At 69.9% G+C, this 57,671-nt stretch carries 50 protein-coding genes (2 of these 50 running past the window's edge); 30 read left to right on the top strand and 20 right to left on the bottom strand.

Annotated elements, in window-relative coordinates:
- Together NQ152_RS01660 and NQ152_RS01655 are read left to right on the top strand one after the other, a co-directional pair.
- Window positions 1–3,056, top strand: the 3' portion of a protein-coding gene (locus NQ152_RS01660) for a UrvD/REP family ATP-dependent DNA helicase (protein WP_257522785.1). Its footprint begins 79 nt before the window's first position; 3,056 of the gene's 3,135 nt are visible here — the last part of the coding sequence; the start codon falls outside the window, past its left edge; its stop codon occupies window positions 3,054–3,056.
- Window positions 3,053–6,397, top strand: a complete 3,345-nt coding sequence (locus tag NQ152_RS01655) for an ATP-dependent DNA helicase (RefSeq protein WP_257522784.1) — start codon at window positions 3,053–3,055, stop codon at window positions 6,395–6,397. The genes NQ152_RS01660 and NQ152_RS01655 overlap by 4 nt, the downstream gene beginning before the upstream one ends.
- 14 nt (window positions 6,398–6,411) lie before the next feature.
- On the opposite strand, the gene NQ152_RS01650 is transcribed toward NQ152_RS01655, so the two are convergent.
- A complete protein-coding gene (locus NQ152_RS01650) occupies window positions 6,412–7,710 on the bottom strand; it encodes an aminoglycoside phosphotransferase (protein WP_257522783.1) in 1,299 nt (432 codons plus the stop codon).
- Window positions 7,711–7,788: 78 nt separating this feature from the next.
- On the opposite strand from NQ152_RS01650, the gene nudC reads away from it, so the two are divergent.
- Complete coding sequence (nudC, locus tag NQ152_RS01645; protein ID WP_257522782.1) at window positions 7,789–8,703, top strand: NAD(+) diphosphatase; 915 nt, start codon at window positions 7,789–7,791, stop codon at window positions 8,701–8,703.
- The gene (locus NQ152_RS01640; RefSeq protein WP_257522781.1) at window positions 8,700–10,475 is read left to right on the top strand and encodes an ATP-dependent helicase; all 1,776 of its coding nucleotides are present in this window, start codon (window positions 8,700–8,702) and stop codon (window positions 10,473–10,475) included. The genes nudC and NQ152_RS01640 overlap by 4 nt, the downstream gene beginning before the upstream one ends.
- Before the next feature lie 780 nt (window positions 10,476–11,255).
- Here the strand turns inward: NQ152_RS01640 and NQ152_RS01635 are convergent.
- Complete coding sequence (locus tag NQ152_RS01635) at window positions 11,256–12,716, bottom strand: zinc-dependent metalloprotease (RefSeq protein ID WP_257522780.1); 1,461 nt, start codon at window positions 12,714–12,716, stop codon at window positions 11,256–11,258.
- 131 nt (window positions 12,717–12,847) lie between these two features.
- Between NQ152_RS01635 and NQ152_RS01630 the strand changes: the two genes are divergently transcribed.
- The gene (locus NQ152_RS01630; protein WP_257502446.1) at window positions 12,848–13,972 is read left to right on the top strand and encodes a PDZ domain-containing protein; all 1,125 of its coding nucleotides are present in this window, start codon (window positions 12,848–12,850) and stop codon (window positions 13,970–13,972) included.
- A gap of 88 nt (window positions 13,973–14,060) precedes the next feature.
- Entirely contained in the window at window positions 14,061–16,973 is a 2,913-nt protein-coding gene (locus NQ152_RS01625) for a UPF0182 family protein (RefSeq protein ID WP_257502447.1), read from the top strand.
- An 89-nt stretch (window positions 16,974–17,062) separates the two neighbouring features.
- On the opposite strand, the gene NQ152_RS01620 is transcribed toward NQ152_RS01625, so the two are convergent.
- The 7 genes from NQ152_RS01620 to idi are packed head-to-tail and all read right to left on the bottom strand — an operon-like array spanning window position 17,063 to window position 22,704.
- On the bottom strand, window positions 17,063–17,956 hold the full coding sequence (locus NQ152_RS01620) for a prenyltransferase (RefSeq protein ID WP_257522779.1): 894 nt from the start codon (window positions 17,954–17,956) through the stop codon (window positions 17,063–17,065).
- Window positions 17,953–18,270, bottom strand: coding sequence for a lycopene cyclase domain-containing protein (locus tag NQ152_RS01615; protein ID WP_257522778.1), 318 nt, complete (start codon window positions 18,268–18,270; stop codon window positions 17,953–17,955). Before NQ152_RS01615 ends, NQ152_RS01620 begins: the two co-directional genes overlap by 4 nt.
- Window positions 18,267–18,614 carry a lycopene cyclase domain-containing protein gene (locus tag NQ152_RS01610; protein WP_257502450.1) on the bottom strand — a complete coding sequence of 116 codons (348 nt, stop codon included), beginning with the start codon at window positions 18,612–18,614 and terminating at the stop codon, window positions 18,267–18,269. Before NQ152_RS01610 ends, NQ152_RS01615 begins: the two co-directional genes overlap by 4 nt.
- Window position 18,615: 1 nt before the next feature.
- Window positions 18,616–20,184 (bottom strand): phytoene desaturase family protein, encoded by a 1,569-nt coding sequence (crtI, locus tag NQ152_RS01605; RefSeq protein ID WP_257522777.1) that lies wholly within the window; start codon window positions 20,182–20,184, stop codon window positions 18,616–18,618.
- Window positions 20,185–20,216: 32 nt separating this feature from the next.
- Entirely contained in the window at window positions 20,217–21,098 is an 882-nt protein-coding gene (locus tag NQ152_RS01600) for a squalene/phytoene synthase family protein (RefSeq protein WP_257522776.1), read from the bottom strand.
- Window positions 21,095–22,150 (bottom strand): polyprenyl synthetase family protein, encoded by a 1,056-nt coding sequence (locus NQ152_RS01595; protein WP_257522775.1) that lies wholly within the window; start codon window positions 22,148–22,150, stop codon window positions 21,095–21,097. The genes NQ152_RS01600 and NQ152_RS01595 overlap by 4 nt, the downstream gene beginning before the upstream one ends.
- Window positions 22,147–22,704: an isopentenyl-diphosphate Delta-isomerase gene (gene idi / locus NQ152_RS01590; protein ID WP_257522774.1), complete on the bottom strand. Its 558-nt coding sequence runs from the start codon at window positions 22,702–22,704 to the stop codon at window positions 22,147–22,149. Before idi ends, NQ152_RS01595 begins: the two co-directional genes overlap by 4 nt.
- A 78-nt stretch (window positions 22,705–22,782) precedes the next feature.
- Here idi and NQ152_RS01585 point away from each other — a divergent pair, with 78 nt between their 5' ends.
- Window positions 22,783–23,253 carry a MarR family winged helix-turn-helix transcriptional regulator gene (locus tag NQ152_RS01585; protein WP_257502455.1) on the top strand — a complete coding sequence of 157 codons (471 nt, stop codon included), beginning with the start codon at window positions 22,783–22,785 and terminating at the stop codon, window positions 23,251–23,253.
- Between the two features lie 39 nt (window positions 23,254–23,292).
- Here the strand turns inward: NQ152_RS01585 and NQ152_RS01580 are convergent, their stop codons facing one another.
- On the bottom strand, window positions 23,293–23,640 hold the full coding sequence (locus NQ152_RS01580) for a LysR family transcriptional regulator (RefSeq protein ID WP_257522773.1): 348 nt from the start codon (window positions 23,638–23,640) through the stop codon (window positions 23,293–23,295).
- A gap of 142 nt (window positions 23,641–23,782) precedes the next feature.
- Between NQ152_RS01580 and NQ152_RS01575 the strand changes: the two genes are divergently transcribed.
- Both NQ152_RS01575 and NQ152_RS01570 read left to right on the top strand, forming a co-directional pair.
- A complete protein-coding gene (locus NQ152_RS01575) occupies window positions 23,783–24,871 on the top strand; it encodes an alpha/beta fold hydrolase (RefSeq protein ID WP_257502457.1) in 1,089 nt (362 codons plus the stop codon).
- A gap of 121 nt (window positions 24,872–24,992) precedes the next feature.
- A complete protein-coding gene (locus NQ152_RS01570) occupies window positions 24,993–25,838 on the top strand; it encodes a class I SAM-dependent methyltransferase (RefSeq protein ID WP_257522772.1) in 846 nt (281 codons plus the stop codon).
- Window positions 25,839–25,913: 75 nt separating this feature from the next.
- On the opposite strand, the gene NQ152_RS01565 is transcribed toward NQ152_RS01570, so the two are convergent.
- Together NQ152_RS01565 and NQ152_RS01560 are read right to left on the bottom strand one after the other, a co-directional pair.
- Window positions 25,914–26,630 carry a response regulator transcription factor gene (locus tag NQ152_RS01565; RefSeq protein WP_257522771.1) on the bottom strand — a complete coding sequence of 239 codons (717 nt, stop codon included), beginning with the start codon at window positions 26,628–26,630 and terminating at the stop codon, window positions 25,914–25,916.
- A 319-nt stretch (window positions 26,631–26,949) separates the two neighbouring features.
- Entirely contained in the window at window positions 26,950–27,447 is a 498-nt protein-coding gene (locus tag NQ152_RS01560) for an Hsp20/alpha crystallin family protein (protein WP_257522770.1), read from the bottom strand.
- Window positions 27,448–27,703: 256 nt separating this feature from the next.
- On the opposite strand from NQ152_RS01560, the gene NQ152_RS01555 reads away from it, so the two are divergent.
- The gene (locus tag NQ152_RS01555; protein ID WP_257502461.1) at window positions 27,704–28,585 is read left to right on the top strand and encodes an alpha/beta fold hydrolase; all 882 of its coding nucleotides are present in this window, start codon (window positions 27,704–27,706) and stop codon (window positions 28,583–28,585) included.
- 7 nt (window positions 28,586–28,592) lie between these two features.
- On the opposite strand, the gene NQ152_RS01550 is transcribed toward NQ152_RS01555, so the two are convergent.
- From NQ152_RS01550 to NQ152_RS01535, 4 genes are all read right to left on the bottom strand, one after another.
- Window positions 28,593–28,745 carry a hypothetical protein gene (locus tag NQ152_RS01550; RefSeq protein ID WP_257502462.1) on the bottom strand — a complete coding sequence of 51 codons (153 nt, stop codon included), beginning with the start codon at window positions 28,743–28,745 and terminating at the stop codon, window positions 28,593–28,595.
- A 492-nt stretch (window positions 28,746–29,237) separates the two neighbouring features.
- Window positions 29,238–29,867 carry a response regulator transcription factor gene (locus NQ152_RS17205; protein ID WP_257522769.1) on the bottom strand — a complete coding sequence of 210 codons (630 nt, stop codon included), beginning with the start codon at window positions 29,865–29,867 and terminating at the stop codon, window positions 29,238–29,240.
- 282 nt (window positions 29,868–30,149) lie between these two features.
- Entirely contained in the window at window positions 30,150–30,542 is a 393-nt protein-coding gene (locus NQ152_RS01540; protein WP_257502464.1) for an ester cyclase, read from the bottom strand.
- 96 nt (window positions 30,543–30,638) lie between these two features.
- Window positions 30,639–31,766 carry a ScyD/ScyE family protein gene (locus NQ152_RS01535; RefSeq protein ID WP_257522768.1) on the bottom strand — a complete coding sequence of 376 codons (1,128 nt, stop codon included), beginning with the start codon at window positions 31,764–31,766 and terminating at the stop codon, window positions 30,639–30,641.
- Between the two features lie 176 nt (window positions 31,767–31,942).
- Here NQ152_RS01535 and NQ152_RS01530 point away from each other — a divergent pair, with 176 nt between their 5' ends.
- On the top strand, window positions 31,943–32,287 hold the full coding sequence (locus tag NQ152_RS01530; protein WP_257522767.1) for a DUF2200 domain-containing protein: 345 nt from the start codon (window positions 31,943–31,945) through the stop codon (window positions 32,285–32,287).
- A gap of 89 nt (window positions 32,288–32,376) precedes the next feature.
- Here the strand turns inward: NQ152_RS01530 and NQ152_RS01525 are convergent, their stop codons facing one another.
- The gene (locus NQ152_RS01525) at window positions 32,377–32,958 is read right to left on the bottom strand and encodes a DUF2510 domain-containing protein (protein WP_257522766.1); all 582 of its coding nucleotides are present in this window, start codon (window positions 32,956–32,958) and stop codon (window positions 32,377–32,379) included.
- Window positions 32,959–33,062: 104 nt separating this feature from the next.
- Between NQ152_RS01525 and NQ152_RS01520 the strand changes: the two genes are divergently transcribed.
- The 3 genes from NQ152_RS01520 (at window position 33,063) to NQ152_RS01510 (ending at window position 35,417) form a co-directional block, all read left to right on the top strand.
- Complete coding sequence (locus tag NQ152_RS01520; RefSeq protein ID WP_257522765.1) at window positions 33,063–34,034, top strand: squalene cyclase; 972 nt, start codon at window positions 33,063–33,065, stop codon at window positions 34,032–34,034.
- Window positions 34,035–34,038: 4 nt separating this feature from the next.
- Window positions 34,039–34,791 (top strand): CoA pyrophosphatase, encoded by a 753-nt coding sequence (locus NQ152_RS01515; RefSeq protein WP_257522764.1) that lies wholly within the window; start codon window positions 34,039–34,041, stop codon window positions 34,789–34,791.
- A 68-nt stretch (window positions 34,792–34,859) separates the two neighbouring features.
- The gene (locus NQ152_RS01510) at window positions 34,860–35,417 is read left to right on the top strand and encodes a bifunctional nuclease family protein (RefSeq protein WP_257502470.1); all 558 of its coding nucleotides are present in this window, start codon (window positions 34,860–34,862) and stop codon (window positions 35,415–35,417) included.
- On the opposite strand, the gene NQ152_RS01505 is transcribed toward NQ152_RS01510, so the two are convergent.
- Window positions 35,407–36,123, bottom strand: a complete 717-nt coding sequence (locus tag NQ152_RS01505) for an MBL fold metallo-hydrolase (protein WP_257522763.1) — start codon at window positions 36,121–36,123, stop codon at window positions 35,407–35,409. The two genes, NQ152_RS01510 and NQ152_RS01505, sit on opposite strands and share 11 nt — an antisense overlap.
- Before the next feature lie 96 nt (window positions 36,124–36,219).
- Here NQ152_RS01505 and NQ152_RS01500 point away from each other — a divergent pair, with 96 nt between their 5' ends.
- From NQ152_RS01500 to NQ152_RS01480, 5 genes are all read left to right on the top strand, one after another.
- A complete protein-coding gene (locus tag NQ152_RS01500) occupies window positions 36,220–36,747 on the top strand; it encodes a TetR/AcrR family transcriptional regulator (RefSeq protein WP_257522762.1) in 528 nt (175 codons plus the stop codon).
- Between the two features lie 187 nt (window positions 36,748–36,934).
- Window positions 36,935–38,389 (top strand): 30S ribosomal protein S1, encoded by a 1,455-nt coding sequence (rpsA, locus tag NQ152_RS01495; RefSeq protein WP_257502473.1) that lies wholly within the window; start codon window positions 36,935–36,937, stop codon window positions 38,387–38,389.
- 106 nt (window positions 38,390–38,495) lie between these two features.
- On the top strand, window positions 38,496–39,044 hold the full coding sequence (locus NQ152_RS01490; protein ID WP_257522761.1) for a GIY-YIG nuclease family protein: 549 nt from the start codon (window positions 38,496–38,498) through the stop codon (window positions 39,042–39,044).
- 47 nt (window positions 39,045–39,091) lie between these two features.
- Window positions 39,092–40,771 carry a cell wall metabolism sensor histidine kinase WalK gene (locus tag NQ152_RS01485; protein ID WP_257522760.1) on the top strand — a complete coding sequence of 560 codons (1,680 nt, stop codon included), beginning with the start codon at window positions 39,092–39,094 and terminating at the stop codon, window positions 40,769–40,771.
- Window positions 40,768–41,952 (top strand): hypothetical protein, encoded by a 1,185-nt coding sequence (locus tag NQ152_RS01480; RefSeq protein ID WP_257502476.1) that lies wholly within the window; start codon window positions 40,768–40,770, stop codon window positions 41,950–41,952. Before NQ152_RS01485 ends, NQ152_RS01480 begins: the two co-directional genes overlap by 4 nt.
- A 3-nt stretch (window positions 41,953–41,955) precedes the next feature.
- Here the strand turns inward: NQ152_RS01480 and NQ152_RS01475 are convergent, their stop codons facing one another.
- Window positions 41,956–42,702, bottom strand: a complete 747-nt coding sequence (locus NQ152_RS01475; protein WP_257502477.1) for a response regulator transcription factor — start codon at window positions 42,700–42,702, stop codon at window positions 41,956–41,958.
- 384 nt (window positions 42,703–43,086) lie between these two features.
- On the opposite strand from NQ152_RS01475, the gene coaE reads away from it, so the two are divergent.
- The 3 genes from coaE to uvrB are packed head-to-tail and all read left to right on the top strand — an operon-like array spanning window position 43,087 to window position 46,519.
- A complete protein-coding gene (coaE, locus tag NQ152_RS01470; RefSeq protein ID WP_257502478.1) occupies window positions 43,087–43,698 on the top strand; it encodes a dephospho-CoA kinase in 612 nt (203 codons plus the stop codon).
- A 29-nt stretch (window positions 43,699–43,727) separates the two neighbouring features.
- Window positions 43,728–44,390, top strand: coding sequence for a hypothetical protein (locus NQ152_RS01465; protein ID WP_257522759.1), 663 nt, complete (start codon window positions 43,728–43,730; stop codon window positions 44,388–44,390).
- 47 nt (window positions 44,391–44,437) lie between these two features.
- Entirely contained in the window at window positions 44,438–46,519 is a 2,082-nt protein-coding gene (gene uvrB, locus NQ152_RS01460; RefSeq protein WP_257502480.1) for an excinuclease ABC subunit UvrB, read from the top strand.
- Between the two features lie 13 nt (window positions 46,520–46,532).
- On the opposite strand, the gene NQ152_RS01455 is transcribed toward uvrB, so the two are convergent.
- Window positions 46,533–46,769, bottom strand: coding sequence for a hypothetical protein (locus NQ152_RS01455; RefSeq protein WP_257502481.1), 237 nt, complete (start codon window positions 46,767–46,769; stop codon window positions 46,533–46,535).
- A gap of 41 nt (window positions 46,770–46,810) precedes the next feature.
- Here NQ152_RS01455 and NQ152_RS01450 point away from each other — a divergent pair, with 41 nt between their 5' ends.
- The 8 genes from NQ152_RS01450 to gap form a co-directional block, all read left to right on the top strand.
- Window positions 46,811–47,254 carry a MarR family winged helix-turn-helix transcriptional regulator gene (locus NQ152_RS01450; protein WP_257522758.1) on the top strand — a complete coding sequence of 148 codons (444 nt, stop codon included), beginning with the start codon at window positions 46,811–46,813 and terminating at the stop codon, window positions 47,252–47,254.
- Between the two features lie 165 nt (window positions 47,255–47,419).
- Complete coding sequence (locus NQ152_RS01445; protein WP_257522757.1) at window positions 47,420–49,837, top strand: 5'-nucleotidase C-terminal domain-containing protein; 2,418 nt, start codon at window positions 47,420–47,422, stop codon at window positions 49,835–49,837.
- A gap of 74 nt (window positions 49,838–49,911) precedes the next feature.
- On the top strand, window positions 49,912–52,809 hold the full coding sequence (uvrA, locus tag NQ152_RS01440) for an excinuclease ABC subunit UvrA (protein WP_257502484.1): 2,898 nt from the start codon (window positions 49,912–49,914) through the stop codon (window positions 52,807–52,809).
- Between the two features lie 2 nt (window positions 52,810–52,811).
- On the top strand, window positions 52,812–54,692 hold the full coding sequence (uvrC, locus tag NQ152_RS01435) for an excinuclease ABC subunit UvrC (RefSeq protein WP_257522756.1): 1,881 nt from the start codon (window positions 52,812–52,814) through the stop codon (window positions 54,690–54,692).
- A gap of 24 nt (window positions 54,693–54,716) precedes the next feature.
- On the top strand, window positions 54,717–55,628 hold the full coding sequence (gene rapZ, locus NQ152_RS01430) for an RNase adapter RapZ (RefSeq protein ID WP_257502486.1): 912 nt from the start codon (window positions 54,717–54,719) through the stop codon (window positions 55,626–55,628).
- Window positions 55,629–55,696: 68 nt separating this feature from the next.
- On the top strand, window positions 55,697–56,674 hold the full coding sequence (gene whiA, locus NQ152_RS01425) for a DNA-binding protein WhiA (RefSeq protein WP_257502487.1): 978 nt from the start codon (window positions 55,697–55,699) through the stop codon (window positions 56,672–56,674).
- 89 nt (window positions 56,675–56,763) lie between these two features.
- On the top strand, window positions 56,764–57,390 hold the full coding sequence (locus tag NQ152_RS01420; RefSeq protein WP_257502488.1) for a superoxide dismutase: 627 nt from the start codon (window positions 56,764–56,766) through the stop codon (window positions 57,388–57,390).
- 100 nt (window positions 57,391–57,490) lie between these two features.
- Window positions 57,491–57,671 carry the beginning of a type I glyceraldehyde-3-phosphate dehydrogenase gene (gene gap, locus NQ152_RS01415; RefSeq protein WP_257502489.1) on the top strand. Its footprint extends 830 nt past the window's final position, so only the first 181 of its 1,011 coding nucleotides appear in the window; the start codon lies at window positions 57,491–57,493; its stop codon lies beyond the right edge, outside the window.

Genomic DNA, 57,671 nt, shown 5'->3' with positions numbered 1-57,671 from the left:
CATCCGGCGTCGTCGTCGGTGCGCCGGGAAGCGGCAAGACCACCGCGCTGGTGGCACGTGTCGCCGCACTGGTCGCAGCCGGCGCGGACCCGGACGCGCTGGTCGTGCTCACCCCCTCCCGGCAGACGGCCACCGCCCTGCGTGATCGGCTCGCCCTCGCAGTGGGTCGTGCGACATCGGGTCCGATCGCGCGCTCCGTCGCCTCCTTCGCCTACCAGCTCGTGCGTGCGAGCGCAGTCGCGGCGGGTGAGGAGCCCCCGCAGCTGCTCACCGGCGGGGACGAGGACCAGCTGATCCAGGACCTGCTGGAGGGCGATGCGGAGGACGAGCGGGCCGGCGTCGGCCGCTGGCCGGACTGGCTGGGGCGCGAGGTCCGGTCCACCAAGGGTTTCCGCACCGAGGTGCGCACTTTCCTCGCCGAATGCACGACGCTCGGCATCGAGCCCGACCGGCTGCACGCGCTGGGGCAGACCCACTCGATCCCGGCGTGGCAGGCGATGGCATCCTTTTTCGCCGAGTACCTGCAGGTGCGCGCAGACATGCGCGGCGCGCACCGGGATGCCGCCGGGCTCGTGCGTGAGGCGGTGGGAGTGCTGCGCACCGGCGCGCCCGGCGCGGAGGTCATCGAACGCCTCGCAATGATCCTCGTCGACGACGCGCAGGAGCTGACGCTGGGCGGTGTCGAGATGCTCGAGGCATGCCGGCAGCGCGGGATCGCGGTGCTGGCGTTCGGCGACCCGGATGTCGGCTCCGGAGCGTTCCGCGGCGCCACCCCGGAGAACTTCGCGCGCCTGGCGCGCAGTCTCGGCAGCGTCTCGGTGCTGGCTGCCGCGCACCGGGGGACCGGCTGGCAGAACGAGATCGTCCGCCAGGTGACGCAGCGCATCGGGGCGGTCGGTCTGGTCGCGCACCGCGTACGACCCTCCGCCGAGGGGGACGCCGTCGTCTCGGACGGCTCGGTGCGGGCTCTGACGCTGCGCTCGCCCGCCGAGGAGTTCGATGCGATCGCGCGGCTGCTGCGCGAGCGGCACGTCCATGACGGCATCCGGTGGTCCTCCTGCGCCGTGATCGCGCACGACACGAGGCAGGTCGCCGCCCTCGAGGCAGAGCTTGCGGCGCGGGAGGTGCCGACCCGCTCGAGCGGTCCAGGGCGCCCGCTCGGAACCCTGCCACCGGTGCGCGACCTGCTCCGGCTGATCGAACTCGCCGCCCGGGACGAGTGGACGTTCGAGGATGCCGCGGAGGCGCTGCTGAGCACGGGCGGCCGGCTGGACGCGATCGAACTGCGGCGGCTGCGATCGGCGCTGCGCCACGGCGAGCTCGCGGCCGGCGGCGAACGGTCCGGCCGCGAGCTGATCGTGTCGGCGATGCTGCAGCCGCTGGAGTTGGACCTGATCGACACCCGAGAGGCGCGACGGGCAGCCGTCGTGGCGCGGACGCTGGGAGTGCTTCGAGACGAACTGGCTCGCGGCGCCACCGCCCATGAGCTGCTCTGGACCGCGTGGGAGCGCAGCGGCCTGCAGCGCGCGTGGTCCGAGTCGGCCCGCGGGCACGGTCCGCTGGCGGATCAGGCCAACCGGGATCTGGATGCCGTGGTGGCACTGTTCCAGGCGGCGAAGCGCTTCGTCGAACGGTCCCTGGACGCCGACCCGCGGGTGTTCGTCCGCGGCATCCTGGACAGCGACGTCGCCGAAGACCGTCTGGATGCTCCGGCCGGCGGCGAGGCGGTGCGCATCCTCACCCCTGCCGGGGCGCTGGGCACCGAGTTCGACACCGTCGTGGTGGCAGGCGTACAGGACGGCGTCTGGCCGAACACGCGGCTGCGCGGATCGTTACTGGACACCTGGCGGTTGGCGGATGCCGCGACCAGGGCCGACGCGGGGGCCGCCTCCACCCTCGACCGACGACGCGCTGCGATGCACGACGAGCTGCGGCTGCTGGCCCGCGCTCTCTCGCGGGCCACCGATCGGGTGATCGTGACCGCGGTCGATGACGATGACACCGGTCCCAGTGTGTTCTTCGAGTTCCTGCCCGACCCGGAACGGCACGCCGTCGAGCATCCGCTCTCGCTGCGCGGCCTGGTCGCGCAGCACCGGCGTGCCCTGACCGACCCGTCCTCGCGGGCGAGGGGCGGCGAGCGCGCCGCGCGCGCAGCACAGCAGCTCGCGCTGCTGGCCGACGCGCTGGTCCCCGGCTCCGCACCGGGCGAGTGGTTCGGCGTCGCACCGCCCACCTCGACCGGCCCGCTGCGGGATCTGTCCCGCGAGGACGTGCGGGTCTCGCCGTCGCGGCTGCACACGCTCGAGGAATGCGAGCTGAACTGGGTGATCGGAGACCTGGGCGGCGACCCGGGCGGCGCGACCGCCGGGCTGGGCACCATCATCCACGCGGCGCTGGAGCACTCTGCGGGCTCGGACGAGGCCAGTCTGTGGGCCGAGGTCGAATCGCGCTGGGACGAGCTGAGCTTCGAGGCGGAATGGCGCGACCGCGCGGAGCGGACCCGCGCACGGGATCTGGTGCGACGGCTGCACCTGTATCTGCGACGGTTCGAGGACGCCGGCGGTGCGCTGATCGGCGCCGAACCGCACTTCGAGGTCGCGATCCCGCTGGATGACGCCGACGCGTTCGAGCACGGTGCGATCCTCTCCGGCTACATCGACCGGGTCGAGCTCACCCCGGAGGGAACGGTCGTAATCATGGATCTGAAGACCGGCAAGCGAGAACCGCAGACCGATCCCAAGGTCGTGGACAACCCGCAGCTGGGCGCGTACCAGCTTGCTTTCGAGTCCGGGGCCATCCCTGCCGCCGCCGGTCTGCCGGCCGGGGGAGCCAAGCTGCTGGTGCTGCGGCCGACGGCGTCGCGAGCGGACTACGCCACCCCGTGGCAGCCGCCGTTCGACGACGAACGCCGCGAGCTGTTCCTGGACCGGGTCCGGTCGGCGGTGGCGGTGATGCGGGGCACCACGTTCGCGGCACCGTACGAGGACCACTGCCGGGACGAGTTCTCGTACGGACTGTGCCGGATCCACACGATCGGCGCGGTGAGCGCATCGTGACGGCATCGCTTTCGGTGGCCACGCTCTCGGCGGAGGTCATCGCCGCAGCGCTGGGCCAGTTCCCCCCGACCGGCGAGCAGACCGAGGTGATCGAGGCGCCGCTGGAGCCCGCGCTCGTGGTCGCCGGGGCCGGAAGCGGCAAGACCGAGACCATGGCCGCCCGGGTGGTCTGGCTCGTGGCGAACCGGATCGTGCGCCGTGACGAGGTGTTGGGGCTGACCTTCACCCGCAAGGCCGCCGGCGAACTCGCGGAGCGGATCCAGCGCCGTCTGCAGCGGCTGGCCGAGTTCGAGCGCCGCGGACTTCTCGCTGCGCTTCCCGTCCTGCACGCCGAAGGCCGCCTGGACGTGTTCGGCGAGCTGGAACGCGGCGGCGGCGACGGCGTGAAGGCATCCTCGGCCCGCGCGGCGGCGATGGACGCGCTGGCTGCCGAGGTCGGCGCGGTCGGCGAGGCCCCCGACGACGACGCGCTCCTGCACCGTCCGACGGTCGCGACCTACAACAGCTTCGCCGATCAGATCGTCCGCGAGCACGCCGTCCGGATCGGCCGCGACCCGGAGGCGGTCATCCTCTCGGAGTCGGCGGCCTGGCTGCTCATGCGCCGGGTGGTCTTCGGCTCCGACGACCCGCGACTGGAGACCCGCGGCGAGGCGGTACGCAGCATCGTCGATGCGGCGTTGCGGATCGCACGGGACGGTGTCGACAACCTCGTCTCGTTCGAAGAGCTCGCCGCGTTCCCGGAGCGATTCGATGACGTGCTCGAGCGGCCCTCGGTCCGCAAAGGCACGGTCGTCTACAGCGATGTCGCCGACGCCGCGGAGAAGGTCGGCGCCCTCGGCCTGCTCGCGGACCTGGCCCGCGCCTACGCCGCCGAGAAGCGCCGGATCGGCGTGCTGGATTTCTCCGACCAGGTCGCCGGAGCACTGGAAGTGGTCCGCACGCACCCGGTCGTGGCCGAAGAGCTCCGGGAGCGCTTCCGCGTGGTCCTGCTGGACGAGTACCAGGACACCTCCGTCGTGCAGACCGACCTGCTGGCCGAGCTGTTCGCAGGTACCGCCGTGATGGCGGTCGGTGACCCGAACCAGGCCATCTACGGGTGGCGCGGTGCCAGCGCCGGGAACCTGGGCGGCTTCGCCGGGTCGTTCTCGCCGGGGCGGGAGTGCGCACAGTTCTCGCTGCTGACGAGCTGGCGCAACAGCGCCGGCGTGCTGAGCGCCGCGAACGCGGTGCTCGCGCCGCTGGCCACTCGCGCCGCCGTCGTCGTGGAGGAGCTGCGCGCGCGTCCCGGCGCCCCGGCCGGTGCCGTCGACCTGGTCTTCGAAGCCGACCTGGACACCGAGGCGGACCGCGTCGCGGCGTGGTTCGCGCGGGTGCGGGACGAGCGCGCCGCGGCCGGCAGATCGAGCACCGGCGCGGTCCTTTTCCGCAGCAAGAAGCACATGGTGCGTTTCGGCGACGCCCTGGGCCGCCGCGGCATCCCGCATCGCATCCTGGGACTGGGCGGACTGCTGTCCACACCGGAAGTCGTCGACGTGGTGTGCGCCCTGCGCGTGCTGAGCGATCCTGCCGCCGGCTCCGCGTTGATCCGCCTGCTGGCCGGGCCGCGCTGGGCGATCGGGCTTCCCGACCTTCGTGAGCTCGCCGCGCTGGCCCGGCGCATCGCGCGGCACGACGCGGCGCTGCAGCCGCTGGCACCCGAGGTCGTGGAACGCGTCCGCGGCAGCGCCGGGGACGACGAGGGCTCGCTGGTGGACGCGCTCGATTTCGTGCTGCGTCACAGGGCCGATCACGGCTGGCTGAACGCATTCACTCCCGAGGCCAGGGAGCGGCTGCGCGAGGCGGGCGCGGTCTTCGCGGGCCTGCGCAGGGCGGTGGGGATGCCGATGCCCGACCTCGTGCGCCTGATCGAGCTGGAGCTGCGCCTGGATGTGGAACTGGCTGCGAACGAGTCGCGCGGACCGGCTCGGATCGCCTCGGCGCAGCTGCGCGCGTTCGTCGACGAGCTGCACGCGTTCCTGGCCGCCGACGAGTCGGGGTCGATCTCGAGTCTGCTGGCCTGGCTGGACCACGCGGAGCAGCTGGACGAGTTCGCGCCGCGGACCGAGCCGCCCGAGGACGATGTCGTGCAGCTGCTCACGATCCACGGCTCGAAGGGGCTGGAGTGGGATGCGGTGGCGGTGGTGCGTCTGGTCAAGGACGAGCTGCCGAGTGCGCCGCGGGACACGAAGGGGTGGCTCGGCTTCGGGGTCCTGCCGTACTCCTTCCGCGGCGATGCGCGGTGGCTGCCGGCGCTGCAGTGGGAACGGGACGCGGCACCGACGCAGCAGGACCTGAAGGCCGCGTTCGAGTCGTTCGTGGCGGCCAACCGCGCCCGACAGCTCGAGGAGGATCGCCGGCTGGCGTATGTCGCGGTCACCCGCGCCCGCGATCACCTGCTGCTGACCGGCGCGAGCTGGTCAGGGACCAAGCGGCCGCGCGAGCGCAGCGTGTTCCTGAACGAGATCGCGGCGGCGCTGCGCGTCGAACTGCCCGACGACGTCCCCGGCGAGAACCCGTACCTGGGTGAGCGACGCATGCTGCAGTGGCCGATCGACCCGCTGGGTGCACGGCGCGAGGTCGTCGAACGAGCGGCGGCGGCGGTCGAGGCGGCGATCGCCCGCCCTCGGGTCGCACCCGATCGCGACGTCGCGCTGCTGCTCGCGGAACGCGACGAGCGACAGCGTCCCCCCACCGAGAGTGCGCCGACACGCATCGCCGCGTCGCGCTACAAGGAGTTCGTGTCCGACTACGCCGGCACCGTCGGACGGATCGCGCGACCGCTGCCGGAGCGACCGTTCCGTCAGACCCGGCTGGGGACCCTCTTCCACGCCTGGGTCGAGCAGCGCTCGGGTCGCGTCGGCACGGCCGGGTCACTCGATGACGCTCTGTGGGAACTGGACGAGGACGCACCGGATACGACCGCCTCCGCCGAGGATGCCGCCGTGCTCGCCACGCTGCAGGCGAACTTCGCCACGTCCGAATGGGGAGCGCTGAGCCCGATCGAAGTCGAGACGGAGATCGATTTCACCGTCACGGACGAGCCGGGGCTCGGCCTGGACGCACGACCGCATGTCATCATCTGCAAGCTGGATGCCGTCTACCGGCGCAGCGACCGGGGCGGGCGGATCGAGATCGTGGACTGGAAGACCGGCGCGCCGCCGCGGACCGACGCGGAGCGCGACGAGCGGATGCTGCAGCTGCAGCTGTATCGGCACGCCTACCACGCGATGCACGGTGTGCCTCTGGAGGAGATCGACGTGGCGCTGTACTACGTCGCTGCGGACCTGGTGCTGCGCGGCTGAGGCGCCCGCCCCGGTCAGTCCGAGAGCCACCGCCGCAGTGCCGCGTCGGAGGAGCGCTCCGCGTCCGCCTGCGCGTCGCCGGTCTCGGCGCCGGTCGTGCCGTTCGCCTGCGCGGCGGGCTGAGGCCGTTGCGCCCACATCGAGATGTCGACCGGCGCCGTGGAGACATCGTCGTGCGGTCTGCGCTGCGCGTTCGCGGGTGCAGCGTCAGCGTCCTCGCCTGGGCCGTCTCCGGCGATGTCGTCCTCGTCGGCGGAGAGCCACAGGGCCAACTCCTCCGGGTCGTATGCGTCCGTGTGCATCGAGGTGTCCACGGGAGTGGACTGGGCGTCGGGCACCCGGTCCAGAAGTGCGATCGCGTCATCGACGCCGAGCGCGGCATCCGGGACGATGTTATCGTCGCGCACGCCGGCAGCCAGCGACTCCAGGAGTGCGACCGCATCCTCCCGGATGTCCTCGCGCCCGGCTTCGGCTCCGTGCACCAGCCACTTGGCGAACTCGAGTTCGGCGTACAGCCGCGCCCGCTCACGCACCAGGGCGTCCGGCGCGCGCCCACTGTGGGAGACGTAGGCCAGGTAGACGTCCTCTGCGGCGGCGGGGGCGGAGGCCAGCCACTGCAGGTCCGTGGCCGGGTCACCCACCGACAGGCCGTGCCACTCGAGCACGCCGGTCACGACGGGCACGGCATCCTCATCCTCGAAGAGGAAGGATGCGGCACCGGCCCCGCCGAGCACGACCGCGGACTCGAAGCGCCACAGTTCGTCGGTCTGGACGGCGCGGCGCCAGCGTTCGAGCAGCCGGTGGGGTGCCGATCGCGTCGACTCGACACGATCCAGCAGACGTGACACGTCCTCGCGCACCTGGGCGGGGGTGCGGAACGGGAGGCCCTCGGTGCGGACGATCGACAGCGGCAGGGCATGCAGTGCGGCCAGCGCCTCGCCGATCGAGCTGGCGGCGCCGCGGCCGGGGGGCAGGTGAGCGGCATCGACGCGGTAGCCGGGCAGGAAGTCCACGACCACCGCGCGGGCATCGCCCAGCCCGGTCTCGCCGAGCAGCTCCGGTGCGCGGAACGGGAGGAGCCCGCGCACGCCGGGGGTCAGGGCACGCAGGGCGCGTGCTTCGGCGGCGAGCTCGGGCGCGGCCTCGGCATCCACCGGAGCGCGCACCACGACGCGGCGCCCGTCGTCCAGTTCGGCGAGCGCGGAGTCGTAGCGTCCGGCTGCGCCCTCGGTGAGGATGCCGACCCCTACGACGCCGACCCGGGGCAGAGCCGAGGTGACCGACGCGGCTAGAGTGAGGGGTGAGCGTGCCATGTGCCCAGGGTAGGTCCGGGTGCGCTCTTGCGCCCCCGCGCCACGCCCGGCTTGTCGACCAGCGGCAGAGAGGTCTCGATGACTGCCCCCGACAGCACACGCTCCGCCCCGCTGGCACGCCCCGGATTCGATCGCGCGGCGCACGAGCGGGCGGACCCCGATCTGCTGGAATCGGCGCGCCTGGACGATGCGACTCGTGTGCTGGTGCTGAACGGCGACACCGCGCCGCTGGCCGCGCCGGGCTCGCTGCACTGGGTCGCCCCCCCAGCGGTCCCCTCCGGTGCGGAGTGGGCGTTCCTGGGTCGGACCGCCACCGGGGCGGCGGCGCTGGTGGCCGTCTTCGCCCGCGGCGAAGAGGATCTTCTTGCGGCGCCGGCCGGCTGGGCGCCGCTGCGCGTGGTCGGCGGCTCGTTGACGGCCTCGGATGCCGGTGCCTTCGTCGAAGCGCTGAGCCTGGGCCGCTGGCTGTTGGAGGCTCCGTTCTGCCCGGCGTGCGGTGCGCGGACGCAGACGCGCAGCAGCGGCTGGTCGAGGCACTGCCCCTCATGCGGACGCGAGCACTTCCCTCGGACGGACCCGGCGGTGATCGTGGCGGTGACCAGCGCGACCCACCCGGACCGCCTCCTGCTCGGCTCGAACGCGCTGTGGGCGCAGAACCGGTTCTCGTGCTTCGCCGGTTTCGTCGAGGCGGGGGAGTCGCTCGAGTCGGCCGTGGTACGGGAGGTGCGGGAAGAGGCGGGAGTGGACCTGGTCGACGTGCAGTACCGCAGCTCGCAGGCCTGGCCCTACCCGCGTTCACTCATGCTGGGGTTCCTCGCGGTCGCCGCCGACGACGCCGCCGCCGAAGCGGACGGCGAGGAGATCCTTGCGGTGCGCTGGTTCGAGCGCGCAGAGATCGGCGCAAGCCTGCGGGGCGAGGGCGACCTGATCCTGCCCGGGTCCGCCTCGATCGCCCATCAGCTGATCAGCGAGTGGCACGCGAGCGCGCCGTGACCGATCCCGCACTCTCCGGTCTGGATGACCACCAGCTCGAGGCGGTCACCACCCTCCGCGGGCCAGTGGTCGTGCTCGCCGGCGCCGGCACCGGCAAGACGCGGGTGATCACGCATCGGATCGCGCACGGAGTGGACACCGGGGCGTATTCGCCTGGCCGGGTGATGGCGGTGACCTTCACGGCGAAGGCGGCGGGGGAGATGCGCGGACGGCTGCGTGCGCTGGGCGTGGAGGGCGTGTCGGCGCGGACCTTCCACGCCGCCGCACTGGCGCAGCTGAACTTCTTCTGGCCCACCGTCGCGCGGGACACGGCCCCCGGCATCGTGGACAACAAAGTGCGCCTGCTGGCACACGCCGCCGACGGCATGGGGATCTCGCCGGATGTCGCGACACTGCGCGACGTGGCGAGCGAGATCGAGTGGCGCAAGGTGACGATGCGCAGCATCGATCAGTACGCCGCCGCGCGCCCGAACGGGGTGGGCAGGCTGGAGGTCGGCCGGGTGGTCGAGCTGCAGCGTGCCTACGAGAAGGTGAAGGACCAGCGCCGCCAGCTCGACTTCGAGGACGTGCTGCTGGCCTGCGCGGGGATGCTGGAGGCCGAGCCGCACGTCGCGGCATCCGTGCACGAGCAGTATCGCCATTTCACGGTCGACGAGTTCCAGGACGTCTCGCCCCTGCAGTACCGCCTGCTCGAGCTGTGGCGGGGCGATCGTCGCGACATCTGCGTGGTCGGCGACGCCAGCCAGACGATCTACTCGTTCGCCGGCGCCGACGCGCGATACCTGCTCGATTTCGCGGATGCGCACGAGGACGCGCGCGTCGTGCGCCTGGAGCGGAACTACCGATCGGATTCGGCCATCCTCGCGGTCGCGAACGAACTCATGCGTGGCCGGCCGGGAGCGCTGGAGCTCACGGCGGCCGCAACCGGCACCGCGGACGCCGAGCCGCGGGAGACCCCGATGGTCACGGCGTACGAGGACGACGTCGCTGAGGCCGCAGGGGTGGCGGCGCAGGTCGCCGCGCGGATCGCGGCGGGCGTCGATCCCCGCCGCATCGCGATCCTCTACCGGGCGCACTCCCAGTCGGCCGAGCTGGTGCGCGCCCTCGCGCGCCACGAGATCGCCACGAGCGTCCTGGGCGGTCGGAGATTCTTCGACATGCCGGAAGTGCGCCAGGCCGTCATGGCGCTGCGGGGTGCCTCGGTCGCGCCGTTGGAGGCCGACTTCGTGGACGCCGTGCGTGATGTGCTGCGCTCGCTGGGTCTGACCAACGAACCGCCGCAGGCGGGGGGCGCGCTGCGCGATGCGTGGGAGGCGCGCGCGGCGCTGCTGCGCCTGGCGGAGGAGTCGCCTCCGGGGACGACCCTGCGCGGATTCACCGATGAACTGCAGGCACGGGCCAAGGCCCAGCACGAACCCGGGATGCGCACGGTCACGCTGGCGACGCTGCACGCGGCCAAGGGACTGGAATGGGACCACGTCCATCTGCTCGGCTTCGCGGAAGGGCTGCTTCCGATCAGCTACGCCACCACCTTCGAGCAGGTCGACGAGGAGCGCCGGCTGGCGTACGTGGGCATCACGCGGGCCGGGCGAACGCTGTCGCTGTCCTGGTCGAGGGGAACGCGGGAACGGCAGCCGTCGCGGTTCCTCCGAGAGATCGGCAGCGGCACGCTGCGTGCGGGCGGTGCACGCGCATCGACCGGTGCAGCGAGTTCTCGCGCAAGGTCAGCGAGCGGCAGCGGATCCGCTGCGGGCTCCGCTCGGCCGCGCTGATCAGCCGAGCCGTGAGCAGGGCCGCCTCCACGGCCAGCGCGTCCGCCACCTCCGGCGGGCGCCGTCCGAGCAGCTGGGCGGCCAGGTGCGGCCACGCCGGATCCGCGTCCCGGCGGTGCGCTGCGATGCACGCCAGGCACGCGGTGCGTCCCGGGACGATGAACGGCCCGATCTCGGCACCGGAGCCGGAGAACACGAGCGGCACGTGCGGGACGTCCGCGCCCATGAGCGCGGCCGTCCGGCGCGGCTCGACCAGGTGATGCGCGAGCACGACGACGACGGCATCGGCCGGCACGGCTTCGTCGGGGGCGCCGAACCAGGTCATCCGCGTCACGTGGACCCCGGCGGATTCCAGCGCGCCCACCACGGCGTCCGCCATGCCGCCCCCTCCGTCCTGCGGTGCCTGCACGACGACACGACGACCCGGCGACGCGGGTGCGAGCAGCGCCCGTCCGATGCTCCGCACGAACCCGGCAGCAGCGCCCTCGGGGGCGCCGAATGCGACGGCGACGGGATCCAGCACGGCCTCGGGGATGCCCCGCTCCAGCTCTCGGACCAGCCGCTGCTGCCAAGGTTCGGGGTCTTCGATCACCGTCACCGCATCCAGGCCGAACTGCAGCGTGGTCGGGGTGCGCCACAGCGGAGGAAGGCCCGGATCCAGTTGCAGCATGCCCCGATTCTGGACCGTGCTCCACGAGCGGCCGCGTTGTCCACAGGTCCGCTCGGCGAAACCCGGTCACGCCGGCGCTGGGGAGGAGCCGGTGGCGCCCCGGTGCCCGGTCAGACCGGGCGCGGGTCGTCCGGTCCGGCCGGGCCGTCCTCGTCGGAGGCCGCGGAATCCGCGTCCGAAGCATCCGCCCCGGAATCATCGGCTGCCCCGCCCTCGGTGGGCGCTTGGCCGATGTCCTCGCCGGCCAGCAGCTTCGCCAGCGCGTCATCCATCTCGTCCGGAGCCGGCTCCTCGCCCCGCGCCCGCGCCTCCAGCCGCGCCACCAGACCGGCGGGATCGTCGATGTCCTCCGCCGTCGGCATGTGGTCGGGGTAGTCCCACAGCGAATCCCGGCCCGCGACACCCACGGCATCCGTCACCGCCCGCCACATCGCCGCAGCCTCTCGCATTCGCCGCGGGCGCAGCTCCAGGCCGACCAGCGAACTGAGCGCCTGCTCGGCCGGCCCGCCGACCGCCCGGCGGCGGCGGACCGCCTCGGCGATCCGGTCGGCGGAGGGGAGACGCGCGGTCGCGGCGTCGGTGACCACATCCACCCAGCCCTCGATCGTGGCGAGGAGGTTCTCCAGGCGCGTCAGCGCCGCGTTCTGCGCCTCGGAGCGCGTGGGCAGCAGCGCGCCGCTCTCCAGGGCGCGCCGCAGCTCCTCCGGCTCGGACGGGTTGAACCGCGAGGCGAGCTCCTCCAGCGCGTCGGTGTCGACGTGGATGCCGCGGGCGAAGTCGGTGATCTGCGAGATGACATGCAGCCGCAGCCAGCGGGCGTGGCGGAACAGGCGGGCGTGAGCCAGTTCGCGCGTGGCGATGTACAGCGCCAGCTGGTCGTCCGGGATCTCCAGATCGCGGCCGAAGTCGGCGAAGTTCTGAGGCAGGATCACCGCATCGCCGTCGGGCATGAGCGGGATGCCGACGTCGCCGCCGCTGACGACCTCCTTGGACAGGTTGCCCACGACCTGACCCAGCTGCGAGGCGAACAGCGATCCACCGACGGTGCGCATGAGGCGGCCCGCGCCTTGGATGAGGCCCTGCATCTCCTCGGGAGCCTGATCGCGCAGCGCCGCGGTGAGAGCGTCGGCGATGCTCGTGGCGACCGGCTCAGCCAGCTCCTGCCACACCGGAAGCGTCGCCTCCACCCACCCGCCGCGCGTCAACGACCGGGGCGGGGTGGCCAGCTCCGAGATGGTGGTGGCCTCGCTCAACCACAGCGCGGCCAGTGCGAAGGCCTGGTCCAGGTCGGTTCGCTGACCGTCCGTGACGACCAGGCCGTCCTGGTTGGCGATGTGCAGCGCCTGCCGCTTTGCGAGATCCCACGAGATCCCCTCATCGCCGCCACCGGAGAAGGCACCCTGAAGGTGCCGCATCACCGTCTGCATCATCGCGGGGTCGATTCCCATGCCCGACAGCCGCGCAAGCTGCTCCGGATCGACCTGTCCGCCCGCGCCGCCGAACAGCTGCCGGATCAGCTCTTGGAACTGCTCCTCCGGGGTCTGGTCGTCCTCGGGATTGGAGTCTGGCACTTCAGCCGCCTTTCAGCCGGGTCATGAACTCGCGCTCTACGCTAGTCGCACGGATCATCGCACCACCCGGCACGGACCTTTCCGCCCTTACGCCGGTCGCGAACGACCAGGCAGAGAAAGGTCCACCCGCCGTGGCGCTGTTCGACGAGAACGTCACCATCACGCCCGCCCCCGTACGCCGCATGTCGCGGAACATGCTCGCGGGTGTCTGGGCGCTCGCCATCGCGCTCGCGGTGCTGCTGATCATCACGTTCCTGCCCACCTCGTACGTCATCCAGCGTCCCGGGCCGGTCTACAACACCCTCGGCACGGCATCGGCCGCAGACGGCACTCAGGTCCCGCTGATCTCGGTCGAGGGCGCGGAGACCTTCCCCACCGACGGTGCCCTGGACCTGCTGACCGTCCAGGTGGTCGGCAACCGTGATCGGACCCCCTCCTGGTTCGAATTGGCCACCGCCTGGTTCGATCCGAGCCGTGCCGTGCTGCCGATCGACGCGGTCTTCCCGCAGGACCAGACCACGCAGGAGCGCGAGGAGGAGAGCGCGGCGATGATGGTCGACTCGCAGCAGGACGCCACCGCCGCCGCGCTGACCGAACTGGGCTACGACGTCGATCCGCAGCTGAGCGTGTACTCGTTCACCCCGGACTCGGCATCCCAGGATGCCCTCGAGGAGGGCGATGTGATCCTCGAGGCCGACGGGATGCCGGTGACCGACGTCGACGAGCTGCGCGGGCTCGTCAACGAGGGCGAAGGAGCGCCGATCGAGCTTCGCATCGAACGGGACGGCCAGCAGCAGTCGGTGTCGATCACGCCCCGCCCGTCCGAGGTCGACGGTGAGACGGTCTGGCTGATCGGCGTCACGCTGACCACCGCCTACGACTTCCCGATCGACGTGACGATCCAGCTGAACAACGTCGGCGGCCCCAGCGCGGGCATGATGTTCGCGCTCGGCATCATCGACACTCTCACACCGGGCGAGCTCAACGGCGGAAAGACCGTCGCGGGCACCGGCACGATCACCGCGGACGGCGTCGTCGGCCCGATCGGGGGTATCCGCCAGAAGATGTGGGCGGCGGTCGATGCCGGTGCGCAGTGGTTCCTGGCGCCCGAAGCCAATTGCGAAGAGGTCGTCGGGCACGTTCCGGACGGCCTGCAGGTGTTCTCCGTCGCGGAGCTCGACGATGCGCTCGCCGTGCTGGATGCCGTGAGCGAGGACGGCGATGTCGCCGACCTGCCGACCTGCGGCGTCGGCTGAGCATGCTCATGCCGCCGGCCGGATTCTCCGGGAGTTCGCCCAGGGCGGACTCGACGGCCCCCCAGACCCGCGCACCTAGGATGGACCTGTGACCACGACCTCAGCGCCGGCCCCGGCCACGCCCTCTCGCTCCCGCCGGATCATCGCGATCTCCCTCGCCATCATCGCCGCCCTCGTCGTGGCCTTCTTCGTGTTCGCCAATCTGTACGCGGACTGGCAGTGGTACGCGCAGCTCGGCTTCGACTCCGTCCTGGTGACGCAGTGGACCGCCCGCGTGGTGATGTTCGTCATCGGGTTCATCGGCATGGCCGTCCCGGTATGGCTCGCCATCCAGCTCGCCTACCGCCTGCGCCCGGTGTACGCGCGGCTCAGCTCGCAGCTGGACCGCTACCAGGAGGTCGTCGAACCGCTGCGCCGCCTGGCGATGTGGGGCATCCCGATCTTCTTCGGGTTCTTCTCCGGCTTCGCGGCGTCCGCGCAGTGGGAGACCACGTGGCTGTGGTTCAACGGCGTCGCCACGGACATGACCGACCCTCAGTTCAACCTGGACACGGGCTTCTACCTGTTCGCGATGCCGTTCTACAGCGCGCTGCTCGGGTTCGTCTCGGCGGTGCTCCTGGTGTGCCTGCTCGTGACCGCCCTCGTGTCCTACCTGTACGGGTCGGTGCGGATCGGCCAGCGTGAGCTTCGGATCTCCAAGGCGGCGCGCATCCAGCTCGCCGTGATCGCCGGGCTGTATCTCCTGGCGCAGGGAGCCAGTCTGTGGCTGGACCGTTACAAGACCCTCGTCGAGCCGGGCGATCGCATCACCGGTCCCGGGTACACCGGTGTGCATGCCGTCATCCCCGGGCAGACGATCCTCGCGGTCGTCGCCGTGATCGTCGCGATCCTGTTCTTCGTCACCGCGATCATCGGCCGCTGGCGGTACCCGCTGATCGCCACCGCGCTTTTGGTGGTCTCGGCGATCGTCGTCGGTGTCGGCTACCCGTGGGTGGTCAACACCTTCCAGGTGCGCCCGAACCAGCTGGCGCTGGAGCGGGAGTACTACCAGCGCGGCATCGACATGACGCAAGCCGCGTACGGCATCGATGGGCTCGAGAAGACCAACTTCGAAGCCGTCACCGACGTCGGACCCAATCAGCTGCGTGAAGACGCGGCCACCACCGCGCAGATCCGCATCATGGACCCCACCGTCATCAGCCCGACGGTGCGACAGCTCGAGCAGTTCCGCGGCTACTACCAGTTCGCCGACCCGCTCGATGTCGACCGCTACGAGATCGACGGCGTCTCCCAGGACACGGTCGTGTCCGTCCGCGAGCTGAACATGGACCAGCTCGGCGCCGCCGCGTCGTGGCAGAACACGTCGCTGGTCTACACGCACGGCTACGGTGTCGTCGCGGCCAAGGGCAACGACCGCACCACGGACGGCGACCCGGTCTTCCTCGAGCGCGGCATCCCGGCCGCCGGCTTCCTCTCCGATCAGGAGGACTTCGAGCCGCGGGTGTACTTCGGCGAGTACTCGCCGCCGTACTCGATCGTGGGCGCGCCCGAGGGCACCGACCCGGTCGAGCTGGACTACCCGTCCGGCGCGGACGGCGCGTCCGAGACGAAGACGACGTTCACCGGAGACGGCGGTCCGAGCATCGGCAGCGTGTTCAACCGGCTGATCTTCGCGCTGAAGTTCCAGTCGGAGCAGATCCTCTTCTCGGACTACGTCAACGAGGACTCGCAGATCCTCTACGATCGCGATCCGCGGGTGCGCGTCCAGAAAGCCGCACCGTACCTGACCCTCGACAGCGACCCGTACCCCAGCGTGGTCGACGGGCGCATCGTGTGGATCGTGGACGGCTACACCCTCAGCGCGAACTACCCGTACTCGACGACCGTGAGCCTCCAGCAGGCGATCTCGGACTCCAACACGACCGCGCAGCGGTTCGCGCTGGATGACATCAACTACATCCGCAACTCGGTCAAGGCCACCGTCGACGCATACGACGGCTCGGTCACGCTCTATGCCTGGGATGACGAAGACCCCCTGCTGCAGGCGTGGCAGAACGTGTACCCCTCCACGGTGAAGCCGATCAGCGAGATGTCGGGCGATCTGATGGCCCACGTGCGGTACCCGACGGACCTGTTCAAGGTGCAGCGTTACGCACTGGGCGTGTACCACGTCGATGACGCGCAGTCCTTCTACCAGCGCGACAACGCCTGGCAGACGCCGAACGACCCGCAGCTGGACACCGTGCTGCAGCCTCCGTACTACCTGACGATGCAGATGCCCGGCCAGGACGCTCCGACCTACTCGATGTTCACCAGCTTCATCCCGGCCTCGGAGGGGACCGCGTCACGCAACGTCCTGATGGGGTATCTCGCCGTCGATTCCAACGCGGGCAGCGAGACCGGCGTGAAGAACGCCGACTACGGCAAGCTCCGAATGCTGGTGGTCGACGCGGACACCACTGTGCCCGGTCCCGGCCAGGTGCAGAACACGTTCAACTCGGATCCGCTGATCTCCTCTCAGATCAACCTGCTCAAACAGGGACAGTCCGAGGTCATCAACGGCAACCTGCTGACCCTCCCCGTCGGCGGCGGGCTGCTGTACGTGCAGCCCGTGTTCGTCCAGGCCTCCAGCGGCACCCAGCTGCCGCAGCTGCAGAAGGTGCTGGTCGCCTTCGGCAACGAGGTGGCGTTCGAGGACACGCTCAACGAGGCACTCGACGCACTGTTCGGCGGGGACTCCGGGGTCGACACCGGCGACGCGGATGTCACTCCGACACCCGGCCCGACGCCGACGCCGACGCCGACGCCCGGGGAGCCGACACCGGATCCGAGCGCACCCGCCACGCCGCCTGCGGACACCTACCAGGCTGCTCTGCAGGAGGCCCAGCAGGCCCTGCTGGACCGTCAGGCGGCGCTTCAGGCCGGTGACTGGGCGGCGTACGGGGCGGCCGATGAGCGGCTCACCACCGCCATCGAGCAGCTCATCGAGCTCGGCGACTAGCAGCGGCCGGCGCAGGTCACGCGGAAACGCACTCCTTCGGGGGTGCGTTTCCGCTTTTCGGGCGGGCACCATGCCGCCGGCCGAGCGGCTCAGTCGGTGAGCAGCCACACCCAGATCAGCAGCACCGTCACGGCGAAGCCTGCGATCTGGTTGAGCCACAGGAACCGCCGCCAGCCGGCCGTCGCCCGCTCGGCGGTCGCGTCGGTGATGCGCCGGAAGGGCCACACCGTGGCCAGGTACGGAACGGCCACCAGCGCCGCGAGCGGACCGGGCCACGGTGTGACGAGCATCACCACACCCGCGGCGAGATAGCAGACCAGCGAGAACCAGACCGTCCATCGGGCGCCGCGGGCCGTTGCGATGGACGATATGCCTGCCTCGCGGTCGGCCACCACGTCCTGGACGGCGCCGAACGCGTGCGAAGCCACGCCCCACAGCGCGAATGCGACGATCACCGCAGTCAGCTGCCAGCTCGAGGTCGCCCCGGCGAGCACCAGCGCGTACACGGCGGGGGAGAAGAAGTGGATGCTGGAGGTCACCGAGTCCGCGAACGGCACCTCCTTCAGCCGGAGCGGCGGCGCACTGTAGAACACCACGAAGAACAGGCTCACGCCCAGGACCAGCCAGGACCAGGGATCGCCGACGAGCACCAGGAAGATCACGAACGGCAGGCAGGCCAGCACCGCCGCCCACAGGGTGACGGCGTGCATGCGCCGGTCCAGGACCGCCCCGTGCGTGCCTCCTTTGCGCGGGTTGCGCAGGTCGGACTCGTAGTCGAACACGTCGTTGATCCCGTACATCGCGAGGTTGTAGGGCACGAGGAAGAACAGCGTGCCGACGACCAGCGTCACGTCGATCTCGCGCGTGGTCATCAGGTACGCCGCGGCGAACGGGTAGGCCGTGTTGATCCAGCTGACCGGACGTGAGGCGATGAACAGCTGCCGGATCACGGTGCCGGGCCGCAGCGCCTGCCCGTCGCTCATGCGGTCGCCTCGACCGGGGCCGGCCGGGTCAGGAGGGTGAGTACGGCGGGCACCAGGAACGCCGCGCAGAGGGGATAGGCGAAGTCCTCCACGGGCGCCAGTCCGATCCGCACGCCGCTCAGGTGCTCCGGCGGGTAGGTGAAGAGCCCGACGGCGATCATCAGGTTGTCGAACACCGCAGTGAGGCACACCAGGACGAGGGCGGCGATGCCCGACGCACACATCCGACGGGCGAACCACGGACGCCGGACAGTGGCGAGGGTCACGACCGCGGTGGCCAGGACGAACGGCACCACGATGAGCAGGTAGGTCACTCGCGCGTCCCCTCGAGGCTGCGCCGGTCTGCACTGAGCCGAGGCAGCCGTCGGGCCGCGGACCAGACCACGAGCGCCAGGTAGCACAGGAACGCCAGGAAGAACGGTTCCTCGACCGGCAGCTCGGGGGCCAGGTCGACTCCGAGCAGAAGCGGACTGTCACCTTTCACGAACACGCCGGTCGCGATCCCCACCGCGTCCCAGGCGAGGAAGAATGCCGTGCCGAGCAGCACCGCCACGGCGGTGCGCGCCGGCGAGTCCCAGGCGGCCAGACGCCACCGCGCGTCGAGCGCGGCGATGCCGGCGGCCGAGACGAGAATCGCGATCAGATAGACCCCGGGCACGTCACACCCTGGCCGGCTCGGGCAGGGGGCCGGGGGTGCGATCGCCGCGGAGGCGCTTGAGCACCAGCTCGGCTGAGATGAGGCACATCGGCAGTCCGATGCCGGGAAGCGCCGACCCGCCGGCGTACGACAGGCCGCGGACCTTGCGGGACGCGTTGCGGGGGCGGAACATCGCGCTCTGTCCCAGCGTGTGGGCCAGACCGAGCGCGTTCCCGCGCCAGGAGTGCAGATCGGCGGCGAAATCACCGGGGGCGATCGTGCGCCGCACCACGATCCGATCGGCGAGATCCGGGATGCCGCACCAGTCCGAGATCTGCTGGATCACGCGGTCCGCAGCCGTCTCGACTGCCGCGTCGCCGTCGCCGTCGATACCGCCGCGACCGATGCCGGGGTCGGCGGGGATCGGCACCAGCACGAACAGGTTCTCGTGACCGGATGGGGCCACGTGCGGGTCGGTGGCGCTGGGGCGGCACACGTACAGCGAGGCGGGCGCCGGGATCCGGCTGGGCTCCTGGAAGATGTCGTCGAAGTTCGCCCGCCAGTCCTCCGCGAACAGGAGGGTGTGATGAGCCAGCTGCGGCAGCTCTCCGTCCACCCCCAACAGCACCAGGAGCGCGCCGGGGCTGGGGGTGCGTTTCGCCCACCACTTCTCGGGATAGCTCTGCAGGTGCGGGGGAAGAAGCGCCGTCTCGGTGTGATGCAGGTCGGCGGTCGAGACGACCAGCGATGCCGGGATGCCGCGACCGTCGGAGAGGCGGACGCCCGTGACCGCGGCATCCGTCGTGGTGATCTCGACAACCTCGCAGCCGGTGCGGATCGTCGCGCCGTTGGCGATCGCGAGCCGGCGCACGGCCGCGATCACCTCGGTGAATCCGCCGCGGGGGTACAGGACGCCGTCGTCGAGGTCGAGGTGGCTCATCAGGTGATACAGGCTCGGCACGCTGTAGGGCGAGCCGCCGAGGAAGACCGCCGGATAGCCGAGGATCTGGCGCAGCCGGGGGTCGGTGAACCGGCGCTCGACATGGCTGGCCAGCGAACGGGTGAGCAGGGGAGCGAGCCGGCCGGACCGCCGCAGCAGCACGGGGTCGCGCAGACCCGCGGTGGTCTCATACGTGTCGTAGAGGAAACGCGATACGGACAGCTCGTAGGCGTCCGCGGCCGAGTCCAGGTAGGCATCGAGCTTGGCGCCGGCACCGGGCTCGATCCGCTCGAACAGGCCGGTCGCGGCATCCCGCCCGGACCGCACGTCCGTGGGCGGCAGCCGGTGCTGCGGCGACGGCTGGCTGTACACCCGGTAGGCCGGGTCGAGAGGCACCAGGTCCAGCTCCCGTTCGGCGGAGGTGCCCAGCAGGCGGAAGAAGTGGTCGAAGACCTCGGGCATGAGGTACCAGCTGGGTCCGGTGTCGAAACGGAAGCCCTCGTGCTCCCACGAGCCGGCGCGGCCGCCGACCTCGTGCCGAGCTTCCAGGACGGTCACCTGCCATCCCTCTGCGCCGAGCAGCGCGGCCGTGGCGAGCCCCGCGATCCCGGCGCCGATCACGATGGCGGCGCCGCTGTCATCCTCGGGCATGTGCTGATCCTCCGTCGTCGATTCGCTCGTGGTCATGCTCGTGCTCGCGGGGTGCTCCGGCGCGGTGCGAAGCCGAGCCAGGCGCGGGCGGCGAGGGCCGCCTTCACGGCGTTGGGAACGCGCACACGCGCGCTGGATGCCGATTCCCGGCGCAGCCGGGCGGACAGCGACGCGAACAGGTCGTGGGCGACGGTGACCGCGCGCCGGCAGTCGACGGGCAGGCGCGGGATCACCGCTGCCGCGGCGGTGAGGTCCGCGTCGATGCGATCCAGAATCTCGGCGCGGGTCGATGCGCCGGTTGACAGACCGAGGTAGTCGCGGCCGAGCGCGTCTTCGTCGTGATGCTGATCGCGCAGGAAGTTCACGTCCTGGAAGGCCGCACCGAGGCGCTGGGCGCCGTCGGTGAGGTCATCATCGGGGGCGGTGGGATGCCGCGCGCCGGCGTTGACGAAGACCTGAAGGCACATCAGGCCGACCACCTCCGCCGACCCGTACACGTACTCGTGGTGAGAGGTCTCGTCGTGCCGGGTGGTGAGCAGATCGGTGCGCATCGAGCGGAAGAACGGCGCGATGAGGTCTTCGCCGATTCCGCACTCCCGCGCCGTGCGGGCGAACGCGTGTACGACGAGATTAGAGCTGAAGCCGCGTCCGATCGCCGCGACCGTCTCGGCCTCGAGTTCATCCAGCACTGCGCGGGCCGCGGTCGAATCCAATCCCGCCGCGGTGGCGGGTCCGTCCACGATCTCATCGGCGATCCGCACCAGCGCATAGACGTTGCGCACGTGCGGCCTGGGTCGCGGACCGAGCAGGCGCGCGGCCAGGCCGAACGATGTGGAGTAGGAGGCGATCACTGCGGCCGCGGCATCCTCGGCCGTCTTGTCGTACAGGGCCAGCCCGGTCGGCTTGTGACTCACGGAATGCGCTCCTGGACGCGGTCCGCGATGTCGCGCAGCAGTGATCGGGCCGCGGGCGGAAACGCCGGAGCCTCCACGGCTGCGCGGACCTCGCCGAGCGTGTCCACGATCAGCGTGCGCACACTCCACCGGGCGCCGCTCTCCTCGAGCGCCAGCTGAGCCTCCCGGACGGCGATCGGTCCCGTGTAGGCCAGCGCCAGCGCGTCGTTCACCCGCGACCAGGATGGGCTCTGGCGCGCCAGCTCGATCAGCGGAGTGCGCTTTGACTCACGCAGATCACCGCCCTCGTCGCGGCCCGCCTGCTCGGCCGAGCCGAACGCGCCGATGAGGTCGTCCACGAGCTGGAAGGCGAGTCCGAGCCGACCGCCCTGGGTCTCCAGTGCGGCCAGCGCATCCGCCGGCGCCCCGGCCAGCAGGGCGCCGGCGCAGAGGGGGGCGCTGAACGAGTACACGGCGGTCTTGTTGAACGTCGCGTCGAAGATGGCCTCCGCTTCGGCGTAGTCCGGCATCACGGCGTTCTCGACATCGGCGAGTTCGCCGGCGGCGGAGACGTACATCGCTTCGTCCAGCAGTGCGTACAAGCGGGCGCGGACGTCGGCGGACACGTCCGCGAGAGCCACCAGGCGGGACGCTTCGTGAAGCAGCAGGTCGCCGGCCAGGATCGCCGCGGCGTCCCCGACGAGCGCGGCATCGTCGGCATCGGCCCCTCGCGCCCGGGCGCGCGCGCGGAACTCCCCGGCGACGTTGGGGATGCCGCGACGCACCGTGTCGTGGTCGATGACGTCGTCGTGCACGACGAACGCCGTGTGCAGGAGTTCGAACGCCGCCGCGATGGAGCACAGCGCGGGGGACGCGGACGAGTCGCCGCCGAAGGCCGTGTACGAGGCAGCCACCAGCGCCGGCCGCGTGCGCTTGCCACCGGCCGTGGCGCGGCCGATCGCCTCTGCGAGCTGTTCGAATCCGTCGCCGAGGTAGGCCGCGCGCCGTCGCAGCCTGCTCAGCGAGCCATCGATCGCGTCGTCGATGGCCGCACGTGTGGCGGAGGAGATCATGACGCGCGTCGTCGGGGGAGCGCAGGTTCGGAATCGAACAGGTGCAGCTGCTCCGCCTGAAGGACCAGCCACGGACTGAACGCCCACGGGGTCGCGGTCAGAGATGTGCCCAGATCGTGCGGGTCGACCCACTTGGCCTCACTGACCTCCAACGGGTTCAGGACCGGCTCGGTGCTCGTCCGGGCGATGTACACCGGACACACCTCGTGCTCGACGATGCCGCTCGCGTCGACGGCGCGGTAGCGGAACAGGGGCAGGGCCAGTTCGATGTCGGCGAGCGCGAGGCCCAGCTCGTACTCTGCGCGGCGATGCACGGCGGCAAGCACCGGCTCGGCGGGACGGGGATGCCCGCAGAACGAGTTGCTCCACACGCCCGGCCAGGTGGTCTTGCCGAGGGCTCGACGTGTCACCAGCACGTGCCCGGCGTCGTTCATCACGTGGCAGGAGAATGCGAGGTGCAAGGCGGTGTCGGTCCCGTGCACACTGCTCTTCGGAGCGGTGCCGATCGCTCGACCCTCCTCATCGAGAAGGACCACGTGGTCAGCATCGATCATGGACCCTCCTCATTTTCGCTAGTTTAGCTAGCGATAAGCTTTCCGCTGATGATACAAGGGGAGGGAGGGAGTGTCCACATGTCGCAGCCCCGGCCGGCTGAAGGATCGAACGACCGCGTCGTCACCGACGTCTTGCAGGGCGTCCGCGCGCTCAGTGACGCCATGGATCGCATGCACGGCGGGATGAAGGGCGACATGGAGATGAACTCCAGCGACCTCGCCGCCCTGCGCATGCTCATCGTCCGAGAAGGCCGCGGAGAGACGGTCAGTCCCCACGAGGTGGCGCGTCACCTGCGCATCTCCACCGCTTCCACGACCAAGCTCCTGGACCGCCTCGCCCGATCGGGTCACATCGAACGGCGACCCCACCCCAGCGACGGGCGTGCCCGCATCGTCGTTCTCACGGACGAATCGCGCAGCGCCTTCTTCCGCCATTTCGGCGAGCGACTCCGCGTGATGCGCGGGGTCGCCGAGAAGTACGACGCTGCCGAGCTGACGGTGATCGCCAGGTTCCTCGCCGAGCTCAGCGACGCCCTGGACCCGCGTTAGGCACCGACACGGCATGCGCCGCTCGGCGGCGTCCGCCGGTTATCGGCCCTGACGCTTCTTGAACGGCTTCGGCTGGCCCTTGACGGCGGGGGTGCGCCCCTTGCCCTTCGAAGCCTTGGCCTTGCCCCCGGCCGGGACGGCGGGCTTTTCCGCCGCCGGCGGTGCTGCAGCGATCCGGCTCTTGGCATCGGCCAGAAGACGAGCACCGGCCGGGGTCAGTCGAATCCGGCCCTGATCGCGGGTGAACAGGGCATGACCGACCTCGTGCTCCAGCTTCTCGATCGAGGAGTACAGCGAGGCGAGCGGAATATCGAGGGCCTGTGCTGCCCGAGGGAAGTGCAGTTCTTCGGCCGCCGCCACGAATCGTGAGAGCAGGGTGATGTTCACAGAAGCCTTTCGTCGTGCGGCGCCGCCGGCGCTGTGCGGCGCAGTCTCCTGCCCACAGTAGGCGCAGGGGATGCGAGGCCGCCCGATGCCCGCGCTCGCCGACCCCGGTGTGCTCAGGACGCGGTCCTTCTATGATGTCGGCGTGGAGACGCGCAAGGCCGATGTCGTCCAGGACATCCGGTTCGCCCGGTCGGCCGATGGGGTCGGCATCGCGTACGCCGTGCACGGATCCGGGCCGCCGCTGCTGATCGATGCCTGCTGGCTCAGCCACCTGCAGTTCGACTGGGAGAGCCCGGTGTGGCGCCATTACCTGGTCGAACTGGGCAGGATCGCGACCGTCATCCGCTACGACGAGCGCGGGCACGGGCTCTCGGACCGGGGAGTCACCGACCACAGCCTGGACGCCCGCGTCGCCGACCTGGAGGCCGTGGTAGCGGACGCGGGGCTCGACCGGTTCGCGCTCATGGCCATGGCGCAGGGTGGTCCGGTCGCGATCGAGTACGCCGCGCGGCATCCCGATCGCCTCACCCGCCTGGTGTTCTACGGCAGCTATTCGGGGGCGCAGGCAGCGGCGACTGCGGAGGAGCTGGAGCTGTTGGCGGCCTTCGAGGCGCTGATCCGGGTGGGATGGGCTCGGCCGACGTCCGAGTTCCGTCGGGTCTTCAGCAGCATGATGATCCCGGGTGGGACCGAGGATCAGATGCGGTGGCTCGACGACCTGCAGCGGCGGGCATGCGACACCGAGACAGCGGTCACCTCCCGCGCCCAGCGCCAGGTCACCGACTCGTCGTGGCGCCTGCCCGAACTGGATCTTCCCACCCTGGTCATCCACAGTCGAGGCGATCAGATGAACGAGTTCCATCATGCCCGGCACCTCGCGGCCGGCATTCGCGGTGCCCGTCTCGTCGGTCTGGACAGTCACAATCACATCGTGCTGGCCGACGAGCCCGCCTGGCCGGCTTTCCTGCACGAGATCACGGAGTTCCTCGAGCCGGACCGGCGTGCGGCCACCGACGTCCGCCCCGACGACGTCGCGGCGCTGATCTCTCCGCGGGAGCTCGAGATACTGCGTCGTGCCGCAGCCGGGTACGACAACGATGCCATCGCCGCCGAGCTGTTCCTGTCCGTGCGCACCGTCGAGCGGCATCTGCAGAACGTGTACGCGAAGCTCGGGCTGAGCGGGCGCACAGCCCGCACTGCCGCGGTCGCACGACTTCTGTCCGCCACGTAGCGCGTACGCGCCGGCCGCCAGCCCGCCTGCGCCGGGGGGCGGATCCTGCGCGTCGGCGCCGATGCGCGCAACGACCCGGCATTCCTACCGTGGTGGCACCAACCACAACAGGAGGAATCAGATGTCAACCTTGACCAGCACCACCGGCACCGTGACGGGTACCCCCGAGGACAGGGCGCTCAAGGCCAAGCACGCCGCGATGTGGGCCAGTGGAAACTACCCCGTCGTCGTGGACGAGGTCGTCCGCCCCCTCGGCGGCATCCTTGTGGAAACGGTCGATGTGCAGCCCGGCCAGCGCGTCCTGGACGTCGCTGCCGGCACCGGCACGTCCGCGATCCCGTCGGCTCGGCGCGGTGCCGCCGTCATCGCCACGGACCTGACTCCGGAGCTCCTCGCCGTCGGACGCGCCGCCGCCGAGACCGAAGGGATCGACCTGACCTGGCAGACCGCGGATGCCGAATCCCTCCCGTTCGGCGACGCCGAATTCGACGTCGTGCTCTCGAGCATCGGCGTGATGTTCGCACCGCACCACGAGCTCGCCGCGGATGAACTGGTCCGGGTAACCCGCCCCGGCGGGCGGATCGGCATCCTGAGCTGGACGCCGAACGGCTTCGTGGGGCAGCTCTTCGCGACGATGAAGCCGTACGCGCCGCCGCCGCCGCCCGGCTCTTCGCCCGCTCCGCTGTGGGGGAGCGTCGAGCATGTCCGGATGCTTCTGGGCGACCGCGTCGAGAGCGTGGTTGCCCACCAGCAGGCGCTCCTGGTCGACCGGTTCGCCACGGGCGAGGAACTGCGTGACTTCTTCAAGGCCAATTACGGTCCGACGATCGCGGTGTACCGGTTCATCGCCGACGACCCCGAGAAGGTCGCCGCTCTCGACGCCGACATGGCGGCGCTCGGGGATCGGTTCTTCCGGGACGGTGTCATGCCGTGGGAGTACCTCATCGTCACCGCCACCCGTCGTTAGGACCACGGCAGCGATCGACCCCGCGCTCCCGGGCGCGGGGTCGATCGCTGTTGCGCCGTGGGCCCGGCCGGACCATCAGGGTTCGAGCGGATGACGGACCGGCTCCGTGATCGTGGCCGGGTCGGTCACACGCGGTGCCAGGGCGGGCGTCGCCGGCTCCGGCCGCCGCACGCCGTGGACGACTCCGTAGACAGCGGCCTGGGTGCGCCGTTCCAGGCCGAGTTTCACGAGGAGTCCCGAGACGTAGTTCTTCACGGTCTTCTCTGCCAGGTCCAGAACGTGCGCGATCTGCTTGTTCGTCATCCCCTCGGTGATCAGCCGCAACACCTGGAGTTCACGGAGGGAGAGATCAGGATCCGCGCGGGCGGTCGCCGGCACCGCGGCGCGGGATGTCCCGGTCGCGCCGTCCGGCGCCAGGAGCAGCTGCTCACCGTCCGAGACCCGCACCAGTGCCTCCACGAAGCTGGACGGCGGCGCTCCCTTCAGGACGTACGCGGATGCTCCGGCCAGCGTGGCGGCGATGAGTGTGGCCCGCGCCGAGTCTGCGGTGAAGACGAGGCAGCGCGGCATCGGGCGCATCAAGCGCACCACCTGGCACAGTTCGATCCCGCTGCCATCCTGCAGATGGGCATCCAGAACCACCACATCGACCGCGGCGGCCGCGATGCGTGCCGGCGCCTCCAGCACCGACTTGCACTCGCCGACCACTCGGAACCCCGGTTGCGACTGGATCAGCGTCGTGATGCCCAGCCGCAGGATCTCACTCTCGTCGACGAGGAATACCCGGATCATCGCACTTCTCCTGCGCGGCCGGGCAGGTGGTTCTGTCATTCCGCCGCCGATTTCATCATGCGCCGCAGCGCTGAGACCGCAATAGTGTCCAAAGTCCCGCCCGCCGAGGGCGGGCGCGACGGGTGCCGGCGCCCGAGGGCGACGCCGCGCATACGAAGCCGGGTCCCCTCCCCGCAAGCACCAACAGACGAGGAGGGAACCCGGCAGCGTTCTCAGTCCGAGTTCACCCCGCGAATGGGGAGGCGATACGTGCTGAGAGCTAGCCCGCGCGTGCCGGGTCGCGCCCGCTGACGCACGTGGGAAGTGGTGGCTCGACGCATCACTGCGAGGGTCCCGATCCTTCCGAAGCTGCGCCGCTTGCCGGCGCGGCCTTTCCCTCGCCGCCGATCTCGCCCTGCGCGGAGCCGATGCTGATCTTGCGCGGAGACGTCCCGCCGCTGAGCGGGACGGTGACCTTCAGCACGCCCTTCTCGAACGACGCGGAGATCTTGCCGTCTTCTGCCTGCTCCGGTAGCGCGATGCTGCGGTAGAAGCTGCTGCTGCTCTCGCGCAGCACGTAGTTCTTGCCCTTGTCCTCCTGCTTCTCGTGCCGCTCGGCCTGGATCACCAGAGCGCCGCGGTCCACGGTCACCGAGACGTCCTTCTCGTCGAAATTGGGCAGATGTGCCTCGACGACGAGCGCGTCGTCGCCTTCGGTGTACACGTCGGTGGTCGGAAGCTTGCCGCGGCTTCCCCTGAGGAAGGTGTCGTTCAACAGGTCGTGGCGCAGCACTTCCAGTCCCATGAACGGGTCGAATCGCACGAGATTGCGAGCCATGATCTTTCCTCTCATACAGCAGAACAGTGACGCATCCGAGCAGACGCCGGATGCGTATGGCCACCCTCTGCTACCGGCCGCACATAGGGGCAGTGCCATTGGTCCCGTGGACGCCGCACCCCGGACGCGCCGGCGCGCGTGCCGGTCCCCGTGCTCTCCGCGCGGGGACCTCTGGCCCTGGCGTCTGTCGTCGGATCGGTGTTCGGTGACAGAGTGCGGCGCAACCGGCCGTTCGCCGCCACGATCGGAATGCGCCGTGGAGACAGAGCGGGACAGCGTAGGTGAAGGCCCGCGGGATGACCGCACCGGCGCCGATGGGAGCGCACGGGGCGTTCTGACCGGAGCGCTGGCGAAGCTGCGGGAGCGCCGGAACCGGCCGTCGCTGCACGTGGCGTTGGATGAGGGGACCGGACCGGTCGTCGTCCTGGTGCACGGCATCGCGTCCTCCTCGGTGACATTCGAGAATGTCGTGCCGCTGATCCGCTCCACCCACCGTGTGGTGGCCATCGATCTGCTCGGGTTCGGGGGCTCGCCCGCTCCGGAGGGCTCGACGTTCACACTGGAAGAACACGTCGATTACCTGGAGCGGACGCTCCGGCGGCTTGAGCTGCGACGACCATTCGTGCTCGTGGGGCATTCGATGGGCGCATTGATCGCGGCACGGTACGGCGCGCGGCGCTCCACGCACCTATCCGGACTGGTGCTGGTGAGCCCGCCGATCTACCTGCCGCCGGATGTCGTCGGGGATCCGATCGACCGCGCCGCGATGAAGATCTACCGGCAGGTCTACGACTTCCTGCGGGGAAACCCGGCATTCACTATCCGCAATGCCGCCTTCGTGGCGCGTCTGTCGCCGATCAAGAACGCGCTCGTCGTGGATGAGACCAACTGGACGGCCTTCGTCCTCTCGCTGGAGAACTCGATCGAGTCCCAGACCGCGATCACGGACATCGCAGCCGTGGACACCGGCATCCAGGTCGTGTACGGGACGCTCGACCCGTTCCTCGTGCCGGGTGCACTGCGGATCGTGGAACGGATGCGCCACGTCGCGGTGCAGAAGATCGACGGCGGAGACCACCTCATCCGCAAGCGGATGGCGCGCGTCGTGGCCGCCGCGGTCGATTCACTCTCCCGCTGATCGCGGTCTAACCCGGCGGGCCCTTCACAGCGCGCTGTAGCAGCTCTGCAGCGATGAGTGCGGACACGTCGATGGGCTGAGTCGGGGGCAGGTGGATGTCACTGGGCGTGATCGGGCGTGCGCCGGCCGATGGCTGACGGTTCCAGGTGTAGTCGTTCATGTCGCTCCTTGTGGGTGCCGAAGGGGTGGGCGAAGTCGGCTGTGTGGCTGAGTGGTCGCACAGAGCCGACTCCACACGTCATCTGCGCCGCGTGCGCGCAACTGACGTCGCAGGCGGCCGGGCAACGGTCGTTGGGCGGGGTCAGCCGCGCAGTTGCGCTCCAACGAGCGGCGATCCGGCGGAGTCCGCGCCGTGGACCCGACCGGGCGGCTCGCTGCGATGAGAGGGATGGATGCCGTGGAAGGTGTGCCCGTGAAGCGAGGACAAGGCCGCGGAGCAGAACCGGTAGCGATCCATCGGCTCTCCTTCCTGTTGAGCGGACGTCGACGCGTTTCGGCGTCGCCGCCGCGAAGTGCCGGCACCACCACATTCCGTCAGAACCCCGCGTCGGTGGAAGTGCCATTGGTCCTCCGGCGGGCCAGCCGGGCCGGGCCGGGCCGACTCACACTCAGCCGGCTGCGGCGGAGCGGGGCACGGCTGGGTGCGCGGCGACTAGTTTCGGCTGCGAGGAGCGGGGTTCTCGGCGTGGGTCATGCTGTAGATCGCCGCCTGCGTGCGGCGTTGCACATGCAGCTTCGCCAGGACCGCAGAGGTGTAGTTCTTGACGGTCTTCTCCGCCAGACCCAGCCGCTCGCCGATCTGGCGGTTGGTCATGCCGGCGGCGATCAGGCTCAGCACCTGTCTCTCGCGGAGGGTCAGATCGGGAACGATCTCGTTCTGATCGGCAACTGCCCCGCCGGCCCCGGCCGGCGTGCCCGGCATCCGGTCTCCGCGTGCCGCGTGACGGACCGCGTCGTGCACATCGCCGGCCACCGCGTCATCGAGCAGATAGCCGTCCGCGCCCGCGTCTATCGCGGTCCGTCGGGTGCGTTCGACGTCGGCATGGCCGAGGATCACTAACTGGACGTCGTCACGTTCATCTCGCAGGGTCCGCACGGCTTCTACGGCTTCGGTGGGCGCGCCGGTCCCGTCGATGATGGCGACGTCGGGCTCGGCCCTCTCCACCTCGGGCACGCACGATTCGACGCCGGCTGATTCCCCGACGACGACGAGATCATCGGCGTCTTCCAGCACGGCCCGCAAGCCCCGTCGGACGATGTCCCGGTGATTGATGACGAACACTCTTACATCCGAGTCAGGGACGTCATTGTCGTCCGTTGAGCCGGCACGCGTCACCGCGTCATCACTCATTCCCGCCGCTCCAATCCCGGGTGCGAATAGCTAAGCACGGACGACGCGGCAATCAAGAGTGATTTCGTCTCGCCCGCCATAACGGCGGGACTTTAGTCCTATGGGGTGCGCGGCTACGCGCCCCGGCCGCCGGGCGCCGGCAGGGCGTACCGGACTCAGACCGAGCGTCGGGTCCGGAGCATGCCGACAGCCCACGACGCAAGAGCGAGCGGCTCAGCCTCTCAGCTGGGCGAGCAGTTCGAAATCGCCGGTCGTGCCGGAGAATTCGACGACGCGTCGGTTCGCGACGCGGTAGATCGCGAACTCCGCCACATTGGCGTGACGTCGTGTCGGCGGAATGCCTCGGAATGCGCCGAGATGCGTGCCGCTTGCGCGCAGATGCGCGGCGAGACGATCGTCCTCCACGATGAGCTGGATGCGGCGCCACCGCCAGTCGGGGAATGCGTGGAAGAGCTCGGCCATGTCCGAGATCCACGCTTCCGCACCACCGGGCAGGTGCGCACGCCGAACCGAAGGATCGACCAACTCTCGGACGGCGTCCAGGTCATGCCGGTTGCATGCGTCGAGGTACTCGGCGTACCACTCGCGCATCTCCCAGGGCTCCACCCCTTCATTATCGGCGCCCCGCCGAGGCCGTCCGGGACCGTACGCCTCGGTGCAGCGGCTCACGGGCGCGGGACTGGCCGCGCCCGTGAGCCGGGCTCAGCCGAGGTCGACCGCGTGCACCTCACCCGCGCCGGGCAGGATGGCACCGACGCTGACGTACGCGGTCTTGCCGTGAACGGCCACACCATAGGGAGCGAGCAGCCCGGCAAGGACGGCGGGGTGCTCCTCGGCTCCCGGCACGACTTCGCGCAGCGAGCCGATCGGCGGCTCCTCGCTCAGCAGGCTGCCGTCGCTGAATTGCACGGCGTACAGCGTCTGGTGCTGCCAGACGAGGCTCGTCACGTTGCTCAGACCGGTTGCGTAGACCGTCGGCTGCTGACCGGGAACGACCCGCCAGATCCGGGACTCCCCGGCAGGGAAGGGGAATCCGAGCAGCTCTGAGACGTAGTACGCGCCGTCCGGGCCGGTGACCACCTGCGTCGGCACCGACTGGGCGGGAATCGGGTCCCCTCCCCACGGCGGAACGGCGAGCACCGGCGGGAGCACGGCGAGCGTCGTGTCGGGCAGGTTGCCACCCACGCTGACGACCGCGTTCGCTCCGGCATCCGCCACCGCCCAGCGCTTGCTGTTGACATCGACGAATCCGCTGGGGTTGGAATCGACCTCCCCGCCGTCGGGGTTGGCTGCGGCCTCGTAGGCGGTCACATCCGCTGCGACGCTCAGCGCCCCGCCGATACGGCCGGTCAGCACGGTGCCCAGCGCAGCACCGCCCGCTCCAAGGACGGCGCGCTTGTCGAGGTCGCCCCCCAAGCCCATCAGCACGGCGATGGTGTTGCCCCGCACGCTCACGGCGGAGGGGCCGGTGGCGCCAGAGCCATCCGGGCCGGCCAGAGAGGCCAGACCGGTGATGATCCGGGTCTGGGTGCCGCGCCGTATCTCGGTCACAGCGCCGGTGTCGCCCAGGCACTCGCTGGCGGTGGGGTCTTCGGGGTCGGGCACGCAGACCCCGTCGCCGCCCGTGCCCGCCTCGGCGACGTAGATCGCTCCACCGGCGCCGATGGAGAGCTGACGCGGATTGTCCAAGCCGGTTGCCACCACCCAGGACTGCGGCGTGTCGGCCGACGCCGCCGTCGCGTCGGCGGACGCGACCGAGATCGCGGCGGCGAACGCGGTCAGAAGCGCGACCGCGGCTCTGCGGTTCCTGCGCGCGGACGGATGACTCATGATGGACCCCCAGCACATTGCTCGACGAAAAGAAGCGGGTGATTCTTGGCGAATAGCATCGTGGACTGGGGTATTGTCCGCAAGGGGGTCGCCGCGTGGGCGGGACACGATCGCGCACCCGCCTTCCAGGAGGCGCTCATCCACGCGCGGTCAGAGGGTCGCATTACACTCCTGGCATGAGCAGGATCTTCCGGACCAGCTTCGCGGCGGTCTACCCCCTCTACGTGGCGAAAGCCGAGCGGAAGGGCCGTACCAAGGAGGAAGTCGACGAAGTCATCCGGTGGCTGACCGGCTTCGACGAAGCCGAGCTCAGCCGGCATCTGGCCGACGGCGCCACCGTCACGGAGTTCTTCGCCGACGCCCGGCTGAACCCCGGTGCCTCGCTCATCACCGGCGTGGTCTGCGGTGTCCGGGTGCAGGACATCGAAGATCCGCTGATGCGGCAGATCCGGTATCTCGACAAGCTGGTCGACGAACTCGCGCGCGGCAAGGCGATGCACGAGGTTCTCCGCGCGGCCTGACGCGGACCGCTCAATCCTCGCTCGAGTGCAGACCCCGACGCACCGCGATCACCGTGTGTCAGGCGCCGGGCGTGGCGGGCTCAGACGGATCAGGGGCGGTAGCGGTAGTGGTCGGACACGGTGTTGATCCACGTCGCGAACTGTTCGGCTTCGCGGTCCTGGCCGGTCGCAACAGGCGCGAGCCAGACCTGCCCGGCCACCTGGACGAACAGGTACGTCGTGTCCGCCCGCACGGAACGGGGCAGCAGCCGGGGGGTGATCGGCCCGCCGGGGCCGAACAGGGTGCGCGTGGTCGCCGGCTTTCCGAGGAGCCCTCGTTTGAGCAGCAGCGCCCCTGTCTCGGCGGAGGCTCGCGCACCGGCCGCCGGCTCGCTCAGCGCCCCGAAGTGGAGCCAGCGGCCGTCGACCACGACTCCGGCCAACGATCGCTCCTGGCCGGTGAACCTGGCGGCATCCGTCCATCGCGTCCCGTTCCACCACCGCTGACGGCCGCGCCCGTCGTCGTACCAGCCCTCTTCTGCCGAACCGCTGATCGCGGGTCCTGCGTCGGCCCGCAGTTCGATGGCGGGTTCACTCAGGTCGACGTAGTGCGCGCTCCAGCGTGTGCCGTCCCACCAGCGCTGCTTTCCGCTGCCGTCGTCGTACCAGCCCGCTTCGGCTCCGCTCGCCATGCATCGAGGGTAGATGCCTGCCGCAGCCGTGGCCACCGCAGGTTCGGGCAGCCCGTGTTCCTCCGCCCTTGGCGCACGTCGGCACCACGTCCTACCGTGTGGGCATGGACGTGACTTCCTGGCTGCTTGACTCCGATCCTGTGCTGCGGTGGCAGGTCGAGCGCGACCTGCTCGACGCCCCGGCCGAGACCTGGCAGGCCACCCGCGCGCGCATCGCGACCGAGGGCAACGGTGCGGCCCTGCTGGCACATCAGGACCCGGACGGGCAATGGGCGGGCGGGGCGTTCTTCCCCGCGGACCGAAGCGACGACGAAGCCGGTCAGCCCTGGACGGCGACGACGTGGACGCTGACGACGCTGCGCGAGTGGGGACTGGATGCCGCCGCCCTGGCCGGCACGGCCGAAAAGCTGGCCCGCAACTCCCGGTGGGAGTACGACGACTCGCCGTACTGGGACGGTGAGGTGGACGTGTGCATCAACGCCATGACGCTGGCCAACGGCGCCTGGCTCGGCGCGGATGTCGCCGGGCTGGCTCAATGGTTCCCCGATCATCAGCTCGCCGACGGCGGATGGAACTGCGATTGGGTGGACGGCTCCACCAGGTCCTCGTTCCACTCCACCATCAACGCCCTCGTCGCGCTGCTCGAGTATGAGCAGCGGACCGGCGGAACCGCACAGCTGCGGGCGGCACGCAAGCGGGGAGAGGAGTACCTGCTGGAGCGGCGCCTGCGCTACCGGCTGACCACCGGCGAGGAGGTCGGCTCGTGGGCGAGCACGATTCTCTATCCCTTCCGCGCGCCGTTCACGGCGTTGAAGGCGGTCGACTACGTCACCCGTGCGGCGCGTCACGACCGCGAGCCGCTCGATCCGCGTGCGGCGGAGAGCCTCGAGCTCGTCCGATCACGGCGTCGGCGTGATGGCACGTGGCTGCAGGAGGACGACATCCCCGGCCGCATGTGGTTCCCGCTCGATGTGCCGCCCGGGCAGCCGTCGAAGTGGATCACGTTCCTCGCGCTGCGCGCTCTGGACGAGACGGCGACCGACCGTCTGCGCGCCGAGCCTTCCGGCGTAGCCTGAACGGATGCCATTGGACTCCGCCCCCCAGCGTGCCCGTGCGCAGCTCATCAGCGTCGCGAAGGCCGCCGCAGCCGGCCTGGGCGGAGCGGAGTTCGACGCGCTCTCCCGCGTACCGCTGGGGGAGAACCCGCGTCGTGCGGCGGTGCTGGTGCTGTTCGGCATCCTCGACTCGCTCTCCAGCGAGCACCAGGCGCAGTCCGACGCGCTCTCCCGCGATCTCGACCTGCTTCTGCTCTCGCGTGCGACGACGCTGCGATCGCACCCGGGGCAGGTGGCACTTCCCGGCGGCCGCGTGGATCCGGAGGATGACTCACCCATCGCCGCTGCCCTGCGCGAGGCTCGCGAGGAGACCGGGCTCGACCCGGCCGGGGTCGAGGTGCTCGGCACACTGGAGGATCTGCCGCTGGCGTACTCCCGGCATCTGGTGACTCCCGTGTTGGCGTGGTGGCGGCATCCGTCACCCGTGCACGCGGTGGACCACGCCGAGTCGGCCGATGTCTTCCGGGCACCCGTCGCCGACCTGGTCGACCCCGCGAACCGCGGCGTGACGGTCATCCGGCGCGACGGCCAGGAGTGGCGCGGACCCGGCTTCCTGGTGGGTCAGGGTGAGGACGCTCACCTCGTCTGGGGGTTCACCGGCATGCTGCTGGACGGGCTGTTCACTCGCCTGGGCTGGACCGAACCGTGGGATGACACGCGCGAGCTTGCGCTGGTCCTGCCCGACGAACCTGCCGCGGCCGGTGCAGCGCGGTCCTGATCCTCTTCTGGCCGGCGCGCAGCAGGAGCCTACGATGGGACACACGCGCCCATGAGGCAGGAGGGCCGATGATCCAGGTTCGCGTCGCCGGAGTCGCGCTCGACCCCACAGGCCAGCACGTCATCCTGCTCAAACCGCTGGACGAGATCGCCGGTGAGGGTCGCATCCTCCCGATCTGGATCGGTCAGATGGAAGCGACCTCCATCCTGGTCGCGGTCGAGGGGGCCGCGGTGCCGCGTCCCCTCGCCCATGACCTGATGCGATCGCTGCTGGACTCGCTGGACGCGTCGGTGACCGGGGTCGCGGTGACCCGCATCGAGGAGGGCACCTTCTACGCGGAGGTCACGCTCTCCAGCAGTCTGGGGCAGCGTGTCGTCGACGCTCGGCCATCGGATGCCGTTGCCCTGGCTTCGAGGGTCGGCGCGCCGATCTGGGTGGCCGACGCGGTCATGGATGATGCCGGCGTGCCGGACACGGTCACCGAGAGCGACATCGAAACCGAGCTCGAGGCGGAGCTGGAGAGCCAGCTGGAGAGCGGTGCCGAGACGGCGATCGAGGCCGAGCAGCGGCTCGACGAGTTCAAGCGATTTCTGGACGACGTCGATCCGGACGATTTCAAGGGCTGATGCCCTCGCGCACGGCAGCCGCCACATCCGCAGGCCGCCCCCGCCATGGGGCGCCGTGACCGGGCAGCACCCAGCCGGCCGCCACCGTCGCCAGGCGTCCGAGCGATTCGAGCGCGCGCGACGGTTCGTCGGTGAACGGCGCGGGCTGCATGCCCGTCCGTCCGGTCAGGACGTTCCGTGTCGTCAACGCGTCGCCGACGAAGAGCGCATCCGCGAACGGCACGTGCACGGCGATGCTGCCGGGGGAGTGACCAGGCAGCCCGATCACGACCGGCGCGCCGGGCAGCGGTAGGACCTCTCCGTCGTTCACCTCCACCACCTCGGTCAGGTAATGCGTCCGCATTCCGCCCTTGCGCAGCGCATAGGCGAAGAACCGCGCCGCGGCGCCGAGGCGCATCGGCCCCATCGTCAGCTTCGGCTTGTCACCGCCCCGGGCGCGATCGGCGTCCGCGGCGTGCACGTAGACCGGAACGCCGTGCGCCTCGCGGAGCCGCTCGGCGAAACCGATGTGGTCGCTGTCTCCGTGCGTGAGCACGACGCCGCGGACCTCCTCGATGGACCTCCCCATCGCCGTCAACTCGGCCCGTAGGTCACGCCAGTGTCCCGGCAGGCCGGCGTCGATCAGCGTGATGCCCTCCGGTGCGTCGACCAGGTAGGCCGCGACGACGTCGTTGCCGATCCGGTGCAGGTGCGGTGCGAGTTGCATGCGTTCTCCTCGGTGGGTGCGGGTATTGATGGCTATGGTACATAGCTATGATAGCTTTGGTCAATAGCCATCGTCACTATCGTCTGGAGCCCGCTCATGCCTACGCCGGAACGCACATCGCTCGCCGAGATCGTGGCCGCGGGACGCAGCATCCTGGAATCGGCCGGTCCCGCCAAGCTCACGATGCATGCGGTCGCCGAGCAGGTGGGGGTCCGCGCGCCGTCGCTCTACAAGCGGGTGCGCGACCGCGACGCGCTGCTGACACTGGTGGCAGAGGAGACGGCGAACGACCTGGCGCGTCAGCTGGAGGCATCGGACGGCTCGATCGGGGGGCTGGCGCGCACGTACCGCTCGTTCGCGCACCGGTATCCGCAGGGATTCCGTCTGCTCTTCACCGCGGACGGCGCCGAGGCGGCGATGGCCCGTGCCGCCGTGCCGGTGCTTCGGGCCACCGGCGAACTCGTGGGGGAGGATGCCGCGCTCGATGCCGCGCGCCTGCTCACGGCGTGGGCGACCGGCTTCGTGAACATGGAGCTGTCGGGATCATTCCGGCTCGGGGGAGACGTGGAGCAGGCCTTCGCGTACGGACTCGAGCGGCTGACGGCAGCACTGGGGGCGCGCTGAACCGATGGCCGCAGCGCGAAATAATGCGGGCCACAGCAGCGTTCTGGTACTGTGAAACGTCACCCTCGTGGCTTCATTGCCATGCGTGCGTGACATTCGCAATCCAATCCACCCCGCTGAGGCCGCAGGCAGCTGTCTGCCCGTGCGTCCCAGCCCGATACCCAACCCAACAAGGACAACCCACTACATGACTATCGCAACGACCGCCCCGGCCACCAAGCAGGTCGCCATCAACGACATCGGATCTGCTGAGGACTTTCTGGCCGCGGTCGAACTGACTCTGAAGTTCTTCAACGACGGCGACCTCATCGAAGGAACCGTTGTGAAGATCGACCGCGACGAGGTCCTCCTCGACGTCGGGTACAAGACCGAGGGCGTCATCCCCTCGCGTGAGCTTTCCATCAAGCACGACGTCGACCCCAACGAGGTCGTCAAGGTCGGCGACACCGTCGAGGCGCTGGTTCTCCAGAAGGAGGACAAGGAAGGTCGCCTCATCCTGTCCAAGAAGCGCGCGCAGTACGAGCGTGCGTGGGGCGACGTCGAGAAGATCAAGGAGACTGACGGTGTCGTCACCGGCTCCGTGATCGAGGTCGTCAAGGGCGGGCTCATCGTCGACATCGGCCTGCGCGGCTTCCTGCCCGCCTCGTTGATCGAACTGCGCCGGGTCCGCGACCTGACGCCGTACCTCGGCCAGGAGATCGAGGCGAAGATCCTCGAGCTGGACAAGAACCGCAACAACGTGGTGCTGTCGCGTCGTGCACTGCTCGAGCAGACGCAGTCCGAGTCGCGCACGTCGTTCCTGAACAACCTGCACAAGGGCCAGGTCCGCAAGGGCACGGTCTCGTCCATCGTCAACTTCGGTGCGTTCGTCGACCTGGGTGGCGTGGACGGCCTGGTGCACGTCTCCGAGCTCTCCTGGAAGCACATCGAGCACGCCTCCGAGGTCGTCGAGGTGGGCCAGGAAGTCACCGTCGAGATCCTCGAGGTCGATCTGGACCGCGAGCGCGTCTCGCTGTCGCTGAAGGCGACGCAGGAGGACCCGTGGCAGGTCTTCGCCCGGACCCACGCGATCGGTCAGGTCACGCCGGGTAAGGTCACCAAGCTGGTCCCGTTCGGCGCGTTCGTTCGCGTCGCGGACGGCATCGAGGGCCTGGTGCACATCTCGGAGCTCTCCGGCAAGCACGTCGAGCTCGCGGAGCAGGTCGTCTCGGTCGGCGAAGAGGTCTTCGTCAAGGTCATCGACATCGACCTGGAGCGTCGTCGTATCTCGCTGTCGCTGAAGCAGGCGAACGAGTCGGTCGACCCCAACGGCACCGAGTTCGACCCGGCCCTGTACGGCATGGTCACCGAGTACGACGAGAACGGGGAGTACAAGTACCCCGAGGGATTCGACGTCGAGACTCAGGCGTGGAAGGAAGGCTCCGACGCCGAGCGCGAGAAGTGGGAGCTCGAGTACGCAGCCGCCCAGGCGCGCTGGGAGCAGCACAAGGCTGCCGTCGCCAAGGCCATCGAGGCCGAGGCCGCGGCTCCGACCGAGACCAGCTCCGCGTCGAGCTCGTTCGCGTCGGACAACGGCAACAGCGGCACCCTGGCCGACGACGAGGCGCTCGCCGCGCTCCGTGAGAAGCTCTCGGGTCGCTGATCCTCAGCAGTTGCACACAGCGAAGGCCGTCACCCCCGGGTGGCGGCCTTCGCCGTTGCCGCCGTGGTCGGCAGGCGGTGTCCGGCCTCCCGCGTAGCATCCGGACGTGCCCACCTGCTGCGTGATCGACGGCTGCCGCAGCCCCGCGCCGCCGGATGCCCCGCTCGATCTGTGCGAGCGTCACCTCGTCGTGGCGGCGGAATGGGCGAGCCGCGAACTCGGCGCCCCTGACCTCCTGCCTGCTCCGTGCCGTCTGTGCGGCTCGCGCCTCGGAGTCCGCTTCCCCTCCGGCTGGCTCTGCGCCGTGTGCGAGTGGACGCACGGCGAGCTGGTCGACGCCGAGCTGTCGCCGCCGCGCGTGGACGTGGTGTACTACCTCCGGTTCGAGGATCGGGTGAAGATCGGCACCAGCGGCAACCCGCGGCAACGGCTGGCCGCCATCCGGCATGACGACCTGCTCGGATTCGAGCGTGGCGACCGTCGCCTCGAGCATCGCCGACACGCGCAGTTCCTGGACGAACGATTCGATCGCACGGAGTGGTTCCGCCTGTCGGACCGGCTGCGCGCGCACATCGAGACGGTGCGATGCGGGGCGCAGGATCCCTGGGATCTCTACGCGCGATGGCTCAGCGAGGCTGCGGCGCTCCGGGGCTGACGCCGTTTCCGGGGCGCAGGGGCGGCGGCATCCGTTACCGTCGCGGTATGGCCGTTGCAACCCAGACCGTCCCGGAGGAGTCGGTGCCCCATCCGCGCGCCCGCCGCTTGACGTGGCTGCAGGAGGACTTCGTCGACCGCACCCGTGCCCGGGCTGCGACGCTGAACCAGCTCCTGCTGGGGTCGGTCGTCTTCGCGCTCGCCTTCATGATCGCGTTCGGGCCGTTCGCAGGCGATGTGGTGCTGTTCTTCACCGGGGTGGTCGTCATCGCCGTCGTCACCGGTGCGACGCTGGTGATCCCGTGGAACCGAGTGGCCCCCGGCTGGGTGGCACTGGTGCCGGCCGTGGACATCGTCGCCATCACGCTGATCCAGGTGTCGGCTCCGGGATCCGCGCTCGGACTGCTCTGGATCTTTCCGACCACGTGGCTGGCAGCCGGGTTCGGACTGTTCGGGCTGATCGCGGTGGTCGTGGCAGGGGTCGGCATCGCCGCGCTGCTGACGGCCCTGAACCAGCACTTCACGTATGCGACGCTGCTGCTGCCGCTGGTGCTGATCGCGGTGGCCACCACCAGCCACCTGTCCGCACGCCGCTCGGATGCCCAGCGGATGCTGCTGGCCAAGCAGTCGCACCTGCTGCGGCGGCTGCTGGAGCGCACCCGCCGACAAGAGCAGGAGCTGACGGAGGTGCTGGATGCCGTCGACTTCGGCGTGATCCGCATCGCGCCGGACGGCCAGGTCGCCGTGACGAACGAGGCACACGGCCGACTGCAGCAGATCGTCCTTCCGGTGGAGGACGCCGCCGGCGATGTCCCCGCGTTCCGCGACGACGGGCGCACCGCCCTGCCGCGGGAGGAGCTGCCGCTCGAGCGCGCGCTGCGCGGCGAGGCGTTCGACGGCCAGATCGTGTGGTTCGGCGGGGAGCCGGGGCCGCGGCAGGCGCTCAGCATCACCGCACGCCGCCTGACCGATTCGTCCGGGCAGGATGCCGGAGCCGTCCTGGTCTCGCGCGACGTGACCGCGGAGCTGAACGCACTGCGGGCCAGGGAGGACCTGGTCGCCTCGGTCTCGCACGAGCTGCGCACCCCGCTGACCTCGATACTGGGCTACCTGGACCTCGCCATCGAGGATCCGGAGCTTCCCGACCGCGTGCGGTCGAACCTGGACATCGCCGAGCGCAACGCGGAACGCCTGCTGCGGATCATCGCCGACATCCTGGCGGCCTCGAGCACGTCCACGTCGGTCGCGGCGTCCCTCTCGCCCGTGCCCACGGACGCGCGCGACATCGTCCGGGCGTCGGCGGAGGCGCTGGCCCCGCGCGCGGCAGGCAGATCGATCACCATCGACACGAGCGGCCTGGAGGAGGCCATCCTCTGGGCCGATCCGCTGCGCATCCGCCAGGTCGTGGACAATCTCCTCTCCAACGCGATCACCTACAACCGCGAGGGCGGGACGGTCTTCCTCGGCACCACCGGCGACGGGGTCTCCAGCTGGATCCTGGTCCGCGACACGGGCACCGGCCTGACCGAGTCCGAGCGCGCCCGCCTGTTCCAGCGCTTCTACAAGGCTGGACCGTCGCGGCGTGCGGGCACCGGGCTGGGTCTTGCGATCAGCAGGGACATCGTGCGCGCGCACGGCGGCGAGCTCGGCCTGCACAGCGCGCCCGGCGTCGGTACGACCTTCATCGTCAAACTCCCCGCAACAGCCCCGGAAGGGACCCCCGCATGAACCTCGCCCTCGACCTCGCCAGCGTGCTGGTGATGAGCGCGCTGGTGGTCAACGTCAGCGGCCTCCTCTTCATCGTCGGCACGCTGCTGCGTCGCGATGAAGGCGCCGGGCGCCTCTGGGCCCTCGGCTTCCTCGCCGCGATGCTCACGACGCTGGCGTACCTCATCTGGGCTCGGTCTCCGGAGGCCTGGTGGGCCGTGGCCGTCGGGAACGGCGCCTTCGTGGCCGGCACCGGCTGCATGTGGCTCGGATGCCGTCGCTTCAACGATCACCGCACCGACTGGCCCGCGGTCGTGGTGGCCGCCACCAGCGTGGCCGCGGCCGGCTCGGTCTACGTGGCCGGCCCGGACGGAGGCGATTGGGCCGGGGCGCTGTGGATGTTCATCCCGCTGATGGTGCTCGCCGGCGCCGCGTCGTGGGAGTGCGTGCGCGGGGAACTGGGCTCCTCGCGCACCGCCTGGGCGCTGTCGGCGGTGTTCGGCGTCCAGTCGCTGTTCTTCCTCGGCAGGACGATCGTCTACTTCACATCCGGAGTGGACAGCGACCTGTTCCAGAATGCGTTCGGCACGGTGGCGGCCAGCTTCGTCACGGTGACCCTTTCCATCGTCGCGGTCGTCGCCACCTCCGTCCTGCGCGCCCCCCGCGCGCCGATGCGCGCTCACCTCCGCCCCCCCGGGTTCGGCACCCGTGACGGCATTCTGGCGCAGGACGTGTTCCTCGGCGCGCTGGAGGACCTCGCCGAGCGGGCTGGCCACCGGTCGGAACTGATCGGGGTCATCGCGGTGCGCATCGACGACCTCGAGCAGATCTCCACGGCCTTCGGCAGCGATGTGGCCCGCACCGTGACCGAGACCTGGCGCGCCGGTGTGCGCCGCCACGCGCCCTCGAACGCCTTCGTCGCCGAGGACGGGCCGGGTGGACTTCTGGTCGGAGGCCTGATGGAATCCCCCCGGGAAGCGCGCCGTCAAGCCGGGGCCATCTACCGCGGGCTGTTCGATGATCTGGGCGCCGTCGGCGCCGACGGCGCCCTGGGCGCGGTGATACCGGTCGTCGGGGTGGGCGTCGCGCTGAGCGACACGACCGGCTACGACCCGCAGGCGCTGTCCGCCGTCGCGCGCGGCGCGGCGCGGCGCGCCGCGACCAGCGTGGACACCTCGATCCTCGTCGGCGAGGCCGAGTAGGGCTCAGGCCGTCAGGCGGTAGCCGACTCCGCGGACCGTCTCGATCCAGCGGGGACTCGCCGGCGACTCGCCGAGCTTGCGACGCAGGTTCGCCACGTGCACCTCGATCGCGCGCGCATCGCTGTCGCTGAAGAACTCGGTGCCGGTGACCTGCTCGCCGCGCAGCATCGTGGCCAGGTCGGACTTGGCGCGCACGCGACGGCCGGAGCGCAGAAGCTCCGCGAGAATGTCGAACTCGCTGCGGGTGAGGTCCAGGCCTGTCCCCTCGAGCGTCACCACGCGGGTCTGCGGGTTCAGCCGCACGCCCTGGTGCTCCAGCCAGCCCACCGGGGAGGCGTCCACGTTGTCGGGGGCGGGGGAGGATCCGGTCGCGAGGTGGTGTCGCGGCCGCCGCAGCATCGCGTCGATCCGCGCCCGCAACTCACGGGGGCGGAACGGTTTGGCCACGTAGTCGTCCGCACCGGCTTCCAAGCCCTGCAGCGCATCGATCTCCTCGGTGCGCGCGCTGAGCATGACGATGTAGGTGGTGCTGATCGCGCGGATCCGCTTCGCCGTCTCGAAGCCGTCCATGCCGGGCATGTTGACGTCCAGGGTCGTCACCAGCGGCGAGTGCGTGCGGACCAGCGTCAGACCCTCCTCGCCGGTGGCACCCGCGTGAACGGCGAACCCTGCCTGCGACAGGACGGCAGACAGCAGCGACCGGATGTCTTCTTCATCCTCGATCACCACCGCGACGCGTGCTTCGTCCACCTTCGCACCCTCCGGCGCGGACGACTCGATGGCCGGCGCCTGAACGTCGGTAATGATATCCCAGAAGGCGGCCTGAAACTTCCTGTCCGGGTCGCTCATCACGGCGCCAGAGGAACGGTGTGGGATGGCGATCGCCCCCACGATCGCCATCCCGCCGTACCGAAACCAGATCCTGCACGTCGCAGCTGCGCTGCGTGACGCGGACGGACGGCGCGAGATCCAGGCGTCGCACGATCGCGTCCGCCTGTCATCGCATATCCTCCCCCAGAGGCCGTCCCAGGATCTGCTTCCTTCGGGTGCAACCGACGATACGCGGCCGGACTCAATTCCGGCTCAGGAGCTCCTCAGGACTCCCCAAAGTTCTGAGCATGGCATCCTCGATGCATGCCACTCGTCGCCCTCACCGGAGGCATCGCGTCCGGAAAGTCCACCATCGCACGGCACCTCGCCCAGCACGGAGCCGTGGTCGTGGACGCCGACCTGGTCGTGCGCAGCGTCCAAGAGCCCGGTTCCCCGGTGCTCGCGGCCATCTCCGGCGAGTTCGGCGAGGTGATGCTGCGCCCCGACGGCTCGCTCGACCGCGCTGCGCTGGGCGCGCGCGTCTTCGGCGACCCCGCCGCCGTCTCGCGGCTGAACGCGATCGTGCACCCCGCCGTGCGGGTCGAGTCGCAGCGGCAGTTCGCGGCCGCGTTCGCGGCCGACCCCGACGCAGTCGTCGTCTATGACGTGCCGCTGCTGGCCGAAGCGCGCCTGGGCGACCCGTGGGACCTGATCGTCGTGGCGCATGCGCCGGCCGACGTGCGCCGACGTCGCCTGGTGGAGCTGCGAGGGCTGTCCGAGCAGGAGGCCGCGGCCCGCATCGCATCGCAGGTCTCCGACCGGGAGCGGTTGGCGATCGCCGACGTCGTGATCGACACCGCCGGATCGCTCGAAGACACCGTGCGCCAGACCGACGAGCTCTGGATGAGGCTGTCTCAGCAGACCTCTCGCGAGTAGCCTCGAACCCGCAGCAACGGAGGTGCGCCATGGGCATTCTGTCGAGGTTCCGCAGACGCAGGAGCCCCTACACGGCGGTCAGCGAGGAAGAGCAGATCTCGCGCTACGTGTACCTGCTGAACACCCTTCCCGCGAGCGTCATCGAAAGCGCCCATGCCTCCGCGTTCGCCGACGTGCCGGTGGCACGTCGGCGCGAGATGTTCGAGCAGCTGCGCCCCTTCATGTCGGCGGCCGAGCAGAACGCTTCGCCGGAGGACCCCTCGATCCTGGCGAAGCTGGTCAGACGAGCCGAGGAACGGCGCATGGGCCACGCGGCACCCGGCGGCGCACCGGATGCCGCAGCCGAGGACGCGGTCAGGGCCAGGACCGCGGTCGCCGATCGCAGGGAGTACGTCGACCCGCGTGAAGTGATGATGCAGACCGGTGTCATGGCCCTGGTCGCGTACCAGTTCGTCGGGGCGACGTCGGTGATGACGTACTTCACAGTCGGCGCCGGTTCGCTGATCCTCGGCGACCAGCCCGGCTGGCTGGGTGAGATGGTCAGTCCCGGCGCGGGGGGAATCGACGCAGCCGGGCACGGCGGATTCGACGGCGGCGGATACGGCGGCGGCTACGACGGCGGCGGCTACTCCGGCGGCTTCGACGCCGGAGGGTTCGGCGGCGGCTTCGACGGGGGCGGCGGCTTCGGCTGACGGCGAACGTCCGCCGTGATGTCCGAGGACGCGTTTAGCCTGGACTGATGCAGACGACACGATCCGTGCGGCCATTCGAGGTCGTCAGCGAATACGTCCCCTCGGGGGATCAGCCGCAGGCGATCGCCGAACTGACAGCCCGTATCAACGCGGGTGAGACGGACGTGGTGCTGCTCGGTGCCACCGGAACGGGCAAGTCGGCGACCACGGCCTGGCTCATCGAACAGGTGCAGCGACCCACCCTGGTGCTGGCGCACAACAAGACCCTCGCGGCCCAGCTGGCCAATGAGTTCCGCGACCTCATGCCCAACAACGCGGTGGAGTACTTCGTTTCGTACTACGACTACTACCAGCCCGAGGCGTACGTGCCGCAGACGGACACCTTCATCGAGAAGGACTCCTCGGTCAACGCCGAAGTCGAACGCCTGCGTCACTCGACCACGAACTCCCTGCTGAGCCGCCGGGACGTCGTGGTGGTCTCCACCGTCTCGTGCATCTACGGCCTCGGCGCGCCCGAGGAGTATCTGCGTGCGATGGTCGCGCTGCAGGTGGGGGAGCAATACGACCGCGACGCCCTGATCCGCAAGTTCATCGCGATGCAGTACAACCGCAACGACGTCGACTTCTCCCGCGGCAACTTCCGTGTCCGCGGCGACACGATCGAGATCATCCCGGTGTACGAGGAGTATGCGATCCGCATCGAGCTCTTCGGCGACGAGATCGAAGCGCTGTACATGCTGCACCCGCTGACCGGCGACGTCGTGCAGAAGCTGGACTCCGTGCCGATCTTCCCGGCCTCGCACTATGTCGCCGGCACCGACACCGTGCAACGGGCGATCGGCACCATCGAAGCGGAGCTGGCCATCCGTCTGAAGGAGCTGGAGTCGCAGGGCAAGCTCCTCGAGGCGCAGCGCCTGCGCATGCGCACCACATTCGACCTCGAGATGCTCCAGCAGCTCGGATTCTGCTCCGGCATCGAGAACTACTCGCGCCATCTCGACGGACGCGCACCCGGCGAGGCGCCGCATTGCCTGCTGGACTTCTTCCCCGAGGACTTCCTCGTCGTGATCGACGAATCGCACGCCACCGTCCCGCAGATCGGGGCCATGTACGAAGGCGACGCCTCGCGCAAGCGCACGCTCGTCGAACACGGGTTCCGCCTGCCCAGTGCGATGGACAACCGGCCGCTGCGCTGGGACGAGTTCAAGAATCGCGTCGGTCAGACCGTGTACCTGTCGGCGACACCGGGCCGGTACGAGATGGGCATCGCCGACGGCGTGGTCGAGCAGATCATCCGCCCGACCGGGCTGGTCGATCCGCAGATCGTGGTCAAGCCGTCCAAGGGCCAGATCGACGATCTGCTCGAGGAGATCCGCGTGCGGGCCGAACGCGATGAGCGGGTGCTGGTCACGACGCTGACCAAGAAGATGGCCGAGGAGCTTACCGACTTCCTCAGCGAGCACGGAGTCCGGGTCCGCTATCTGCACTCCGACGTCGACACGCTGCGCCGCGTGGAGCTGCTGACCGAGCTGCGCGCCGGGGTGTACGACGTGCTGGTCGGGATCAATCTGCTCCGCGAGGGGCTGGACCTGCCGGAGGTCTCCCTCGTGGCGATCCTGGATGCCGACAAAGAGGGATTCCTCCGTTCCGGCACCTCGCTGATCCAGACCATCGGCCGGGCAGCTCGAAACGTCTCCGGCGAGGTGCACATGTACGCCGACACCATCACCGACTCGATGAAGGCCGCCATCGGAGAGACCGATCGGCGCCGCGAGAAGCAGGTCGCGTACAACCTCGAGCACGGCATCGATCCCACACCGCTGCGAAAGCGGATCGCCGACATCACCGAGGTGCTGGCCCGGGAGGGCGCCGACACCGCCGACATGCTCTCTCGGCGGCACGCCGCGATGTCCAAGTCCGGCAAGGGCAAGTCCCCGACGCCGCGCCTGCGCCGAGAGGGGATCGCCGCGGAGGGCGCCGATCAGCTCGAGGCCACGATCGCGGATCTGTCCAACCAGATGCTGGTCGCCGCCGGCGAACTGAAGTTCGAACTGGCGGCGCGTCTGCGCGACGAGGTGCAGGACATGAAGAAGGAGCTGCGCGCCATGGAGCGCGCCGGGCACGCGTGAGCGCGCCCGGCGGTCACGGGCAGTGCATCAGCGGCTTGGGACCGGATCGGTCGAACGTGTGGGCCGTCATCGGGTGACCGCACAGGGGGCACGCCCGGTCGGCCCGCTCGGCCACTGAGGGCGGCGGCGTCGTCTCGTACGGACCGACGGCTGCCGGGCCGGCCAGGCGGATGAGGTTCGTGTTGAACCACGCGTACCAGCCGCCGGCTTGGCGGACCCGCTGCCGGAGGGGCATCCTGTCGTCACTCATGTGATTAGTGTACTAACTATTCGTGTCGATATGATTCCCTCATGACCGAGAACATCCTGGCGCTGGAGAACCAGCTCTGCTTCGCCATCGTCACGGCCGCCCGCAACGTGGTGGCCCTGTATCGGCCGGTTCTCGAGCCGCTCGGGCTGACACACCCGCAGTATCTCGTCCTGCTGGCGCTGTGGGAGAAATCCCCGCGCTCGCTCGGCGAGCTGGCGGGGGAGCTGGCGATGGAACCGGCGACGCTGTCCCCGCTCATCAAGCGGCTGGAATCCCAAGGGCGGGTCACCCGCACCCGGCGCAGCGACGACGAGCGGGTCCTCGACATCGCCCTCACCCGGCAGGGCGAGGCGCTGCGCGAGGACGCGCTGCGGGTGCCACACCAGATCATGGCACGCGTGGGGATGGACGCCGCCGAGATCTCCGGCATCCGCGAGGCGCTGGTGCGTTTCGCCGGCCGCGCGCCCGTCGCATCGGAACGCTGAGCGACCGCGAGCGGCCGGTTGCGGACGCAACGGTGAACTGTCGCCGAGCCCATTGGCAAGTCGCGGATCGGCTTCTAGGCTTTTTCGAGGTGCAGCGTGGCACCGACAACGCGCGCAGCCCCGGCGGTAATCGTCCCCCCATCGATCCGACCTCAGAGGATGTCCATGCGATCCCGGTCACAGTCCCTCTCCCGCACCGGCCGACGGCTCTCCGTCGCAGCTGCAGCCACGATCCTCGCGCTTGGCGCCGGTGCCCTCACCACCCCGGCAGCCCATGCCGCACCCATTGTCGTTCAGATCCTCGCCACCAACGACTTCCACGGTCGGATCCTCAACAACACGACCAACGGCGAAGCCGGAGCAGCGGTGCTGGCCGGTGCCGTCACGCAGCTGCGCGCGGAGAACCCGAACACCGTCTTCGCCGCGGCGGGTGACCTGATCGGCGCCTCCACGTTCGAATCCTTCATCCAGAGCGACAAACCGACGATCGACGCCCTCAACGGAGCGGGCCTGGACGTGTCGGCGGTGGGCAATCATGAACTGGATCAGGGCTACGCCGATCTGGTCGAGCGCGTGATGGCGCCCTACGACCCGACCACGAACCCCTACGGCGGCGCCGAGTGGGAGTACATCGCGGCGAACCTGAGGGTCAGATCCACCGGCGAACCGGCGGTCCCCCCCACGTGGATCCAGGAATTCGGCGACGTGTCGGTGGGCTTCGTCGGTGCCGTCACCGAGGAGCTGCGGGCTCTGGTCAGCCCCGGGGGAATCGCCGACATCGACGTCCTGCCGATCATCGAGTCCGTCAACACCGAAGCCGCGGCACTCGTCGCCGGCGGCGCGGACCTCGTCGTCATGCTGGTGCACGAGGGCGCCCCGACGACGGACTGCGCGACCATGGACGACACCGGCCCATGGGCCGACATCGTCAACAACGTCTCGGCCGACGTGGACGCGATCGTATCCGGCCACACCCACCTCGCGTACGACTGCTCGTTCCCGGTCGCGCAGTGGGCGAGCGAAGGACGTGCCGTCACGGACCGCCCGGTCGTCTCCGCCGGGCAGTATGGCACCAACCTCAACCAGCTCCAGTTCACCGTCGACGGCGCGACCGGTGCGGTCTCGGCGGTGTCCCAGGCGCTGCTGAAGCTGGAGGATCCGGTCGAGTCGCCGCGCTACCCGGCCGACACGGCCGTCGCAGGAATCGTGTCGCGGGCCGCGACGGAAGCCGACGCCCTGGGCGCGGTGGAGCTGGGCACGATCGGCGGACCCTTCAACCGTGCACAGGTGCTCAACGCGGAGGGCGCGCGCATCGAGAACCGCGGCGGCGAATCCACGCTGGGAAATCTGGTCGCGGAGGTGCAGCAGTGGGCGACCGAGGCGCCGGAGTCCGGTGCCTCCCAGATCGCGTTCATGAACCCGGGTGGCCTGCGCGCCGACATGACCGGAGTGGACCCCGGCGACGGATCGTATCCGCGGGTCGTCACCGTCCGTCAGGCGGCGGCGGTGCAATCCTTCGCGAACACCCTGGTCAACCTGCAGCTGACCGGGGCGCAGATCAAATCCGTGCTCGAGCAGCAGTGGCAGCGGGACGCCTTCAACAAGCTGCCCACGCGGCCCTTCCTGCGCTTGGGGGTGTCGGAGGGCTTCGAGTACACCTACACGCAGCAGACCGTGTCCGAGCAGGAGCTGGACAACCCGACCACTCCGGAGGACGAATCGCTGCGCGCCCCCTATTCGGCTCCGCAGGGCACCGTGACCGGAATGTGGCTGCACGGCGAGCCGATCGACCTGACCGCGAGCTACTCCGTGACGGTCAATTCCTTCCTCTCCACCGGCGGCGACAACTTCCGCGAGTTCGCGAACGGCACCGGCAAGAGGGATACGGGCAAGGTCGACCTGGCGGCGATGGTGGACTACATGGGCGCCTTCGCCGCATCGACGCCGCTTCCCGTCGACTACGCGCAGCACGCCGTGGAGGTCGCGTTCCCGCAGGACGCGCCGACTGCCTACGAGCTCGGATCCACGGTGGCCTTCGACGTCCGGTCGTGGTCGATGACCCATGCGACCGACGTGCGCGACTCCGAGCTGATCGTCTCCCTCGCCGACCGGGTGCTGGGCACGTTCCCCGTGGACTCGACGCTCGGCACGGCACCGTACGACGACTACGGGACGGCCTCGGTCGCTGTCGAGCTGCCGGCGGACGCCCCGGTCGGCGCGATCGCGCTGACCCTGACCGGCGCGGCGACCGGCACGTCGATCGAGGTTGCGCTCACCACGGTCGACCGTGCCGGCAGCATCACCATCGGCATCCCGAACAAGCTGTACGCGAAGCAGAACGCGGCCATCCAGTATCGGGTGCTGGTGCTCGCGGAGGGCGCGACACCGGTGACCGGGGAGGTCACGATCCGCGACGGCAGCGAGGTGATCGCCACGGCCACCCTCACCGCCGAGGACCACGGGACCGTCAAGGTGACGCTCCCGGCCCTCGGCAGGGGCGTGCACGCGCTGTCTGCGTCGTATGCCGGCAGCGACACGGTCAAGCCGTCCACCAGCGGAACCGTTCCGGTGATCATCCGGTAGCGGCGCATCTGGCAACAGCCCGTGAAGGCGGGGTCTCCGGCGCTGGTGTCGGAGGCCCCGCCTAGACTTGTGTGGTGCCCATCGTCCCTGTCGCCGCGCCCGGAAACTCCAGTGGAAAGCTGAGTGTTCGCGGTGCCCGCGTTCACAATCTCAAGAACGTGGACCTCGACATTCCACGCGATTCCCTCGTGGTGTTCACCGGGCTCAGCGGGTCGGGCAAGTCCAGCCTCGCGTTCGACACGATCTTCGCCGAAGGCCAGCGCCGCTACGTCGAATCGCTCAGCGCGTACGCACGTCAGTTCCTCGGGCAGGTGGACCGGCCCGATGTCGACTTCATCGAGGGACTGAGTCCCGCTGTCTCGATCGATCAGAAGTCGACCAACCGCAACCCGCGTTCGACGGTCGGCACGATCACCGAGATCCATGACTACATGCGCCTGCTCTGGGCGCGCATCGGCGTACCGCACTGTCCGGTGTGCGGTGAGGTCATCCAGCGTCAGACGGTGCAGCAGATCGCCGATCAGCTCGTGGAGCTGCCCGAGAAGACCCGCTACCAGATCGTCGCGCCGGTCGTGTCGCAGAAGAAGGGCGAGTTCGTCGACCTGTTCAAGGAGCTCTCGGCCAAGGGCTACGCGCGTGCGGTCGTCGACGGCGAGCTCATCCAGCTGGCCGAGCCGCCGGTGCTGAAGAAGAGCTACAAGCACGACATCGCCGTCGTCGTGGACCGGCTGGTCGCCGGCCCCGACATCCTCAGCCGGGTCACCGACTCGGTGGAGACGGCGCTGGGTCTGGCCGGCGGCATCATGCAGGTCAACTTCGTGGACGAGGAGGGCGATGCCGCGTGGCAGTCGTTCTCGGAGAAGCTCGCGTGCCCCAACGGGCACCCGCTGCAGCTGACCGAGATCGAGCCGCGCACCTTCTCGTTCAACGCGCCCTTCGGCGCCTGCCCGACGTGCTCCGGGCTCGGCACGCGCATGTCGGTCGACGTGGACCTCATGCTCGGCGACGACGAGCTGTCGATCCGCGAAGGCGTGATCATCCCGTGGACCACCCAGGGCAAGGGTCTGTTCCAGTACTACGAACGGCTGCTGGAGGGTCTGGCCGCGGATCTGAACTTCTCGCTGGACACCCCCTGGCGCGACCTGCGGCTCGACGTGCAGGAGGCGGTCCTGCGGGGCGAGAACTACAAGGTCACCGTCAAGTGGAAGAACCGGTACGGGCGTGAGATGCGCTACTCGTCCGGGTTCGAGGGCGTGGTGCCGTACATCGAGCGTCAGTACGTGCAGGCCGATTCGGACTCGCAACGCCAGCGCTGGTCCGAGTACCTGCGCGAAGTGCCGTGCCTGTCCTGCAACGGCGACCGGCTCAAGCCCGAGGTCCTGGCCGTTCTCGTGCACGGGCACTCCATCGCGGATGCCTCGCGCCTGAGCCTCGGCGATGCGCAGGAGTACTTCGAGCAGCTGAAGCTCACCGACCGCGAGGCCAAGATCGCCGCGCAGGTGCTGCGGGAGATCCGCGCGCGCCTGAACTTCCTGCTGCAGGTCGGCCTGAACTATCTCAGCCTGAGCCGGTCGGCCGGCTCGCTCTCCGGCGGCGAGGCTCAGCGGATCCGCCTGGCGACGCAGATCGGCTCCGGACTGACCGGTGTGCTGTACGTCCTGGACGAGCCCTCGATCGGTCTGCACCAGCGCGATAACCGGCGGCTGATCGAGACGCTGCTGACTCTGCGCGACCTGGGCAACACGCTGATCGTCGTCGAGCACGACGAGGAGACCATCCACGCCGCCGACTGGGTGGTGGACATCGGCCCGCGGGCCGGCGTCGACGGCGGTCACGTCGTGCACTCGGGGCCGCTCGCCGACATGCTGAACGATCCTCGGTCCATCACCGGCGACTACCTGGCCGGCCGGCGATCCATCCCCACGCCGACCAAGCGCCGTCGCATCGACAAGAAGCGCATGGTGACGGTCGTCGGGGCGCGTGAGAACAACCTCCGCAACGTGACGGTCGATTTCCCGCTCGGCGTGATGACCGCCGTGACCGGCGTCAGCGGCTCGGGCAAGTCGTCGCTGGTGAACGGCATCCTGTACGAAGTGCTGGCCAGTCGCCTGAACGGTGCACGTCGCATCGCGGGCAAGCACACCCGGGTCACCGGCCTGGACAATCTCGACAAGGTCGTGCACGTCGACCAGGCGCCGATCGGCCGGACGCCCCGCTCGAACCCGGCGACCTATACGGGTGTGTTCGACCGGATCCGGACGCTGTTCAGCGAGACCCCGGAGGCGAAGGTGCGCGGCTACCAGCCGGGCCGCTTCAGCTTCAACGTCAAGGGCGGGCGCTGCGAGGCGTGCTCGGGCGACGGCACGATCAAGATCGAGATGAACTTCCTCCCCGACGTGTACGTGGACTGCGAGGTCTGCCACGGCAAGCGGTACAACCGCGACACGCTCTCGGTCCACTACAAGGGCAAGAACATCGCCGAGGTGCTCGAGATGCCGATCGAGGAGGCCGCCGGCTTCTTCGAGCCGATTCAGGCCATCCACCGGTACCTGAAGACCCTGGTCGACGTGGGGCTGGGCTATGTCCGCCTGGGGCAGTCGGCGACGACGCTCAGCGGTGGCGAGGCGCAGCGCGTCAAGCTCGCCACCGAGCTCCAGCGTCGCAGCAACGGGCGCAGCGTGTATGTGCTGGACGAGCCGACCACGGGCCTGCACTTCGAGGACGTGCAGCGTCTGCTCGAGGTGCTCAACGGTCTGGTCGACAAGGGCAACACGGTGATCGTGATCGAGCACAACCTGGACGTCATCAAATCCTCGGACTGGGTCATCGACCTGGGGCCGGAGGGTGGATCCGGCGGCGGCCAGGTCGTCGCAACCGGCACGCCCGAGCAGGTGGCGCAGGCGGAAGGCAGCTTCACGGGCGCCTTCCTGGCGGAGGTGCTCGGCATCACCGCGGTGCGCAAGGCCGGGTGAGCATGCCCGCATCCCGGCCCACCGTCGCGTACAAGCCGCGACCGGGCGAGATCCCCACGAACCCGGGTGTCTACCGATTCCGGGATGCCGCGGGCCGGGTCCTCTACGTCGGCAAGGCGAAGAACCTGCGTGCGCGCCTGTCGAACTACTTCGCGCCGCTGCGCACGCTGCATGAGCGCACGCGCCGGATGGTCACCAGCGCGGCGTCGGTCGAGTGGACCGTCGTGGACAGCGACGTGGACGCGCTGCAACTGGAGTACATGTGGATCAAGGAGTTCGATCCGCCGTTCAACGTCCGCTACCGCGACGACAAGTCCTACCCGTTCATGGCGATCACGCTGGCCGACGAGGCGCCGCGCGTGATCGTCACGCGCAATCGCCGCATCAAGGGCGCCAAGTACTTCGGCCCGTACCCGAAGGTGTGGGCGGTGCACGACACCATCGATCTGATGATCAAGGTCTTCCCGATCCGCACCTGCAGCGACGCGTCCTACAAGAAGGCGATGTCCAGCGGCCGCCCGTGCTTCCCGGGGCAGATCGGGCGATGCGGCGGCCCGTGTTCGATGAAGGTCACGATCGAGGAGCACCGGGCGATCGTCGAGGACTTCATCGCGTTCATGGCCGGCGGCGACCAGCGGTTCGCCAAGGAGCTGAACGCGCGCATGCGCGAGGCGTCCGCGGCGATGGACTACGAGGCCGCCGCGGTCTACCGCGACCGTCTCGCCGCGATCGACGCCGTGCTGTCCAAGAGCGCCCTGGTCCTGTCCGCGGACACCGACGCGGACCTGTTCGGCATCGCGGAGGACGAGCTGCACGCTGCGGTGCAGCAGTTCGTGATCCGCGGCGGCCGCGTGCGCGGGGTGCGGGCCACGACGGTCGAGAAGGAACTGGACATCTCCGGTGGAGAGCTGGTCGACCAGGTGCTGCAGCGGGCCTACGGCGATGCCGCACCCGCAGACATCCCGCGTCAGGTGCTCGTCCCCTCGCTCCCGGATGGCGCCGGCGAACTCGAGGCGTGGCTGCGCGAACGCCGCGGCAAGCGGGTCTCCATCCTCGTAGCCCAGCGTGGGCGCAAGGCCGACCTGCTCAAGACCGCGACTCTGAACGCCCAGCAGGCGCTGATGATCCACAAGACCAGGCGCACGAGCGACTACGTCGCCCGCACCCAGGCGCTCAGCGACCTGCAGGAGGCACTCGGCCTGGCCGAGGCACCCCTGCGCATCGAGTGCTTCGATGTCTCGCACCTGAGCGGAACCAACGTGGTCGCGTCGATGGTCGTCTTCGAGGATGGGCTGCCGCGCAAGGACCAGTACCGCTCGTTCGGCGTCCCGGAGACCACCGACGACACCGATTCGCTCTACCAGGTGCTCACGCGCCGACTGGCCTACCTGGACCGGCCCGAGGAGCAGGCAGACGCGGACGAGGGCGGGCGGCGGCGACCGCGCTTCGCCTATCCGCCGCAGCTTCTCGTCGTGGACGGAGGAAAGCCTCAGGTCGAGGCCGCCGCCCGCGCACTGGCCGACGCCGGCCACGAGGAGATCGCCCTGTGCGGCATCGCGAAGAGGCTCGAAGAGGTCTGGATGCCGGGGGAGGACTACCCCGTGATCCTGCCGCGCACGAGCGAGGCGCTGTACCTGCTGCAGCGCCTTCGCGATGAGGCGCACCGCTTCGCGATCACGCACCAGCGCAGACGTCGCCGTCGCGACATCCAGAGCGTGCTGGCCGAGGTCCCCGGACTGGGCGAGGCGCGGATCAAGGCGCTGCTGCGGCACTTCGGCTCGGTGGCCGCGTTGAAGCGCGCGACACCGGAGGAGATCATGGAGCTGCCCGGCGTGGGGCCGAAGCTGGCGGCGGCGATCCATGCCCATCTCACAAGTGAGTAGGCTGAAGACGACGACGGGGGTGGGATGACCAACGCTGAGACCGGTGCTCTGGATGCCCCCGCCGAGGAGCACCGCCCGCCCGGTGAGGTGCTCATCGTCACCGGGATGTCCGGCGCAGGCCGTTCCACCGCCGCTGATGCCCTCGAGGACCTCGGCTGGTACGTGGTCGACAATCTGCCCCCGCAGATGCTGCGCCCGCTGCTGGAGCTGACCGAGCTCGCCGCCGGCGCGCTGCCGCGCGTCGCGGTGGTCGTCGACGTGCGCGGCCGCGATCTGTTCGTCGCGCTGCCGGAGATCACCCGGGCGCTGCGGGACGGGCGCCCGGTGCGGGTGATGTTCCTGGACGCCTCCGACGACGTGCTGGTCCGCCGATTCGAGGCGGTCCGCCGGCCGCACCCGCTGCAGGGTGACGGCACGGTCCTGGACGGCATCCGGCTGGAGCGCGACCGCCTCGCTGCCGTTCGCGAGAGCGCCGACGTGATCATCGACACCTCCGGGTTCAACATCCACCAACTGGCCACACAGGTCATCGATCTGTTCTCCGCGGAGGGCGCCGCGCGCCACTCCGTGACGATCATGAGCTTCGGATTCAAATACGGGATGCCGCCGGACGCCGATCTGGTCGCCGACATGCGCTTCCTGCCGAACCCGTTCTGGAACGACGACCTGCGCGCGCTGACCGGAGAGAGCGATGAAGTCCGGGACTTCGTGCTCACCCAGGAGGGTGCGGCCGAGTTCATCGACGCGTACACCGCGGCCCTGCAGCCGGTCCTGGCTGGGTACCAGCGGGAGAACAAGGGCCATTCCGTGATCGCCGTCGGCTGCACCGGCGGAAAGCACCGATCCGTCGCGGTGGCCAAGGAACTGGCCGCGCGGCTGTCCAGCGTGCCCGGCGTCGCGGTGCGGGTGAAGCACCGCGACCTGGGTCGTGAGTGAGCGGGGTCGCGAGTAGGCTTGACCCTCGTTCCAAACCCCCATCCGCATCATTGCCTGCGAGGAGATCCGTGTCGCTGACCGCTGACGTGAAGGCCGAACTGACGGCTGTGCGCGATCCGAGTCCCACGGCTCGAGTGGCCGAGCTGACCTCTCTCCTTCGCTTCTCCGGCGGGCTGCACTCGATCGCGAACCGGGTGGCCGTCGAGGCGGAGCTGGACTCGGACGTGCTCGCGCGGCGCGTCGCCCGCGACCTCGTCGAGCTGTACGGAGTACGACCCGAGCTGGTGCACGTGCAGGGGTCGGGCGCCCGCAACGGCAGCCACTACGCGGTGCGCGTGATCGACGGCGGCGAGACGCTTGCCCGTCAGACCGGCCTGCTGGACCAGCGCCGCCGTCCCGTGCGCGGACTGCCCAACAAGCTGACCACCGGATCGCGGTCGGACCTGGCCGCGATCTGGCGCGGCGCCTTTCTGGCAGCGGGGACACTGAGCGAACCGGGTCGTTCGGCCGCGCTGGAGATCACGTGCCCCGCGCCCGAGGCCGCGATGGCGCTCGTCGGCGCGGCACACCGTCTCGGCATCCCCGCGAAGGCTCGCGAAGTGCGCGGCGTGCCGCGCGTCGTGGTCCGTGAGGGTGAGGCGATCCGCGTCGCCCTGGCGCAGATGGGCGCCAGCCGCGCGTCCAGCGACTGGGACCAGATGCGTCAGCGCCGGGAGGTGCGGGCAGGCGTGAACCGGCTGGTCAACTTCGACGACGCGAACCTGCGCCGGTCCGCCCAGGCAGCGGTGGCCGCGTGCGCACGGGTCGAGCGCGCGCTGGAGATCCTCGGCGACGAAGTCCCCGAGCACCTGCGCGAGGCGGGGGAGCTGCGCCTGGCCCATCGCGACGCCAGCCTGGACGAACTGGGCCACCACGCCGACCCCCCGCTGACCAAGGACGCGGTCGCCGGACGGATCCGCCGCCTGCTGGCCATGGCGGACAAGAAGGCCGAGACCGACGGGATCCCCGACACCGAGGCGGCCGTTCCGGTAGGTGCCGAGGACTGAGCGCGCGGCGGTGCCGCGTTAGTAGGCTAGGGACGTCATTCCCGTTGCACCGAGAAGTATCGGGGCAGCGCCGATAGGAAGAAGAGAACATGGCGAACTACACGTTGCCCGACCTCCCCTACGACTACGCCGCTCTTGAGCCGCACATCAGTGCGACGATCATGCAGCTGCACCACGACAAGCATCATCAGGCGTACGTCACCGGCGCCAACACCGCACTCGAGCAGCTCGCCGAGGCCCGCCAGAGCGGCAACCTCGCGAACGTGAACAAGCTGCAGAAGGACCTCGCCTTCAACCTCGGCGGGCACACCAACCACTCCATCTTCTGGACCAACCTCTCCCCGGACGGCGGCGACAAGCCCACGGGTGAGCTCGAGGCGGCCATCGGCGACTTCTTCGGATCCTTCGACGCCTTCCAGGCGCAGTTCACGGCGGCCGCCCTCGGGGTCCAGGGATCAGGGTGGGCGGGCCTGTTCTGGGACTCGATCGGTCAGAACCTGATCATCCAGCAGTTCTTCGACCAGCAGGGTCAGATCGTGGCCGGCACCGTCCCGCTGCTGCTGCTGGATGTCTGGGAGCACGCCTACTACCTGGACTACAAGAACGTCCGTGCCGACTACGTGAAGGCGTTCTGGAACATCGCGAACTGGGCTGATGTCCAGTCCCGCTTCGCCGCAGCCCGCGAGAAGACCTCGGGCCTGCTGGTACTGTCATAGCGAATGGGCGTCCCGGCGGGGTACCCCCGCCGGGACGTCGCCGTCCCCCCACAACCGCATCAACGCGCTGTCGCGCACCACACATCTCAGGAGAATCTCCGTGGCTGTCAAGATCGGAATCAACGGCTTCGGCCGCATCGGACGCAACTACCTCCGCGCCGCACTCGCGCAGGGTGCCGACCTCGAAATCGTGGCGGTGAACGACCTCACCGACAACAAGACCCTCGCACACCTGCTGAAGTACGACTCCGTCAGTGGCCCCCTCGCCGAAGAGGTCTCCT

Source organism: Microbacterium sp. zg.B48, from assembly GCF_024623505.1.
Taxonomy (GTDB): Bacteria; Actinomycetota; Actinomycetes; order Actinomycetales; family Microbacteriaceae; genus Microbacterium.
This window is presented reverse-complemented; position numbering and strand designations above follow the sequence as displayed.

Excerpts from the sequence above, each read along its gene's own strand:
- nudC (WP_257522782.1), top strand. The coding sequence starts at position 7,789 with ATGACTGCCCCCGACAGCACACGCTCCGCCCCGCTGGCACGCCCCGGA.
- NQ152_RS01455 (WP_257502481.1), bottom strand. The coding sequence starts at position 46,769 with ATGAGTGACGACAGGATGCCCCTCCGGCAGCGGGTCCGCCAAGCCGGC.
- NQ152_RS01450 (WP_257522758.1), top strand. The coding sequence starts at position 46,811 with ATGACCGAGAACATCCTGGCGCTGGAGAACCAGCTCTGCTTCGCCATC.
- NQ152_RS01560 (WP_257522770.1), bottom strand. The coding sequence starts at position 27,447 with ATGGCTCGCAATCTCGTGCGATTCGACCCGTTCATGGGACTGGAAGTG.
- uvrB (WP_257502480.1), top strand. The coding sequence starts at position 44,438 with ATGCAGACGACACGATCCGTGCGGCCATTCGAGGTCGTCAGCGAATAC.
- uvrC (WP_257522756.1), top strand. The coding sequence starts at position 52,812 with ATGCCCGCATCCCGGCCCACCGTCGCGTACAAGCCGCGACCGGGCGAG.
- NQ152_RS01515 (WP_257522764.1), top strand. The coding sequence starts at position 34,039 with ATGCCATTGGACTCCGCCCCCCAGCGTGCCCGTGCGCAGCTCATCAGC.
- NQ152_RS01465 (WP_257522759.1), top strand. The coding sequence starts at position 43,728 with ATGGGCATTCTGTCGAGGTTCCGCAGACGCAGGAGCCCCTACACGGCG.
- NQ152_RS01595 (WP_257522775.1), bottom strand. The coding sequence starts at position 22,150 with ATGATCTCCTCCGCCACACGTGCGGCCATCGACGACGCGATCGATGGC.
- NQ152_RS01565 (WP_257522771.1), bottom strand. The coding sequence starts at position 26,630 with ATGATCCGGGTATTCCTCGTCGACGAGAGTGAGATCCTGCGGCTGGGC.
- rpsA (WP_257502473.1), top strand. The coding sequence starts at position 36,935 with ATGACTATCGCAACGACCGCCCCGGCCACCAAGCAGGTCGCCATCAAC.
- coaE (WP_257502478.1), top strand. The coding sequence starts at position 43,087 with ATGCCACTCGTCGCCCTCACCGGAGGCATCGCGTCCGGAAAGTCCACC.
- idi (WP_257522774.1), bottom strand. The coding sequence starts at position 22,704 with ATGATCGATGCTGACCACGTGGTCCTTCTCGATGAGGAGGGTCGAGCG.
- NQ152_RS01620 (WP_257522779.1), bottom strand. The coding sequence starts at position 17,956 with ATGAGCGACGGGCAGGCGCTGCGGCCCGGCACCGTGATCCGGCAGCTG.
- NQ152_RS01585 (WP_257502455.1), top strand. The coding sequence starts at position 22,783 with ATGTCGCAGCCCCGGCCGGCTGAAGGATCGAACGACCGCGTCGTCACC.
- NQ152_RS01445 (WP_257522757.1), top strand. The coding sequence starts at position 47,420 with ATGCGATCCCGGTCACAGTCCCTCTCCCGCACCGGCCGACGGCTCTCC.
- NQ152_RS01480 (WP_257502476.1), top strand. The coding sequence starts at position 40,768 with ATGAACCTCGCCCTCGACCTCGCCAGCGTGCTGGTGATGAGCGCGCTG.
- NQ152_RS01485 (WP_257522760.1), top strand. The coding sequence starts at position 39,092 with ATGGCCGTTGCAACCCAGACCGTCCCGGAGGAGTCGGTGCCCCATCCG.
- crtI (WP_257522777.1), bottom strand. The coding sequence starts at position 20,184 with ATGCCCGAGGATGACAGCGGCGCCGCCATCGTGATCGGCGCCGGGATC.
- NQ152_RS01650 (WP_257522783.1), bottom strand. The coding sequence starts at position 7,710 with ATGGCACGCTCACCCCTCACTCTAGCCGCGTCGGTCACCTCGGCTCTG.
- NQ152_RS01510 (WP_257502470.1), top strand. The coding sequence starts at position 34,860 with ATGATCCAGGTTCGCGTCGCCGGAGTCGCGCTCGACCCCACAGGCCAG.
- NQ152_RS01500 (WP_257522762.1), top strand. The coding sequence starts at position 36,220 with ATGCCTACGCCGGAACGCACATCGCTCGCCGAGATCGTGGCCGCGGGA.
- NQ152_RS01520 (WP_257522765.1), top strand. The coding sequence starts at position 33,063 with ATGGACGTGACTTCCTGGCTGCTTGACTCCGATCCTGTGCTGCGGTGG.
- NQ152_RS01505 (WP_257522763.1), bottom strand. The coding sequence starts at position 36,123 with ATGCAACTCGCACCGCACCTGCACCGGATCGGCAACGACGTCGTCGCG.
- NQ152_RS01550 (WP_257502462.1), bottom strand. The coding sequence starts at position 28,745 with ATGAACGACTACACCTGGAACCGTCAGCCATCGGCCGGCGCACGCCCG.
- NQ152_RS01525 (WP_257522766.1), bottom strand. The coding sequence starts at position 32,958 with ATGGCGAGCGGAGCCGAAGCGGGCTGGTACGACGACGGCAGCGGAAAG.
- NQ152_RS01570 (WP_257522772.1), top strand. The coding sequence starts at position 24,993 with ATGTCAACCTTGACCAGCACCACCGGCACCGTGACGGGTACCCCCGAG.
- rapZ (WP_257502486.1), top strand. The coding sequence starts at position 54,717 with ATGACCAACGCTGAGACCGGTGCTCTGGATGCCCCCGCCGAGGAGCAC.
- NQ152_RS01530 (WP_257522767.1), top strand. The coding sequence starts at position 31,943 with ATGAGCAGGATCTTCCGGACCAGCTTCGCGGCGGTCTACCCCCTCTAC.
- NQ152_RS01420 (WP_257502488.1), top strand. The coding sequence starts at position 56,764 with ATGGCGAACTACACGTTGCCCGACCTCCCCTACGACTACGCCGCTCTT.
- NQ152_RS01535 (WP_257522768.1), bottom strand. The coding sequence starts at position 31,766 with ATGAGTCATCCGTCCGCGCGCAGGAACCGCAGAGCCGCGGTCGCGCTT.